This is a genomic window from Crossiella sp. S99.2 (genome assembly GCF_023094165.1).
Lineage (GTDB): Bacteria > Actinomycetota > Actinomycetes > Mycobacteriales > Pseudonocardiaceae > Crossiella.
The window spans coordinates 1-56767 of sequence record NZ_JALMDK010000009.1; the positions used below are offsets into that span (position 1 = coordinate 1).

General features: G+C 71.3%; 52 protein-coding genes (1 of these 52 cut by a window edge). 25 read left to right on the forward strand and 27 right to left on the reverse strand.

Annotation, left to right across the window (positions count from 1 at the left end; translation table 11 throughout):
• Positions 1-340 precede the first annotated feature (340 nt).
• Positions 341-922, forward strand: coding sequence for a transglutaminase family protein (locus MZC64_RS30625; protein ID WP_247760841.1), 582 nt, complete (start codon positions 341-343; stop codon positions 920-922).
• A gap of 378 nt (positions 923-1300) precedes the next feature.
• On the opposite strand, the gene glgB is transcribed toward MZC64_RS30625, so the two are convergent.
• The 4 genes from glgB to MZC64_RS30645 all read right to left on the reverse strand — a co-directional run bounded on the left by glgB (position 1301) and on the right by MZC64_RS30645 (position 8700).
• Positions 1301-3484 carry a 1,4-alpha-glucan branching protein GlgB gene (gene glgB / locus MZC64_RS30630; protein ID WP_247760840.1) on the reverse strand — a complete coding sequence of 728 codons (2184 nt, stop codon included), beginning with the start codon at positions 3482-3484 and terminating at the stop codon, positions 1301-1303.
• Entirely contained in the window at positions 3481-4857 is a 1377-nt protein-coding gene (locus MZC64_RS30635; protein WP_247760834.1) for an aminoglycoside phosphotransferase, read from the reverse strand. Before MZC64_RS30635 ends, glgB begins: the two co-directional genes overlap by 4 nt.
• A complete protein-coding gene (gene treS / locus MZC64_RS30640; protein ID WP_247760833.1) occupies positions 4854-6650 on the reverse strand; it encodes a maltose alpha-D-glucosyltransferase in 1797 nt (598 codons plus the stop codon). The genes MZC64_RS30635 and treS overlap by 4 nt, the downstream gene beginning before the upstream one ends.
• A gap of 79 nt (positions 6651-6729) precedes the next feature.
• Complete coding sequence (locus MZC64_RS30645; RefSeq protein ID WP_247760829.1) at positions 6730-8700, reverse strand: alpha-1,4-glucan--maltose-1-phosphate maltosyltransferase; 1971 nt, start codon at positions 8698-8700, stop codon at positions 6730-6732.
• A 307-nt stretch (positions 8701-9007) separates the two neighbouring features.
• On the opposite strand from MZC64_RS30645, the gene glgP reads away from it, so the two are divergent.
• The 4 genes from glgP to MZC64_RS30665 are packed head-to-tail and all read left to right on the forward strand — an operon-like array spanning position 9008 to position 13772.
• The gene (gene glgP / locus MZC64_RS30650; protein WP_247760827.1) at positions 9008-11593 is read left to right on the forward strand and encodes an alpha-glucan family phosphorylase; all 2586 of its coding nucleotides are present in this window, start codon (positions 9008-9010) and stop codon (positions 11591-11593) included.
• A 2-nt stretch (positions 11594-11595) separates the two neighbouring features.
• Positions 11596-12024: a hypothetical protein gene (locus tag MZC64_RS30655; RefSeq protein ID WP_247760821.1), complete on the forward strand. Its 429-nt coding sequence runs from the start codon at positions 11596-11598 to the stop codon at positions 12022-12024.
• A gap of 12 nt (positions 12025-12036) precedes the next feature.
• Complete coding sequence (locus tag MZC64_RS30660; RefSeq protein ID WP_247760820.1) at positions 12037-13146, forward strand: NUDIX domain-containing protein; 1110 nt, start codon at positions 12037-12039, stop codon at positions 13144-13146.
• A 17-nt stretch (positions 13147-13163) separates the two neighbouring features.
• On the forward strand, positions 13164-13772 hold the full coding sequence (locus MZC64_RS30665; protein ID WP_247760818.1) for a hypothetical protein: 609 nt from the start codon (positions 13164-13166) through the stop codon (positions 13770-13772).
• On the opposite strand, the gene MZC64_RS30670 is transcribed toward MZC64_RS30665, so the two are convergent.
• From MZC64_RS30670 to glgX, 6 genes are all read right to left on the reverse strand, one after another.
• Positions 13769-14272, reverse strand: coding sequence for a TspO/MBR family protein (locus MZC64_RS30670; RefSeq protein WP_247760814.1), 504 nt, complete (start codon positions 14270-14272; stop codon positions 13769-13771). The two genes, MZC64_RS30665 and MZC64_RS30670, sit on opposite strands and share 4 nt — an antisense overlap.
• Positions 14273-14314: 42 nt before the next feature.
• Positions 14315-15460: a hypothetical protein gene (locus MZC64_RS30675; protein ID WP_247760812.1), complete on the reverse strand. Its 1146-nt coding sequence runs from the start codon at positions 15458-15460 to the stop codon at positions 14315-14317.
• A 305-nt stretch (positions 15461-15765) separates the two neighbouring features.
• Positions 15766-17124, reverse strand: coding sequence for an alpha/beta hydrolase (locus MZC64_RS30680; protein ID WP_247760810.1), 1359 nt, complete (start codon positions 17122-17124; stop codon positions 15766-15768).
• A gap of 86 nt (positions 17125-17210) precedes the next feature.
• Positions 17211-17609, reverse strand: a complete 399-nt coding sequence (locus MZC64_RS30685) for a rhodanese-like domain-containing protein (RefSeq protein WP_247760809.1) — start codon at positions 17607-17609, stop codon at positions 17211-17213.
• The gene (locus MZC64_RS30690) at positions 17606-18148 is read right to left on the reverse strand and encodes a cysteine dioxygenase family protein (RefSeq protein WP_247760808.1); all 543 of its coding nucleotides are present in this window, start codon (positions 18146-18148) and stop codon (positions 17606-17608) included. The genes MZC64_RS30685 and MZC64_RS30690 overlap by 4 nt, the downstream gene beginning before the upstream one ends.
• Before the next feature lie 259 nt (positions 18149-18407).
• Positions 18408-20546, reverse strand: a complete 2139-nt coding sequence (gene glgX / locus MZC64_RS30695; protein ID WP_247797763.1) for a glycogen debranching protein GlgX — start codon at positions 20544-20546, stop codon at positions 18408-18410.
• Between the two features lie 172 nt (positions 20547-20718).
• Here glgX and MZC64_RS30700 point away from each other — a divergent pair, with 172 nt between their 5' ends.
• From MZC64_RS30700 to MZC64_RS30715, 4 genes are all read left to right on the forward strand, one after another.
• Positions 20719-21483, forward strand: a complete 765-nt coding sequence (locus tag MZC64_RS30700; RefSeq protein WP_247760923.1) for an ABC transporter ATP-binding protein — start codon at positions 20719-20721, stop codon at positions 21481-21483.
• A 266-nt stretch (positions 21484-21749) separates the two neighbouring features.
• The gene (locus MZC64_RS30705; RefSeq protein ID WP_247760805.1) at positions 21750-22529 is read left to right on the forward strand and encodes an enoyl-CoA hydratase/isomerase family protein; all 780 of its coding nucleotides are present in this window, start codon (positions 21750-21752) and stop codon (positions 22527-22529) included.
• Positions 22519-23472 (forward strand): class I SAM-dependent methyltransferase, encoded by a 954-nt coding sequence (locus MZC64_RS30710; protein ID WP_247760803.1) that lies wholly within the window; start codon positions 22519-22521, stop codon positions 23470-23472. Before MZC64_RS30705 ends, MZC64_RS30710 begins: the two co-directional genes overlap by 11 nt.
• A gap of 140 nt (positions 23473-23612) precedes the next feature.
• Positions 23613-23762, forward strand: a complete 150-nt coding sequence (locus MZC64_RS30715) for a hypothetical protein (protein WP_247760801.1) — start codon at positions 23613-23615, stop codon at positions 23760-23762.
• 89 nt (positions 23763-23851) lie between these two features.
• Here the strand turns inward: MZC64_RS30715 and MZC64_RS30720 are convergent, their stop codons facing one another.
• The 3 genes from MZC64_RS30720 to MZC64_RS30730 all read right to left on the reverse strand — a co-directional run bounded on the left by MZC64_RS30720 (position 23852) and on the right by MZC64_RS30730 (position 27338).
• Entirely contained in the window at positions 23852-25441 is a 1590-nt protein-coding gene (locus MZC64_RS30720; protein WP_247760800.1) for a ricin-type beta-trefoil lectin domain protein, read from the reverse strand.
• A gap of 107 nt (positions 25442-25548) precedes the next feature.
• The gene (locus tag MZC64_RS30725; RefSeq protein ID WP_247760799.1) at positions 25549-26502 is read right to left on the reverse strand and encodes a nucleoside hydrolase; all 954 of its coding nucleotides are present in this window, start codon (positions 26500-26502) and stop codon (positions 25549-25551) included.
• Positions 26499-27338, reverse strand: a complete 840-nt coding sequence (locus MZC64_RS30730; RefSeq protein WP_247760797.1) for a ribokinase — start codon at positions 27336-27338, stop codon at positions 26499-26501. Before MZC64_RS30730 ends, MZC64_RS30725 begins: the two co-directional genes overlap by 4 nt.
• A gap of 44 nt (positions 27339-27382) precedes the next feature.
• On the opposite strand from MZC64_RS30730, the gene MZC64_RS30735 reads away from it, so the two are divergent.
• On the forward strand, positions 27383-28135 hold the full coding sequence (locus MZC64_RS30735; RefSeq protein WP_247760795.1) for an acyltransferase: 753 nt from the start codon (positions 27383-27385) through the stop codon (positions 28133-28135).
• Between the two features lie 44 nt (positions 28136-28179).
• Here MZC64_RS30735 and MZC64_RS30740 read toward each other — a convergent pair whose 3' ends face one another.
• Genes MZC64_RS30740 through MZC64_RS30780 form a run of 9 tightly spaced genes read right to left on the reverse strand, consistent with a single transcriptional unit; the run spans position 28180 to position 37546 of the window.
• Positions 28180-28773 (reverse strand): AAA family ATPase, encoded by a 594-nt coding sequence (locus MZC64_RS30740; RefSeq protein WP_247760792.1) that lies wholly within the window; start codon positions 28771-28773, stop codon positions 28180-28182.
• A gap of 48 nt (positions 28774-28821) precedes the next feature.
• Positions 28822-30078: a glycosyltransferase family 4 protein gene (locus MZC64_RS30745; protein ID WP_247760791.1), complete on the reverse strand. Its 1257-nt coding sequence runs from the start codon at positions 30076-30078 to the stop codon at positions 28822-28824.
• A 33-nt stretch (positions 30079-30111) separates the two neighbouring features.
• A complete protein-coding gene (locus MZC64_RS30750) occupies positions 30112-31641 on the reverse strand; it encodes a glycoside hydrolase family 57 protein (protein ID WP_247760789.1) in 1530 nt (509 codons plus the stop codon).
• A complete protein-coding gene (locus MZC64_RS30755; protein ID WP_247760788.1) occupies positions 31638-32384 on the reverse strand; it encodes a class I SAM-dependent methyltransferase in 747 nt (248 codons plus the stop codon). Before MZC64_RS30755 ends, MZC64_RS30750 begins: the two co-directional genes overlap by 4 nt.
• A 39-nt stretch (positions 32385-32423) precedes the next feature.
• A complete protein-coding gene (locus tag MZC64_RS30760) occupies positions 32424-33419 on the reverse strand; it encodes a ParA family protein (protein WP_247760786.1) in 996 nt (331 codons plus the stop codon).
• Complete coding sequence (locus MZC64_RS30765) at positions 33416-34597, reverse strand: ATP-binding protein (RefSeq protein WP_247760784.1); 1182 nt, start codon at positions 34595-34597, stop codon at positions 33416-33418. Before MZC64_RS30765 ends, MZC64_RS30760 begins: the two co-directional genes overlap by 4 nt.
• Before the next feature lie 56 nt (positions 34598-34653).
• The gene (locus MZC64_RS30770; protein WP_247760779.1) at positions 34654-34962 is read right to left on the reverse strand and encodes a hypothetical protein; all 309 of its coding nucleotides are present in this window, start codon (positions 34960-34962) and stop codon (positions 34654-34656) included.
• A complete protein-coding gene (locus MZC64_RS30775; protein WP_247760777.1) occupies positions 34962-36644 on the reverse strand; it encodes an alpha/beta hydrolase in 1683 nt (560 codons plus the stop codon). Before MZC64_RS30775 ends, MZC64_RS30770 begins: the two co-directional genes overlap by 1 nt.
• 56 nt (positions 36645-36700) lie before the next feature.
• Complete coding sequence (locus MZC64_RS30780) at positions 36701-37546, reverse strand: DegV family protein (protein ID WP_247760776.1); 846 nt, start codon at positions 37544-37546, stop codon at positions 36701-36703.
• Between the two features lie 262 nt (positions 37547-37808).
• On the opposite strand from MZC64_RS30780, the gene MZC64_RS30785 reads away from it, so the two are divergent.
• The 7 genes from MZC64_RS30785 (at position 37809) to mnmA (ending at position 45392) form a co-directional block, all read left to right on the forward strand.
• The gene (locus MZC64_RS30785) at positions 37809-38591 is read left to right on the forward strand and encodes an electron transfer flavoprotein subunit beta/FixA family protein (protein WP_247760773.1); all 783 of its coding nucleotides are present in this window, start codon (positions 37809-37811) and stop codon (positions 38589-38591) included.
• Positions 38592-38612: 21 nt separating this feature from the next.
• Positions 38613-39569 carry an electron transfer flavoprotein subunit alpha/FixB family protein gene (locus tag MZC64_RS30790; protein ID WP_247760772.1) on the forward strand — a complete coding sequence of 319 codons (957 nt, stop codon included), beginning with the start codon at positions 38613-38615 and terminating at the stop codon, positions 39567-39569.
• A 219-nt stretch (positions 39570-39788) separates the two neighbouring features.
• The gene (locus tag MZC64_RS30795) at positions 39789-40670 is read left to right on the forward strand and encodes a GNAT family N-acetyltransferase (protein ID WP_247760771.1); all 882 of its coding nucleotides are present in this window, start codon (positions 39789-39791) and stop codon (positions 40668-40670) included.
• A 28-nt stretch (positions 40671-40698) separates the two neighbouring features.
• A complete protein-coding gene (locus MZC64_RS30800) occupies positions 40699-41604 on the forward strand; it encodes a 1-acyl-sn-glycerol-3-phosphate acyltransferase (RefSeq protein ID WP_247760770.1) in 906 nt (301 codons plus the stop codon).
• Positions 41605-41662: 58 nt separating this feature from the next.
• Positions 41663-43048: an MFS transporter gene (locus MZC64_RS30805; RefSeq protein ID WP_247760765.1), complete on the forward strand. Its 1386-nt coding sequence runs from the start codon at positions 41663-41665 to the stop codon at positions 43046-43048.
• 18 nt (positions 43049-43066) lie between these two features.
• Positions 43067-44293 (forward strand): cysteine desulfurase family protein, encoded by a 1227-nt coding sequence (locus MZC64_RS30810; RefSeq protein ID WP_247760763.1) that lies wholly within the window; start codon positions 43067-43069, stop codon positions 44291-44293.
• A gap of 7 nt (positions 44294-44300) precedes the next feature.
• Complete coding sequence (mnmA, locus tag MZC64_RS30815) at positions 44301-45392, forward strand: tRNA 2-thiouridine(34) synthase MnmA (RefSeq protein ID WP_247760921.1); 1092 nt, start codon at positions 44301-44303, stop codon at positions 45390-45392.
• On the opposite strand, the gene MZC64_RS30820 is transcribed toward mnmA, so the two are convergent.
• Positions 45376-45654: a SemiSWEET family sugar transporter gene (locus MZC64_RS30820; RefSeq protein ID WP_247760762.1), complete on the reverse strand. Its 279-nt coding sequence runs from the start codon at positions 45652-45654 to the stop codon at positions 45376-45378. The genes mnmA and MZC64_RS30820 overlap by 17 nt on opposite strands.
• A gap of 72 nt (positions 45655-45726) precedes the next feature.
• Here MZC64_RS30820 and MZC64_RS30825 point away from each other — a divergent pair, with 72 nt between their 5' ends.
• Complete coding sequence (locus tag MZC64_RS30825; RefSeq protein ID WP_247760760.1) at positions 45727-46899, forward strand: ROK family protein; 1173 nt, start codon at positions 45727-45729, stop codon at positions 46897-46899.
• 191 nt (positions 46900-47090) lie between these two features.
• Here the strand turns inward: MZC64_RS30825 and MZC64_RS30830 are convergent, their stop codons facing one another.
• A complete protein-coding gene (locus tag MZC64_RS30830; RefSeq protein WP_247760758.1) occupies positions 47091-47996 on the reverse strand; it encodes a pyridoxal-phosphate dependent enzyme in 906 nt (301 codons plus the stop codon).
• Between the two features lie 73 nt (positions 47997-48069).
• Between MZC64_RS30830 and MZC64_RS30835 the strand changes: the two genes are divergently transcribed.
• The 4 genes from MZC64_RS30835 (at position 48070) to MZC64_RS30850 (ending at position 50303) form a co-directional block, all read left to right on the forward strand.
• Positions 48070-49011, forward strand: coding sequence for a LysR family transcriptional regulator (locus tag MZC64_RS30835; RefSeq protein ID WP_247760757.1), 942 nt, complete (start codon positions 48070-48072; stop codon positions 49009-49011).
• Positions 48998-49483: a hypothetical protein gene (locus MZC64_RS30840; protein ID WP_247760751.1), complete on the forward strand. Its 486-nt coding sequence runs from the start codon at positions 48998-49000 to the stop codon at positions 49481-49483. Before MZC64_RS30835 ends, MZC64_RS30840 begins: the two co-directional genes overlap by 14 nt.
• 62 nt (positions 49484-49545) lie before the next feature.
• Positions 49546-49923: a VOC family protein gene (locus MZC64_RS30845; protein WP_247760749.1), complete on the forward strand. Its 378-nt coding sequence runs from the start codon at positions 49546-49548 to the stop codon at positions 49921-49923.
• 2 nt (positions 49924-49925) lie between these two features.
• On the forward strand, positions 49926-50303 hold the full coding sequence (locus tag MZC64_RS30850) for a VOC family protein (protein ID WP_247760747.1): 378 nt from the start codon (positions 49926-49928) through the stop codon (positions 50301-50303).
• Positions 50304-50352: 49 nt separating this feature from the next.
• Here the strand turns inward: MZC64_RS30850 and MZC64_RS30855 are convergent, their stop codons facing one another.
• The gene (locus tag MZC64_RS30855; protein WP_247760745.1) at positions 50353-51519 is read right to left on the reverse strand and encodes a Fic family protein; all 1167 of its coding nucleotides are present in this window, start codon (positions 51517-51519) and stop codon (positions 50353-50355) included.
• 156 nt (positions 51520-51675) lie between these two features.
• On the opposite strand from MZC64_RS30855, the gene MZC64_RS30860 reads away from it, so the two are divergent.
• Both MZC64_RS30860 and MZC64_RS30865 read left to right on the forward strand, forming a co-directional pair.
• Positions 51676-52092, forward strand: coding sequence for a nuclear transport factor 2 family protein (locus MZC64_RS30860; protein WP_247760743.1), 417 nt, complete (start codon positions 51676-51678; stop codon positions 52090-52092).
• A gap of 203 nt (positions 52093-52295) precedes the next feature.
• A complete protein-coding gene (locus MZC64_RS30865; protein WP_247760742.1) occupies positions 52296-53321 on the forward strand; it encodes a methionine synthase in 1026 nt (341 codons plus the stop codon).
• 1 nt (position 53322) lies between these two features.
• Here MZC64_RS30865 and MZC64_RS30870 read toward each other — a convergent pair whose 3' ends face one another.
• Positions 53323-54522: an alpha/beta hydrolase gene (locus tag MZC64_RS30870; protein WP_247760741.1), complete on the reverse strand. Its 1200-nt coding sequence runs from the start codon at positions 54520-54522 to the stop codon at positions 53323-53325.
• Positions 54523-54684: 162 nt separating this feature from the next.
• On the opposite strand from MZC64_RS30870, the gene MZC64_RS30875 reads away from it, so the two are divergent.
• The gene (locus MZC64_RS30875; protein ID WP_247760740.1) at positions 54685-56577 is read left to right on the forward strand and encodes a glycoside hydrolase family 9 protein; all 1893 of its coding nucleotides are present in this window, start codon (positions 54685-54687) and stop codon (positions 56575-56577) included.
• A 145-nt stretch (positions 56578-56722) separates the two neighbouring features.
• Here MZC64_RS30875 and MZC64_RS30880 read toward each other — a convergent pair whose 3' ends face one another.
• Positions 56723-56767, reverse strand: partial view of a YeiH family protein gene (locus MZC64_RS30880; RefSeq protein ID WP_247760920.1) — the final stretch only. Its footprint extends 891 nt past the window's final position; only the last 45 of its 936 coding nucleotides appear in the window; the start codon falls outside the window, past its right edge; the stop codon is at positions 56723-56725.

A 56767-nucleotide genomic window follows, 5' to 3' on the forward strand; every position in this document is an offset into this window, starting at 1 on the left:
TGCGGGCTGCGGGCTGCGGGCTGCGGGCTGCGGGCTGCGGGCTGCGGGCTGCGGGCTGCGGGCTGCGGGCTGCGGGCAGTGCGCGGCTTGGCGGGCCAGGCTGGGCTGGTCGAGCTGACTCGGGCCAGCGGGCCTCGGTGGGCTGGCGGCTGGGTAGTGGGCGCGGCTGGGGCACGGGCTTGGCCGGGCGCTCGGCGCTGAGTGGCGGGCGCCGGATGCTGGGCGCGGCGGTGTGGTGGGCGGTATTTCGCTGGCTGGCGACGGATTGCGGCTGGTGTGATGCGGCTTGCGGCTACCGAACGGGCCGCCGGGCGTGGGAGGGGTGGCGTTGACTGCTTTTGTGGCTGAGGCGGGGCTGGCGGACTACCTGGTTGACGATGAGGTGGTCGACTTTCGGAGTCCGGCGGTGGAGGCCGTGATGCAGGAGCTGTGGGCACTGCATGGCGAGGGGTATCCGCGGGCTGCGTTTGAGTGGGTTCGGGATGCGGTGACGCATTCGATGGATGCCGGGGATCGGCGGGTTACCTGGCGAGCCTCGGATGTGGTGTCGCAGGGGACTGGGCTTTGTTATGCCAAGTCGCATCTGTTGGTGGCCCTGTTGCGGGCCAAGGGGATTCCGGCCGGGTTGTGTTATCAGCGGCTGGCTGATGGGGCCGGTGGGTTTGTGCTGCACGGGCTGGTGGGGGTTTGGGCGGCGGAGGAGGGGCGTTGGGCTCGGGTTGATCCTCGGGGGGACAAGCCGGGGGTGTTGACCGAGTACTCGTTGGGGGAGGAGCGGATCGCCTTCGCCGTGGATGCCGGGGCGGGGGAGGTGGACTATCCGACGGTTTACGCGTCGGGGCATCCCGTGGTGGTGGATGTGTTGAAGAAGAGTTCGGACTGTGTGGTGCTGTGCGCGGGAGGGTTGCCCGGGGAACTGTGATGGTGGGCAAGGGGAGCCCGGGCTGAGGAGGAAGAGCGGGGAGGGCAAAGCAAGCGGGTGGGGCAAGTGGGTAGGGCCGGCGGAGTGGGGCTGTGCTGGGGGCATGCGGGGACGAGGCCAGACCAGAGGGCAGGAGCGGCCAGAGCGGGACAGGTCAGGTCATGCCAAGCCTGGCGAGGTGTTGCGGCCAGGCCAGGCCGGGCCAGGTGTCGGGGGCGGCCAGGCGAAGCGAGGCGACGTGCTGAGGTGAGGTGTTGGGGCCTGGCCAGGCCAGACCAGGCGATGCGAGGCACTGTGGCCAGGTGGGGCCAGGCCAGGTGCTGGGGCCAAGCCAGGTGTGGGGGTGAGGCTGGGCCGGCCCTGATGGGGGCTGGTTGGTCAGGGGCCTTCGTAGGCGAGCCAGACCACGCCGGTGGGGGGGAGTTGGAGTTGGGCGGAGGCTGGGCGGCCGTGGTGGGGGTGGGGAGTGGCTTGGATTCGGCCTAGGTTGCCTACGCCGGAGCCGCCGTAGGTTTCGGCGTCTGTGTTGAGGATTTCTCGCCAGTGGCCGGGGTGGGGGAGGCCGATTCGGTAGTCGTGGTGGGGCATGCCGGCGAAGTTGGCGATGCAGGCGACTGGGGTGGCGGTGTGGGTGTCGTAGCGGAGGAAGCTGAGGACGTTGCCCGCCGAATCATTCGCGTCGATCCAGGAGAAGCCTTCGGGGCTGGTGTCCTGGGTGTGCAGGGGTGGGTGGGCGCGGTAGGTGTGGTTCAGGTCCGCGACCAGTTTTTGGATGCCTGCGTGGTGGGGGTCTTCCAGGAGGTGCCAGTCCAGGGAGCGGGACTCGGACCATTCGGCGATCTGGCCGAATTCGCCGCCCATGAAGAGGAGCTGCTTCCCGGGGTGGGCCCACATGAAGGCGAGCAGGGCGCGTAGGCCGGCGGCCTTGTTCCAGTGGTCGCCGGGCATTCTGGTCCAGAGGGAGCCCTTGCCGTGCACGACCTCGTCGTGGGACAGGGGGAGGACGAAGTTCTCGCTCCAGGCGTAGACCAGGGAGAACGTGAGTTCGTTGTGGTGGTAGGACCTGTGCACCGGGTCGTGCTGGAGGTAGCGCAGGGTGTCGTGCATCCAGCCCATGTTCCACTTGAAGCCGAAGCCGAGGCCGCCCAAATGCGTGGGACGGGTGACGCCGGGCCAGGAAGTGGACTCCTCGGCGATCATCATGACGCCGGGGTGTCGCTTGTAGACAGTGGCGTTGAGTTCCTGGAGGAACTGGACCGCGTCCAGGTTTTCCCGGCCGCCGTGGGCGTTCGGCAGCCACTGGCCTTCTTCGCGGGAGTAGTCCAGGTAGAGCATCGAGGCGACCGCGTCCACGCGCAGGCCGTCGATGTGGAATTCGTCGATCCAGTACAGCGCGTTGGCGACCAGGAAGTTGCGGACCTCGGTGCGGCCGAAGTCGAAGACCAGAGTGCCCCAGTCGGGGTGTTCGCCGCGGCGGGGGTCGGCGTGTTCGTACAGCGGCTGGCCGTCGAACTGGGCCAGGGCCCAGGAATCCTTGGGGAAATGGGCCGGGACCCAGTCGACGATGACGCCGATGCCGCGCGAGTGCAGGTGGTCGACGAAGTAGCGGAAATCGTCGGGGCTGCCGAAGCGGGAGGTGGGGGCGTAATAACTGGTGACCTGGTAGCCCCAGGAACCGCCGAAGGGATGTTCGGCCACCGGCATCAGCTCGATGTGGGTGAAGCCGGTCTGCTCGAGGTAGTCGCCGAGTTCCTTGGCCAGTTCGCGGTAGTCCAGGCCCGGCTTCCAGGAACCCAGGTGCACCTCGTACACGCTGATCGGGCTGCGGCTCCAGTCGGTGGCCTCGCGGGTGACCAGCCACTCCGCGTCCACCCACTCGTGCCGGTCCACCGTCACGATCGAGGCGGTGGCCGGCGGCACCTCGGCGGAGAAGGCCAGTGGGTCCGCCTTCTCGTACCAGGAGTTGTCCTGGCCGAGCAGCTTGAACTTGTACTTGGTGCCGGGCTGCACGCCGGGCACGAAGACCTCCCACACGCCGCTGGAACCCAGCGAGCGCATCGGGTTGGCCAGACCGCTCCAGCCGTCGAAGTCTCCGCACACCCGCACGCCGCGCGCGTTCGGCGCCCACACCGCGAACGAGGTGCCGGTGACCAGGCCGTTCGGTGTCTCATAGCTGCGGTAGTGCGCGCCGAGCGCGTCCCACAGGCGTTCGTGCCTGCCCTCGCCGATGAGGTGCAGGTCCAGCTCGCCCAGGGTGGGCAGCCAGCGGTACGGGTCGTCCACCGTCTCGGTGTGGTCGCCGTAGACCACCTCCAGCCGGTAGTCGCCGGGCTGGTGCGGGACCGGGCCGGAGAACAGGCCGATGTCGCCGACCGGGATCAGCGGGTACCGGCCCCCGTCCTGCAGCACGGTCACCGCGCTGGCGTGCGGTTTGAGCGCGCGCACCACCGTGCCGTCGGCGTGCGGGTGCGCGCCCAGCACCGAGTGCGGGTCGTGGTGCGAGCCGGTCAGCAGCCGCCGCACCTCGTCCGGGTGCGGGGCGCAGGCGTCCAGGCTGGTCACGACGGTTCCTCTCCGGAGGTGATCCTGGCGATGGAGGACAGCGGGATGGGCAGCCACTCCGGCCGGTTCGCGTGCTCGTAGGCCACCTCGTAGACGGCCTTGTCCAACTCCAGCGCGCGCAACAGCTCGGCGTGCTCCCGCGGATCGCCCGCCACCTCGGCGTAGCCCGCGCAGAACGCGGTCCGGTTGCGCTGCGCCCATTCCAGCGCGCGCACGGTCAGCTGATGGTCGTCGGTGTGCCCGACCAGGCGCTGGTGCGCGGCGTAGTCGAAGGAGCGCAGCATGCCCGCGACATCGCGCAGCGGCGAGCGCAGCCGGGCGCGCTCGGCCGCGGGCGCGGCGGGCTCGCCCTCGAAGTCGATCAGCACCCAGCCGGTGGCCGTGCGCAGGCACTGGCCCAGGTGCAGGTCCGCGTGCACGTGCTGCACCTCGACCGGCTCACCGTCGGCCACCGCCGCGTCGAAGGCCTTGCGCAACGCCTCGGCGTGCTCGGCCAGCTCCGGCACCGACTCCAGCATGCCGTCCAGTCTGCGGTGCATGGCCGCGACCAGCGCGGTGAGTTCCCCCGGGGTGGCCAGCCGGGTCTCGGCCGCCCGCCGCAGGTCCGCGTGCACCTCGGCCACCGCGTGGCCCAGCCGCCGCGCCTCGCCGGCGAAGTCGCCGCCGACCTCGTCGGCGTGTAAATCCGCCTCGGCCATCAGGTCCCGCACGCTCGCGGTGGCCATCGCCCAGCCGTCCGCCGCACCCTCCACAAAGGACTGCACCATGCCGAGCGTGCCCTCCGGCGCGCTGATCGAGCCCAGCGGCGGCGCGATGTGCTCGCACCCGGCAGCGGCCAGTACCCGGTGCAGCGTCAGGTCCCGGTTCTCCCCTGGCACCAGCTTGCGGAACAGCTTGAGGATGTACTGACTGCCGTAGACCAGCGAGGTGTTGCTCTGCTCCACCCCCACCGGCCGTCCGCGCAGCCCGGTGGTCAGCTCCACTCCGGGCTCCGGCGTGAACCGCAGGTCCTCGATCTCCCGGCCGGCCGCGATCAGCTCGATCAGCTCGCCCGCCAGCTCCGGATCGTGCGCCGCGTCGTAGCAGCCCCAGCCGTCCCAGTCGCAGATCCGGTGTGTCTGCAACCAGTCCGGCAGCACCGGGCGGGCGCCCAGCAGCAGCTGGTACCGCTCCGGCTCGCCGCCCTGGTCCACCTCGACCACGGCCAGCACCAGCGCGGGATCCTGCTCCCGCAACACGGTCAGCCGCCGGGTGCGCACGCCGAGCACCGGCCGGTCCTTGCCGGCGAACCACCGCTGCCCCGGTAGCCAGTCGGGCAGCGCGCCGGTCAGGGCTTCCGGGAGCACGGTGAGGTCGAGCCGGGCTGAGGTCAACGGGCGTCACCACTTTCTGCCGTGGCGGCGATCTGGAACCAGTAGAAACCGTGCCCCGGCAAGGTGAGCAGGTACGGCAGCTCACCGATCGCCGGGAAGTGCACACCGCCGGTCAACTCGATCGGGGTGTACCCCGCGAACGCGGACAGGTCCAGCTCCACCGGCTGCGGGAACCGGGAGAGGTTGTTCACGCAGAAGACCACGTCCTCCGGTTCACCATCCTCCTCCGGTGTCCAGCGCCGCAGGTAGGCCAGCACACTCGGATTGGAGGAGCCCAGTTCGGTGAAGGTGCCCAGCCCGAAGGCCGGGTGCTCCTTGCGGACCTCGATCATCCGCCGGGTCCAGTGCAGCAGCGAGGAGGTGTTGTTCAGCTGCGCCTCGACGTTGACCGCCTGGTAGCCGTACACCGGGTCGTTGATCACCGGCAGGTTGACCCGGTTCGGGTCGCATTTGGAGAACCCGGCGTTGCGGTCCGGCGTCCACTGCATCGGCGTGCGCACGCCGTCGCGGTCGCCGAGCCAGATGTTGTCGCCCATGCCGATCTCGTCGCCGTAGTAGAGCACCGGCGAACCAGGCAGCGACAGCAGCAACGCGGTGAAGAGTTCCTGCTGGTTGCGGTCGTTCTCCAGCAGCGGGGCCAGGCGCCTGCGGATGCCGATGTTGGCCTTCATCCGCGGATCCTTGGCGTACTCCGCGTACATGTAGTCGCGTTCCTCGTCGGTGACCATTTCCAGGGTCAGCTCGTCGTGGTTGCGCAGGAAGATGCCCCACTGGCAGCCCGAGGGGATGGCCGGGGTCTGGGCGAGGATCTCCGAGATCGGGAAACGGCTTTCCCGGCGCACCGCCATGAAGATCCGCGGCATCAGCGGGAAGTGGAAGGCCATGTGGCATTCGTCGCCGCCCAGCTCGGTGGCGCCGAAATAGGGGACCACGTCAGCCGGCCACTGGTTGGCCTCGGCCAGCAGCACCCGGCCCGGGTACTCGTCGTCGACGACCTTGCGGCAACGCTGCAGGAAGGCGTGCGTCTTGGGCAGGTTCTCGCAGTTGGTGCCCTCCTCCTCGAACAGGTAGGGCACCGCGTCCAGCCGGAAACCGTCGATGCCCAGGTCCAGCCAGAACCGCAGCACGTCCAGCATGGCCTCCTGCACCGCGGGGTTCTCGTAGTTGAGATCCGGCTGGTGGGAGAAGAACCGGTGCCAGTAGAACTGCCCGCGCACCGGGTCGTAGGTCCAGTTGGAGCTTTCGGTGTCGACGAAGATGATCCGCGCGTCGGCGTAGCGCGAGTCGTCGTCGCTCCACACGTAGAAGTCGCCGTAGGGCCCCTCGGGATCGCTGCGGGACTGCTGGAACCAGGAGTGCGCGTCCGAGGTGTGGTTGAGCACCAGGTCGGTGATCACCCGGATGCCGCGCCGGTGCGCCTCGTCGAGCAGGTAGACGAAGTCGTCGACGTTGCCGAACTCCGGCAGCACCGAGCGGAAATCGCTGATGTCGTAACCGCCGTCGCGCAGTGGCGAGGCGTAGAACGGCGGCAGCCACAGGCAGTCCACCCCGAGCCAGCGCAGGTAGTCCAGCCGTCCGGCCAGGCCCCGCAGGTCGCCGGAGCCGTCCCCGTTGGAGTCGGAGAAGGCCCGGACCAGCGCCTCGTAGAACACCGCGCGCTGGAACCAGCCGGGCTCACGCGGGGCCAGCCGGGCATGCCGGAAGTCCTCCGCCTTGGGCTCGACCAGATGGCCGTCCGCGGTCAGCGCCTCGCCGGTGTGCTGCACACCCGCTTGGCCGGGCACAACAGTCATGGACGCCTCCACACGGGACTCTCGGGGCTTGGGCAATGACGACCAGCCTTCGTCAGCTTCGTGATCAACAGGTTTCGGTTCAGTAGCGTTGGATCGTCACGACGTGGGCGACCGAGTGATGCGGTTCCAGCCGGACGAAGTTGCCCTGACCCCAGTCCCAGATGTCTCCGGTGACCTCGTCGCGGGCAACGAAACGCTCTCCCCAGTCCATACCCAGTGCGGGCAGGTCCAACCACAACGTGCCCTGCTGGCCGTTGTTCGGGTCCAGGTTGACCACCACCACGACGGTGTCCCCGGTGGCCGGATCCTGTTTGGAGTAGGCGATCAGCGCGTCGTTGTCCACGTGGTGGAAGTGCAGCGTGCGCAGCTGGTGCAGGGCCGGATGCGCCCGCCGGATCCCGTTCAGCCTGCGCAGCCACGGCTCCAGCGACCGGCCCTCGGCCAGCGCCGCGGCGAAGTCCCGCGGCCGCAGCTCGTACTTCTCCGAGTCCAGGTACTCCTCGCTGCCCGGCCGCACCGCGGTGCCCTCGTACAGCTCGTACCCCGAGTACACGCCCCAGCTCGGCGAGAGCGTGGCGGCCAGCGCGGCCCGGATGGCGAACATCGCCGGACCGCCGTGCTGCAACGACTCGTGCAGGATGTCCGGGGTGTTGACGAACAGGTTGGGCGTGCCGTCCAGGCAGTGCTCGACCAGGCTCACGCCGAAGTCGATCAGCTCCTGCTTGGCGGTGCGCCAGGTGAAGTAGGTGTAGTACTGGGTGAAGCCGCGCCGGGCCAGCCCGTACATCCGGGCCGGGCGGGTGAACGCCTCGGATAGGAACAGCACATCCGGATGGGTCTGCTTGACCTGCCAGATCAGCCAGTGCCAGAAGTCCGGCGGCTTGGTGTGCGGGTTGTCCACCCGGAAGATCCGCACCCCGTGCTCGGCCCAGTGCAGCACCACCCGGAGCACCTCGGCGTAGATGCCCTGCGGGTCGTTGTCGAAGTTGACCGGGTAGATGTCCTGGTACTTCTTCGGCGGGTTCTCCGCGTAGGCGATCGTGCCGTCCGGCCGCACGGTGAACCACTCCGGGTGCTCGGCGGCCCAGGGGTGGTCCGGCGCGCACTGCAGGGCCAGGTCCAGGGCAATCTCCATGCCCAGCTCGCCTGCCCGGTGCACGAAGCCCTTGAACTCCTCCAGCGTGCCCAGGTCGGGGTGGATCGCGTCGTGCCCGCCCTCCTCGGCGCCGATCGCCCACGGCGAACCAGGGTCCTCCGGCACCGAGACCAGGCTGTTGTTCGGGCCCTTCCGGTTGATCCGTCCGATCGGGTGAATTGGCGGCAGGTAGACCACGTCGAAGCCCATGCCCGCGATCCGGTCCAGCGCCGCGGTGGCCGTGCTGAACGTGCCGTGCACCGGCTTGCCCGAGGAGTCCCAGCCGCCGGTGGAGCGCGGGAACAGCTCGTACCAGGAGCTGTACCGGGCGCGCTGGCGGTCCGCCCACAGCTGCTGCCACTTGCCCTTGGTCAGCAGCTCGCGCACCGGGTGGTCGTGCATGATCCGTTGCACCGGCTCGGACAGCGCCAGTGCGATCCGCTCCGGCAGTCCCCTGGCGGCATCGCGCAGGCCGAGCGCGGCCGCCATCAGCTGTGCCCGCTCGTTGCGCCGATCGGGTCGGCGGGCCACCCGTTCGAGCAGCCGGGCGCCGATCTCCAGGTCGTTGTCCAGTTCGGCCGCGCCCTGACCGGCGCCGACCTTGACCTCCACCGCGTGCCGCCAGGTGGCCCACGGGTCACTCCAGGCGTCGATCCGGAAGGTCCACAGGCCCTCCCGATCGGGGGTGATCACCGCCGTCCAGCGGTCCAGGCCGACGCCCTCCGGGACCATCCGGGTCTGCCGGGACACCCGGTCGCCGGGGCCTTTCCAGGTCACGGTGGCCGCGATCGCGTCGTGGCCCTCCCGCCAGACCGTGGCAAACACCGGAACATGTTCGCCGGCAACGGTTTTGGCGGGGAAACGTCCGCAGTCGATGAGGGGGGAGACCTCGTCGATACCGAGCCGACCAGTCACCGGCGCCGCCCTTCGTCACGCTCAGGATTCGGGTAGTTGCAAGCATGCCTGACTCGATCCAGCCAGCCCTCACCGGCCTAGGCGGCTGCATCACACGAATTGACGATGTCCCGTCGCTTCGCTCGCCCTTGTTGGGGTAGCCCGCTGTGCGCTGGCGCACACTCATCATGGGCGGGTTCCCCCGAGCGGTCCAGTCCCGACCAGGGGGCCTTGTGGACAGATTCCGGCCTGTGGATCGTGCAATTGTTTGCAGGCTGCGCTGGGAATGTTGCCACCGGTGCGGGGGCGCGGGATATGGTCCGCGTCCGTGAGAGCTTTGCGTCGCTTCACCGTCCGCGCCAGCCTGCCCGAGCCGATCGCCGCGCTGGGGCGACTGGCGACCAACCTCCGCTGGGCCTGGCATCCGCCCACCCAGGACCTGTTCGCCACGGTCGATGAGACCATCTGGCAGGACACCGGCGGCGACCCGATCCGGCTGCTCGCCCAGGTCCCGGTGGAACGGCTGCAGAAGCTGGCCACCGACGAGAGCTTCCTCACCCGGACCAGGGCCATCGACGACGACCTGCAGCGCTACCTCGGCCAGCCGCGCTGGTACCAGCGGCGGCAGGAGGAGATCGAGGGTGCCCAGGGCGTCGGCGAGCAGACCCTGCCCGCCTCCATCGCCTACTTCTCGATGGAGTTCGGCGTCACCGAAGCGCTGCCGAACTACTCCGGCGGCCTCGGCGTGCTGGCGGGCGATCACCTCAAGGCAGCCTCCGACCTGGGCGTGCCGCTGATCGGCGTCGGCCTGCTCTACCGCTCCGGCTACTTCCGGCAGTCGCTGTCCCTGGACGGCTGGCAGGTCGAGCACTACCCGGTGCTGGACCCGCGCGGCCTGCCCCTGGAGCCGCTGACCGAGCCCTCCGGCGCGCCGATCCTGGTGCACGTGGCCATGCCGGCCGGCCGGGTGCTGCGCGCGCGGATCTGGAAGGCCCAGGTCGGCCGGGTGCCGCTGCTGCTGCTCGACTCCGACGTCGAGGACAACGACGACGACCTGCGCGGGGTCACCGACCGGCTCTACGGCGGCGACCAGAACCACCGCATCCGGCAGGAGATCCTGGCAGGCATCGGCGGCGTGCGCGCGGTCCGGGTGTACTGCGAGCTGACCGGGCACCCGCAGCCCGCGGTCTTCCACACCAACGAGGGCCACGCCGGTTTCCTCGGCCTGGAACGCATCCGCGAGCTGGTCACCACCGAGAACCTGGACTTCGACCAGGCGCTGTCCACCGTGCGCGCGGGCACCGTGTTCACCACGCACACCCCGGTCCCGGCGGGCATCGACCGCTTCCCGGTCGACCTGGTGCAGCACTACTTCGGCGCGCCCGGCAACGAGTCCGGCGGCCTGCTGCCCGGCATCCCCTCCGAGCGGGTGCTCGCCCTGGGCGCCGAGCAGAACCCCGGCATGTTCAACATGGCGCACATGGGCCTGCGCCTTGGCCAGCGCGCCAACGGCGTGTCCCAGCTGCACGGCAAGGTCAGCCGGGAGATGTTCTCCGGGCTGTGGCCGGGCTTCGACGTCAGCGAGGTCCCGATCGGCTCGGTGACCAACGGCGTGCACGGCCCGACCTGGGCCGCCACCGAGATCAGCAAGCTGCTCGGTGAGTCCGAAGTGGACAGTGGGGTCGGCCTGCGCGGGTTCGAGCCGGTCACCGACGCGCGGCTGTGGGAACTGCGCAGCACGCTGCGCTCCCGGCTGGTCGAGGAGATCCGCCGCCGGGTCAAGGTGTCCTGGCTGCAGCGTGGCGCCTCCGCGCTGGAACTGGGCTGGACCAGCTCGGTCTTCGACCCCGAGGTGCTCACCGTCGGCTTCGCCCGCCGGGTGCCCACCTACAAGCGGCTCACCCTGATGCTGCGCGACGCCGACCGGCTGCGCGAACTGCTGCTGCACCCCGAACGCCCGGTGCAGCTGGTGGTCGCCGGCAAATCGCACCCGGCCGACGACGGCGGCAAGGCGCTGATCCAGCAGATCGTGCGCTTCGCCGACGACGCCGGCGTGCGCCACCGGATCGTGTTCCTGCCCGACTACGACATGTCCATGGCCCGGTACCTGTACTGGGGCTGCGACGTGTGGCTGAACAACCCGCTGCGCCCGCTGGAAGCCTGCGGCACCTCGGGCATGAAGTCCGCGCTCAACGGCGGCCTCAACCTGTCCATCCGGGACGGCTGGTGGGACGAGTTCCACGACGGCAGCAACGGCTGGGCCATCCCCACCGCCGACGGCGTCAGCGACCCCAACCGCCGCGACGACCTGGAGGCCACCGCGCTCTACGAGCTGCTCGGCAACCAGGTCGCCCCGCTGTTCTACGACCGCGGCCCGGACGGCGTGCCCGCCCAGTGGATGGCCATGGTCCGGCACACCCTGGCCTCCCTCGGCCCGAACGTGCAGGCCTCCCGCATGGTCAAGGAGTACGTGGAGACCTACTACGCGCCGGCCGGCCGCTCCGCGCACGCGGTGCGGGACAACGGTTTCGCCGGGGCCAAGGAGCTGACCGGCTACCGGCACCGGATGCAGGCCGCGTGGAGCCGGGTCAAGGTGCTCGACACCGAGTTCGCCACCAACGGCAGCTCCGCCACCCCGGTGCTCGGCGCCACCGTGCCGGTCACCGCCCGGGTCGAACTGGCCGGCCTGGAACCGGCCGAGGTCGAGGTGCAGGCCGTGGTCGGCCGGGTGGACGACGCGGACGAGCTGCGCGACGTGGTCACCGTGCCGATGCGCTACGAGGGCGACGGGCGCTACTTCGCCGAGATCGAGCTGCCGTACGCGGGATCGGCGGGGTACACCGTGCGGGTGCTGCCGCGGCACCCGCTGCTGGCCTCGGCGGCCGAACTGGGTCGCGTGGTGCTGGCGGGCTGAGCGTGCCCGAGGACGACCTCATCGCGGAGGTGGCGCTCCTGCTGGCCGAACGGGCCGAGCCGGGGCGCCACCACATCGCGGCCGGACTGAAGCTGGACGGCGGTGCGGTGGTGACCGCGCTGAACCTGGCCTCGCGGTTCGGCGCCGGTTCGGTATGCGCGGAGCAACTCGCCTTCGGCATCTGGGCCCGGTTCCACCGCGAGCCGGTGCGGACCGTCGTCGCGCTGCGGGCCACCTTCGCCGCGGAGAGCGCCTACGAGATCGTCGCGCCCTGCGGCCGGTGCCGGGAGATCACGCTGGAATACGCGCCACGGGCCCAGGTTCTGCTGCCCGACCCGGGAGCGGCCACCGGCATTCGTGCCACGCCGGTGACCGCGCTCTTACCTGATCCATTTGTGCGACGGATCACGGTGGAGCCGGATCGGAACTGAAAGCGTGGACGCATGCGGTCTGTGCAGGCGCGGAAATCGGTGCTGCGATTCTTCCGCAGGGAGGACCTGGAGCCCTACCCGCGCAGCACGATGAGCCGGGAACCCAGCCCGCTGCTCACCGCGGGGGAGCTGGCCCAGATCGAGGACTTCGCCCGCCGGTTCACCGCCTCCGGACAGTGCGAGTTCAGCCGCGACCTGAGCGGGGTGCCCGCGCACGTCCGGATGTTCCTGGCCGGACTCGCCTCGCTGGGCGCGGTGCGGGTGGAGGTCAGGGAGCGCACGGTCCAGGTCTGGGAATCCGGCCGGATGGCCAGGCACGTCCCGCTCATGCTCAGCCTGTACCACCGCAACGGCTACACACTGGTCGAGGACTGGAACCGGTCGGGTGTGCTGCTGGAGGACTGCCTCAGCGGGGTCGAGTTCGCGCACCGGATCGAACTGCGCCGGATCGAGCAGGACCGCCGCTCCGGCGCCTTCCCCGAGCCGTTGGCCGAACGCCCGGTCGCCTTCGGGATCTTCCACGCCCGCAATGCACGCGGCGAGAGCTGCTACCTGTTCGAGCTGAACAAGGACTGGGCCCGGCTCAACCTCATCGGCGGTAAGCAGGAGCCCGAGGACGGCGGCGACTTCAGCGTCACGCTGCATCGGGAGATCTCCGAGGAACTGGGCATCGCCCCGGCCAGGGTGACCCTGAACCAGCTCAACCCCGAACCCATCGTCGGGTACGGCCTCAGCGGCAACGCGGGCAGTCTCGCCAGGTACCCCTGCGTGCTGTTCGGGGTCCGGGTGCGCGGCGGGTTCGGCATCCGGCCGAAGGACCAGTGGGTCACCGAGGCGGATATCCGCGCCGCCATGGCCGCCGAGGACTGCCCGATCATGGTGAACCCGGAGTACCTGGCCTTTCTGCTGGAAGGCAGTCCCAGCAGGCTCGCCCGGTGCCCGCTCAGCACGGACGAGGTGGTGCGCACCGAGCCCGCCGCGGCCGTCGAGTTCCGCGGCCGGCCCACGCCCACGGCCGTGGCGGCCTACGCGTCGCGACCGGCCTTCGCGCGCCGGGACGTGCTGCTGGTGTTCCTGACCGTGCTGGCCGGGCTGCTGCTGGCGCTCTACCTCGCGCGCTGAGCCGGGGCCGGTGCCCCTTGGAAGCCGTGCAGGTGCTGGCCAAGCTGCTGCTCGACGACCTCGGGCTGCCCGCCGACACCCGGATCGAGCTGATCAAGCACCGGAACCGGCGGAACTGGCGGGAGCACCACCCCGGTCCGCGGGCCAAGATCCGGCACCTCGGCGCGGGGCTGGCGCACGAGGGGCCCTTCGCCGGGCGGCTGGTCGCGCTGAGCGGGCTTGAGCCGGAGCTGCGGCTGATGGCGGCCGGGCTGGATCCGCTCGACGTGGTCTCGGTGACCTCACGGCTGTTCGACCCGGCAGGCGCCTTCCTCGGCCACCTGGCGATCATGAACCTGCACCCCGAGGGCTTCGACGATCTGGACACCCTGCTGGGCGCCATCGCCGAGGTGACCAGCGGCATCCCCGGCTACCTGGTGGCCAGCGGCCGGTACTACCACTTCTACGGACGCGTGGTCCTGGCCGATCCGGACTGGCTCGACTTCCTGGTCGGGTTCCTGATGCCGTGCGTGCTGGTGAGCCCGCGCTACATCGGGCACAGCCTGTTCCGCCGGTTCTGCACGGTGCGGCTCACCGCGGCCAGGCCGTACAAACCGACCGTGCCCACCCTGCTGGCCACCTGCTAGTTCAGCAGCGCCACACCCAGGTTCAGCGCGGTCGCGTACAGCAGCCAGCCGAAATACGGGACCAGCAACCAGGTGGCCGCCTTGCTCACCTTCGCCGCGCTGCACAGGGTCACCCACACCATCACGTCCAGCACCACGATCAGGATCAGGGCGGGCCAGAGCCACTTGATCGCGAAGAAGATCGGGGTCCAGGCCAGGTTGAACATCAGCTGGGTCCACCACTGCCACAGGCCGCGGCTGACCTCCAGCGGGTGGGTGTCGCGGTGCAGCCACAGTTGCCAGGCGGCCAGCGCGATCAGGCCGTACATGACGGTCCAGATCGGCGGGAACATCCAGTTGGGCGGGGTGAAGAAGGGTTTGGGCGCGGTGTTGTACCAGGCCGCGACGCCCGCTCTGGCCGAGATGCCTGCCACCGCCGCGACCAGGTAGCTGGCCAGCAGGAAACCGACCAGGACGACGACGCTGCGCGGTCCGGAGGTCCAGGAGGCGCGTGGCGGCATGTCTGACAGCAGATCGCATCCGCCAGGTGGCGGCAAGCCGGGTCAGGTGACGCTGAGCCGGGCCCGGGTGCCCGCGACCCTGGGCCACCACGGGGCCAGCGTCTCCGCCTCGTCCAAGGCCAGCCGGGCGGCCCGGTTGTCACCGGTGGCCATCAGGGCCCTGGCCAGGGTGGCCAGGTCGTCGGCGCGGCTGAGGGTGGCGCCGCTGTGCCGGGCGCCGGAGCGGGCCAGCATGGCGGCCCGGTCGGCGTTGCCCGCGAGCAGTTCCAGCAGGGCCTTGGTGCCGGTGAGCTTGAAACCCGGGTAGCCGAGCTGTTCGGCGTCGTCGACCGCCTGCCGCGCGGTGGGCAGGCCGGTGGCCGCGTCCAGCTGGCCGACCTCCACCGCGTTCGCGGTCAGCGCGGCCAGCGAGGCCAGTGCGAAGGCCAGGTCCCGGGGTTCCTGGGTGGGGTCGGAGACCAGGCCGATGGTCAGCGCCAGCGCTTCGGCGTAGCGGCCGCGGGCCTCCAGTAGCGCGATCCGGGTGGCGGTGGTGGTGCGCCTGCCCGGGTGTTCCCTGGAGAGTTCGGCGGTCAGCGCCTCGGCGGTCTCCAGGTCGCCGCCGTTGACCGCGTCGATGGCCTCGTTCACCAGCGGCGCGGACTGCCATTCGGCGACCCGGTGCTTGGGCAACCTGGGCAACTGGAACAGCAGCCACCCGGTGGAGGTGGTGCCCGCGTCCCGGCGCGGCAGCAGGCAGTACACGCCCGAGGCCAGCGCGCCGACGGCCAGACCGCGGCCGAACGGGGCGTCCACGACGGTGAAGGTGGCCGCCGCGGCTCCGGCGCCACAGACCGCCGACACCGCGCCGGCCAGCCACATCCGGGACTGCGCGGGCGCGGCCCCCGGTCCGACCGACACACCGAGCAGGATCGGCAGCAGGCGCAGCGACACCGTCCGGCGCGGCGTCCGCAGTTCGTAGACCCGGGCGCCCAGGCCCAGCACCACGTCGTGCACCCGCACCCGCAGTGCCAGCGCGCCGACGAGCAGGCCGAGCTGCAACGCCATGAGTTCGGCCAGCATGCCGATCACCGCGCCGAGCAGGCCGACCACCGCCGGATCGAGGGCACGTTCCAGGGCCACCACGGCGATGGCCGCGGAGGCGATGAACATCCGTCCGGGTCGGATCGGGCGAGTCAGGGAGCCCATGCTTTCGAGACGGTACGCGGTACTCGCCGGTTCCGTCGGGCGTCCGGACGTATGCGAGGGTGGCAAGGTGTGCCCGATGGGGCAGCGGCGGTCCACGCTGGTGAGCGTGGGCGTGCTAGGGAGCTGCTGGGCTCACCTGCCCTTTCCGGCGACCGGACGGACGGTGGAACGGGCCAGGGCGATGGTTGCGGCCGGACCGGAACTGGTCAGGGCCGACGGCGGCCTGCCCCGGCCCCGCGGCGCAACCGAATTGTCGCCCGATGGGGCGGAATCGCGGTGTACGCGGGGAAAAGGGCTGGACAACGTCACGGGCAGCGGAACTCCGGCGGCGGCAGCGTGCCATCGAGCAGGTAGGCGTGCACCCGGTCCCGCACACAGCGTTCGCCGCTGAGGTAGAGGCCGTGTTTGCGCCCGGCCACGGTGATCAGCGAGCTGCCCGGCAGCATCCGGTGCACCCGCTGCGCGCCGTCGTGCGGCGTGGCCGGGTCCTCGGTCGCGCTGGCCAGCAGCACCGGCGGCAGTCCGGCGGGCTGGAAGCGGTGTGGCGGGTTGCTCGCCGGGACCGGCCACCCGGCGCACTGCCGGGCCTGGAACCAGACGAAGGCGGCGGAGAGCCGGGGTTCGATCCGCTCGGCCCGGCGCACCAGTTCGGCCAGGCCGGTGAAGTCGGCGGGCTCGGCCGGCAGGTCCAGGCAGAGCTGCGCGCGGCCGGGCTGGAGGTGGCCGGGGCGCAGCACATCCGGGCGCAGGAAGCCGGAGCCGTCACCGCGCAGGGCTTCGGCGAGCAGGTCGAAGCGCTCGCCGAAGAGGTAGAGCATGCTCGCGATCCGGATGTCCGCCGGCGTGGCCGGTCCGGAGCCGGTGCGGACCAGCCGGTCCCACAGCCGCAGCGGATCGCCCGGCACGCAGCGCTGCTCCCGGCACCAGTCCCGGAAGCGGTCCAGCCGCCCGGCCATCCGCCGCGCCCCGCTGAGCATGGACTCGGCGAAGGGCTCGGTGTGGTCGAGCACGCTGTCCAGCGCCATCGCCTGCACCCGCTGCGGGAACAGTTCGGCGTAGGCCTGGCCGACCAGGGTGCCGTAGGAGTTGCCGAAGTAGCGGATCCGCTGCTCGCCGAGGGCTGCCCGGATCGCGTCCACGTCCCGGGCCACGTCGGTGGCGGCCAGGTGCGGCAGCAGGGCGTCGTTGCCGCAGGTCTTGGCGAAGCCGCGCAGCCGGGCCTGGTGCGCGGTGTGCTCGAACTGGCTCGCGGTGATGCCGAGATCGTCGGTGGCGGTGGCCGGATCGCAGCGCAGCGGGGCGCTGGCGCCCAGGCCGCGGAGGTCGAAGACGACCACGTCGAAGAACTCGGTCAGCTCGGCCAGCCGGGCGCGGCGGGCCGGGTCGGTGGCCCAGGGCAGGCCGGGGGCGGGGCCACCGAGCTGGGCCAGCACGGTGCCGCGGCGGGTGGCCGGGTCGCGGGCCGGGATGCGGGCCAGGGCGAGGTCGACCTTGTCGGCCTGGGGCGCGGACCAGTCGCGGGGGACCGGCAGGGTGGCGCACTGGACCTGCTGGTCACCACAGGGGGACCAGGACAGCGCGGGCGTGCTGCTCGCCGCGGCGGGTAGCACCGCGGCGAGCAGCAGGCCGACGAGGGACAGGGCGAGCACGGGCAGGCGGCGCATGCGACCGAGCCTGGCGGTCGCCGCCGCGCACCGGCTCAGGGACGTCCCGGAGCCGATCCCCGAGCCGGACCCCGGGGTGGCGCTGGTCAGGGCACCGCCGGCGTGCCCCCTGGCACCACCGGGAGCCCGGCCGCCTTCCACGCCCGGAACCCGCCGACCAGGTCGGTGGCCCGGTGCAGGCCCAGCCGTTGCACGTCCCTGGCGGCCAGGCTGGAGGAATAGCCCTCGTTGCAGACGATGATCACCTGTCGGTCGGCGTGCAGGCCCGGCAGGCGCCACTCGCCGCGCGGATCCAGCCGCCACTCCAGCACGATCCGCTCCACCGGCACCGCGTCCGGGATCTCGCCCTCGGCGGCCCGGTTGGCCAGCGGCCGGATGTCCACCACCAGCGCGCCTGCCTGGCGCAACTCCTCGGCGGCGGCCGGTTCCACCCGGTCCAGCACGGCCCTGGCCTGCGCCAGCAACTCCTCGACGGTCTGGGTCATCGGCTCTCCTCCGACGGCGTGCGCGGTCCGGGCACCGCGACGTACTCGGCCAGCGTGGCGTACTCGGTGGTCGGCAGCAGCGGCGGCGAGTAGGCGTGCACGCTGGCCGCGCCGGGCACGCCCAGGTTGCGCACCTGGTGCGCCCGGCCGCGGCCGAAGGCGACGGTGGCGCCGGTGGCCCGGTCGGCCGAGCGGATCGGGCCGCCCGGGTAGCGGTAGTCCTCGCGCAACTCGCCCTGCAGCACGGTGAACGAGCCGGACGCGCCGCCGTGGTCGTGCGGCAGGGTGCCCTGGCCCTGGGACCAGGACAGCAGCCACAGCTCCACGCCCTCGGTCAGCGCCAGCCGCGCCCACCAGCGTTCCTCAGTGCCGAATTCCAGGATGGACAGCAGCGGCGTGGTCAGCTCGGTGGTCACCGTGGTGGTCAGGCCGCGCAGTTCCTGCGGGGTCCACAGCGGACGGCGCGGATGCAGCAGATCGTGCAGGTAGGGCAGGTCCAGGGCCGGGTGGATCTCCGGACGGGACAGGGAAGTCGTCACGTGCTCGCTCCAGGTCGCGGGTGGCTTCGATGGGTGCGGAGCCAGACGCGGCGCGGCGCCGGTCCAGAACGCGCGTGGGCGTGCGGACCAGCGAAGAAGGGGAGAGACGCTGAGCGGAGAGAGGGCTCAGCGGCCGCGCCGCGTCAGCGGACACGCGCAACTGACGACCCGGAGCAGGTCGATAGTGCGGTCACGCCATAGCGGCGGGCAGATCATGAGCCGATCGTGCCAGAAACCTGACCCTCCTGTCAGTGCCATCTCATCTAGTGGCCCGCAACAACATCAATGTGCGGCCCGGCACCGGCAGTGGTGTGCCCGGCGCGAGTGGGCCGGGCAGGGTGGGCGCCCCGTCCGGCGACCCGGTGTCCAGGACCTGCTCGAAGCAGCGCGCGTACTCCGGGCCGGGCAGCACGAACTCCACTGGCGCCGGATCGGCGTGCAGCACCAGCAGCCAGGAGTGGTCCTCCACCTGCTCGCCGGAGCGGGTGTGGCTGCGGCAGTCCGCGCCGTCGATCCACATGCCCAGGGAGTGCCGGGAGCCGTCGAACCAGTCCGTCTCGGCCATCTCCTGGCCGTCCGGGCGCAGCCACACCAGGTCCGGCTCGTCCTCCGGGGTGGCCCTGCCCTCGAAGAACTCGGTCTGGCGCAGGGCAGGGCACTGCCGGCGCAACTCGATCACCCGGCGGGTGAAGGAGAGCATCGCGAAGGCGGGCGAGCCCGGCACGGTCGGCCCGGTCCAGTCCAGCCAGGAGATCTGGTTGTCCTGGCAGTAGGCGTTGTTGTTGCCGCCCTGGGTGCGCCACAGCTCATCGCCGGCGGTCAGCATCGGCACGCCGGTGGCCAGCAGCAGCGAGGACATCAGGTTGCGGGCCTGCCGGGCCCGCAGGGCCAGCACCGCGCCGTCGGCGGTCTCGCCCTCCACACCGTGGTTCCAGGACCGGTTGTCGTTGGCCCCGTCCCGGTTGTCCTCGCCGTTGTCCTCGTTGTGCTTGTCGTTGTAGGAGACCAGGTCGCGCAAGGTGAAACCGTCGTGCGCGGTCACGAAGTTCACCGACTGCCAGGGCCGTCTGCCATCGTCTGCGTACAGGTCGGAGGACCCGGTGAGCCGGTAGGCCAGGTCGCGGACATCGGTGCTGGTGCGCCAGAAATCCCGCACGGTGTCCCGGAACCGGCCGTTCCACTCCGCCCACTGCACGCCGAAATCGCCGACCTTGTAGCCCTCGCCGGTGGCGTCCCAGGGCTCGGCGATCAGCTTGCGCTGGCACAGCAGCGGGTCGGTGGCGATCGCGGTGAGCAGTCCGGCGTGCTGGTCGAAACCGCCGCCGCCCGGCCTGCCCAGCACGCTGGCCAGGTCAAACCGGAACCCGTCCACGCCGAGTTCGCCCGCCCAGTACCGCAGCGAGTCGGTGACCAGCCGGACCACCGTGGGCGAGCCCGCGTCCAGGGTGTTGCCGCAGCCGGTCAGGTCGAAGCCGCCGCCGCCCGGCCCGTGCAGGTAGTAGGCGGGCGCGTCCAGGCCGCGGAAGCTCAGCGTGGGGCCGTCCAGGCCGCCCTCGCAGGTGTGGTTGAACACCACGTCCAGCAGCACCTCGATGCCGGCGGCGTGCAGGGCGGCGACCATTTCCCGGAACTCCTCGACCTCCCGGCCGGGTTCGCTGGCGTAGGCCGCGTGCGGGGCCAGGAAGCCCAGGGTGGAGTAGCCCCAGTAGTTGTGCCGCCCGGCCCTGGCCAGCGCGGGCTCGTCGGCGAAAGAGTGCACCGGCAGCAGTTCCACCGCGGTCACCCCGAGCCGGACCAGGTGCTCGATGACCACCGGGTGCGCCACGCCCAGGTAGGTGCCGCGCAGGTGTGGCGGCACGGCCGGGTGCCGCTGGGTGAAACCGCGCACGTGCAGCTCGTAGACGACCGTCTCCTCCCACGGCACCTCCGGCCGCGGCCCGGTGTCCGGCCCGCCGGGCGCGGTGACCACCGACAGCGGCACGCTGCCCAGCGAGTCCACCGCGGACTGGATGCCGCTCATCGGATCCTCGCCCAGATGGCCCAGCGTTGCGTCCAGATCGGTGACAGTGCCGCTGATCCGCCTGGCGTAGGGGTCGAGCAGGATTTTCGCCGGGTTGCAGCGCACCCCGCGGTAGGGCTCGTACGGGCCGTGCACCCGGTAGCCGTAGCGCTGCCCAGGGGTCACGCCGGGGATCAGGCCGTGCCAGACGCCGAAGGTGCGCTCGGTCAGCTCGTACCGGCGTTCCACCAGGCCAGTCGGCCCGTCCTCGACCAGGCACACCTCGACTGCCTCGGCGGATGCCGAAGCCACCGCGAACCGGACGCCGCCGGGTTCGGGATGCGCCCCGAGCGGGAACGGCCTTCCGGCGAGCACCTGGGTGTCGACCTCGGCAGTCATGCCCTTGATCTTGCCTCCTCCGGGGCCGGTTGCGGGAGCGCCGAGCGGTCGGCGTGCCTCCCCGGTGGACGGGCCCGGGAGCGGGATGACAAGAATGGGGTCCGTGACCGAGCACGGCGGGCTGCCGGCCAGCGGGGCCAACGGTGTCGATGTAACCGATCTGGTGGTGCGCATGGACACCGTGGGTGTCCGAAGAGGGCGCACCACGCTGGTCCGTGGAATTGACTGGCGGGTGGAGCTGGACGAGCGCTGGGTGGTGCTGGGCCCGAACGGGGCTGGCAAGACCACCCTGCTGCGGCTGGCCGGCGCCGAGATGCATCCGACCTACGGGACGGTGCACATCCTCGGCGAGAAGATCGGCCGCACCGACGTCTTCGAGCTGCGCCCGCGGATCGGCTTCTGCTCGGCCGCCCTGGCCGCCAGGGTGCCGGGCGAGGAACTGGTGCGCGACCTGGTGGTCAGCGCCGGGTACGCGGTGCTGGGCCGCTGGCGGGAGGACTACGACCAGCAGGACACCCGCCGCGCCGACGAGCTGCTCAAGGCGATGGGCATCGCGCAGCTGGGTGACCGGACCTTCGGCACGCTGAGCGAGGGCGAGCGCAAGCGCACGCTGATCGCCCGCGCGTTGATGACCGACCCGGAGATGCTGCTGCTGGACGAGCCCGCGGCCGGCCTGGACCTGGGTGGCCGGGAGGACCTGGTGGCCCGGCTCTCCGAGCTGGCCATGGACCCGGACGCGCCCGCCATGGTGCTGGTGACCCACCACGTGGAGGAGATCCCGCCCGGCTTCACCCACGCGCTGCTGCTGCGCGAGGGCGGCGTGGTGGCCCAGGGCCTGCTGGACGATGTGCTGACCGAGCAGAACCTCTCCGCCGCCTTCGCCCAGAACCTGACCCTGCAACGCAACGGCAACCGCTTCTTCGCCTGGCGGAAGTAGCGGCGAAGCCCAGTTGGTTACTGCGCGGTAGCCTTCCGAGGGTATGCACACGGTCGGCGCGCGGAAGACCTCCGAGATGCCCGGCGTGGCGCGCCAGCGACACGCCAGGCGCCTTTCGCCAGCAGTGCGGTCGCGTTTTCGCGTTGCCTTGTCGTGTGCCCGACGCATCCGAAGCTTGCTTCGCGTGCGGCGGGTACACGACGAGGCGACTAAGAGCGAAAACGCCCGCGCGCGGAGCGCGCCAATTCAACACTGGAGGCACCAGCGTGGGTGAGTTCGTCAGGCTCGAAGTCGACGGTGGGGTAGGCACCATCCGGTTGGACCGGCCGCCGATGAACGCGCTGAACAAGCAGGTCCAGGAGGAGATCCGAGCCGCCGCGGTCGAGGCCTCCACCAGGGCCGACGTGCGCGCGGTGATCGTCTACGGCGGCGCGAAGGTCTTCGCAGCCGGGGCGGACATCAAGGAAATGGTGAACATGTCCTACGCGGACATGGCCGCCCGCGCCGGGGCGCTGTCCTCGGCGCTGTCCTCGGTGGCGGAGATCCCCAAGCCGACCGTGGCCGCGATCACCGGCTACGCCCTGGGCGGCGGGTTCGAGCTGGCGCTGTGCTGTGACCGGAGGATCGCCGGGGACAACGCCAAGGTGGGGCAGCCGGAGATCCTGCTCGGCATCATCCCTGGCGCCGGTGGCACTCAGCGGCTGGCGCGGCTGGTCGGGCCGAGCAAGGCCAAGGACATCGTCTACACCGGCCGGTTCGTCGGCGCCGAGGAGGCGCTGCGGATCGGCATGGTGGACGAGGTGGTCGGGCCGGATGACGTCTACGCCGCCGCACTGCGCTACGTCCAGCCGTTCCTGACCGGTCCGGCCGCCGCGCTGGCCGCGGCCAAGGCCGCCATCGACGGCGGGCTGGACAACGACCTCAACAGCGGAATGAAGCTGGAGAGCCACCTGTTCTCCGCGTTGTTCGCCACCGAGGACCAGAAGATCGGCATGACCTCGTTCGTGGAGAACGGTCCCGGAAAGGCGAAGTTCGTTGGCCGCTGACCCCACCCCCAATCCGCACGCCACGGCCGAGCAGGTCGAGGCCGCCTGGCAGGACCCCAAGCTCGCCAACGTGCTCTACCACGACTGGGAGGCGGGCACCTACGACGAGAAGTGGTCCATCTCCTACGACGAGCGCTGCATCGACTACGCGGTCGGCCGGTTCAAGGCCGCCGCTGGTGACGCCGGCCCTTACAAGCACGCCATGGAGCTGGGCTCGGGCACCGGGTTCTTCCTGCTCAACCTGATGCAGGGCGGGGTGGCCGACAAGGGCTCGGTCACCGACCTCTCGCCCGGCATGGTCGAGGTCGCGCTGCGCAACGCGAAGAACCTGGACCTGGACGTGGACGGCCGGGTGGCCGACGCCGAACGCATCCCGTACGAGGACGAGAGCTTCGACCTGGTGGTCGGACACGCGGTGCTGCACCACATCCCGGACGTGCAGGCGGCCTTCGCCGAGGTGTTACGGGTGCTCAAGCCCGGCGGCCGGTTCGTCTTCGCCGGCGAGCCCACCAAGGTCGGCGACTTCTACGCCCGCCGCCTGGGCCGCCTGACCTGGTGGCTGACCACCAACCTGACCAAGCTCCCGGTCCTGGACGCCTGGCGCCGCCCCCAGGAGGAGCTGGACGAGTCCTCCCGCGCGGCGGCCCTGGAGTCCGTGGTCGACCTGCACACCTTCGACCCGACCGAACTGGAGCGGATGGCCCGCGCGGCCGGCGCGACTGGCGTCCGGGCCAGCACGGAGGAGCTGACCGCGGCCCTGTTCGGCTGGCCGGTCCGCACCTTCGAGGCCGCGGTGCCGAGGGAGAAACTCGGCTTCGGCTGGGCGATGTTCGCCTACCGCACCTGGCAGCGACTGTCCTGGGTGGACGAGAAACTCCTCACCGGCCTCATCCCCCGGGAAGCCTTCTACAACGTCCTGATCACCGGCACCAAGCCCGAATAGCCCCACCCTCGCCTCGCGACGGCGGCCAGCGTGCCGCTCGTCGCGGGGCGGCGGCCGCCGCCCGATGCGCACCCTCCGCTCGGCGCATCAGCGTGCTGATCGACACATAATCCGATGGTCAACTGGGGCACCCTGGCGGCATGACGCTGGTGGGGGCCGTGGCGGCCGAGCAGGAGTTGGCGCGCGGTGCGGTGGCGGCCCGCCCGGAGTGCCCGGTCAGCCCCGACGGCAGACACTGCCAATCCGCCACCGGCGCCCCCTACTGCCAATTCTGCGGCGCCCCGATGTAACCCCGCTCCGGAACGAGTTGGCCCAACTCGTACGCCCGGTTTGCCCAACCGGACGTACCGCTTGGGCCAACTCGGCGGGCGGGGACGGGTTAGTAGGCGCTGGTGGGGATCCAGTCGGAGTGGCCGAAGCCGACGCCGCCGGTCTGCGGCTCGTAGCTCCAGCTCTGCGCCGGATCGGCCGGGTTGCACGCCGTCAGCTGCACCGCAGCCCCGGGCGTCTCCGCCGCCGGCACTAGGCAGACCGCCGGGTTGGCCGTCGAGCGCAGCAGCCCCTCCACTACCGCCCAGCGCTGATTCGCCGCCCCGGTGCACTCCTGCAACTGCGCCGCCGCCCCCGGCGCCACCGCCGGACCGGCCGGGCCCACGCAGCGGTCGTGGTTCAGCTCGATGTGCAACGACGCGGTGGCGGGGTCTCGCCAGAAGCCCTGGTTGCCGCCGCCGGTGCAGTTCCAGGTCAGCAGCCGGTAGCCGACCCGGGTCGAGTAGCCCTCGGAGTCCACGCACAGACTGGTCTTGGTGTTGCGGAGCTGGCGGAAGTCCAGCAGGCCGCGGTACAGCGTGGCCGTGCCGGTGCTCGCGGGGTCGACGCAGGTGGCCTCGGCCCAGCCGGGGTTGGCGTAGAAGGCCGTCACGCAGTCGCCGTAGGCGGTGTGGCCCGCTTCGTTGGGGTGGAAGGACTGCTGGCTGCCCAGGAAGGTCAGGCCGCGCGCCCAGGGGTTGTCCGTGCAGACCTCGTGGCCGTGCAGCAGGCGGCTGGTGTCCAGGTAGCGCGCGCCGGTGTTCTTCGCGGCCTGGCGGACCGCGCGCTCGAACAGCGGCACCACCTTGTTCCGGCCGAAGGCCTGGTCCTTGAGGTAGATCAGGCAGCCGCCCTGGTCCCAGCCGGGGAACTTCGGGTTGTCCTCGACGTCGGGGCTGAACGGGCTCGGGTAGCTGCCGAGCACGAACTGGTAGTCCCCGTCGCCGTAACCCGCGTCCCGCATGGTCTGCCGGAGGCTGGCGATGCCCTTCTCCAGCGACGCCTGGCTGCTGTTGACCCGCTGCTGCATGACGTCGGTGTAGGCCGGCCAGCAGTTGCCTGCCAGCAGCAGTCTGCGGCCGGCGCAGTCCTTGGCCAGCGGCCCGAATTCCAGGCCGCCGTGGTCGTTGGCCCCCGACATCAGCCAGATCAGCCGGATCCGGGTGTTGCGGGCCTTGATCGCCAGGCTGTCGCCCTGGTTCAGCTCGTCGAACTGCTTCGAGCCGCTGCGGTACACCAGGTGCGTGCTCTCCGCGCCGGAGCACGCGAGATTGAACCTCAGTTCGGTGTCGAACCGAGCCTGGTGCACCGCGGCGTCCACCGACCGGTGACAGAAGTTCACCGGGCCGTCCGTGCCGGGTTCGTAGTTGCCCACGCCCTCACCCGAGACCTGGCTGTCGCCCAGGCTGACCACCGCGGATTTGCGCTGTTCCAGCGCCCGCGGCTCGGGGCTGCCGTACAGCGCGGTCGACTCACCCGCCCTGATCTTCTCCAGGTCCGTTGGCAGCTCGGCCACCGCGCGCACCCGGGCCGAGGCGGCCGGGGCCTGGACGGCGAGCAACCCGGCCAGACAGCTCAGCAGCAGGGCCAGACAGCTCAGCCGGAACGACGGGACGACGGCGGCACGGACGCGGGCGGTGGAGCGGGCGGTCGTGAACACCCCACCCTTGTCGCACGTCCGGCACAGCGGTGGAACCCTCGGGGACGCCGGGTCACCCGAGGGATCCACGCATGTACCCGGCAGGTTGACCCTTGCCGGTGCAAGTGTCAGCGCGTAGCCGCTATACCGGCGGTCAGCCGGTCCAGCACAAATCGGCTGACCTCGGCCACGTCGGCGTCCAGCAGCACGTCGATCCGGCGGCCGGTGGCATCGGGCATCCGGTTGCCGAAGGTCGCGCCGCGGCCGGGTCCGGTGCCGCAGTCCACCTCCACCGGCAGCGCGGTCCGCCGCAGCATCCCGGGCCGGGCCGCCTCCAGCACGGCGAGCACGTCGTGCAGCGCCACCTCGTCCACCCCGTAGAAGGCCAGGTACTGCCGCCGGTAGTGGTCGACCACCTTGGCCAGCGTCTCGGCCGGACCGCCCGCGGCGGCCAGTTCGGCCAGCCAGGCGCCGTCCACCGCGCAGCGCAGGGACAGGTCCAGCGGGACCAGGCTGGTCGGCACGTCCTCCTCGACCAGCACCCGGCGGGCCGCCTCCGGGTCGCTCCAGATGTTGAACTCGGCGGCGGGCGTGGTGTTCCCGGCGGCCAGCCCACCACCCATGATCGAGAGCCGGCCGATCCTCGGCTTCAGCTCGGGGTGGCTGGCCAGCAGCAACGCCACGTTGGTCAGCGGGCCGATGGCCACGATGGTCACCGGCGACTCGGCCGCGCGCAGGGTGTCGGCCATCAGCTGGACCGCGCCCCGCGGGTCCGGCGCGGCGGTGGGCTCGGGCAGCAGCGCGGACTGGCCGCCGAGGCCGTCCGTGCCGTGCCAGCCCTCCGCGCGGAAGGCCGCCGGGTAGACCAGCGGACGATCAGCGCCGATGCCGACCGGGATATCAGCCCGGCCCAGCATGGTGAGCAGCCGGAGGGCGTTCGCGCTGGTCAGCTCGGGTCCGACATTGCCGAACACGGTGGTCACCGCACGCAGGTCCAGCTCGGGGCTGTTCACCGCGAACAGGAACGCGACCGCGTCGTCGATCCCCGGGTCGGTGTCCAGGATCAGGGGCGTGGGGCTCATGCGAGTACCTCCTCTACCTCGGCGCGGGTGGGCAGTGCGGGCTGGGCGCCGTGCCGGGTGGCGGTGAGCGCGCCGACCGCGCAGGCCCGGCGCAGCGCCTCGGTGTCGGAGCGGCCTTCGAGCAGGCCGATCATCAGCGCGGCGGTGAAGGCGTCCCCGGCCGCGGTGCCGTCCACCGCGGTCACCCGTGGCGGCGCGGCCTCGGCCACGGTCTGCCCGTCCCGGCGCAGCTCCGCGCCCTTGGCGCCGTGCGTGATGGCCACCGTGCGGGCCAGCCCGATGTTGTCGATCTGCTCGAACTCGCTCTGGTTGACCACGACCAGGTCGGCCCGGCGCAGCACCGCGTCCGGCACTGGGCGGGCCGGGGCGGCGTTGAGCGCGAAGAAGCCGGTGGCGTGCTCGGCCGCGGCGACCACGGCCGCCTCCGGCACCTCCAGCACGGTCAGCACCCCGTCTGCGCCGGTGAGCTGCGCCGGCCGCACGGCCAGCTGCGCGTTGGCGCCGGGCACCACCACGATGGTGGTCTCGGCGGACTCGTCGACCTGGATCAGCGCCAGCCCGGTCGGTCCCGGCACCACGGCCAGCTCGGACAGGTCGACCCCGGCCGCCCGCAGCAGGGCCAGCGCGTCCTCGGCCAGCGCGTCGTCGCCGACCGCGGCCACCAGGCGCACGTCCGCGCCCAGCCTGCGCGCGGCCAGGGCCTGGTTGGCCCCCTTGCCACCGGGGGCCTGGTCGTAATGGGTGGCGGTCAGCGTCTCGCCAGGACGGGGCAGGACGGGCAACCGGGCGATGAGATCGAGGTTGACGCTGCCGACAACGGTGATGGATACAGGCACGGCCCCTATCCTGCCTATTACTGGCCCGTTAGGGTCTCGATTTCATGACGAGCATGTGGGGCGCGCCGCTCGCGTCGCGTCTGGGTTCGTGGCGGAAGTCACGGCGGGATCCGCGGCAGGCCAAGTTCCTGACCGTGGCCTCCCTGCGCTGGGTGATCAAGCACCGCGCCTGGACGCCCTGGTACCTGGTCCGCTACTGGCGGCTGTTGAAGTTCCGGCTGCTGAACCCGCACGTGATCCTGCGCGGCATGGTCTTCCTCGGCCGCAAGGTCGACCTGCACTGCCGGCCGGGCTACGGGCGGCTGGAGATCGGCCGCTGGGTGCACATCGGCGACGGCAACGCGATCCGTTGCCACGAGGGTTCGCTGCGCATCGGCGACAAGGCGGTCTTCGGCAAGGACAACGTGGTCAACTGCTATCTCGACATCGAGATCGGCGCCTCCACCCTGGTCGCGGACTGGGTCTACATCTGCGATTTCGACCACGTCACCGCGGACATCCACCAGCCGATCAAGGACCAGGGCATCGTGAAGACCCCGGTCCGGCTGGGCCCGGACTGCTGGCTGGCCACCAAGGTCACCGTCTTACGCGGGACCAGGATCGGCCGCGGTTCGGTGCTGGGCGCGCACGCGGTGGTCAAGGGAGATATTCCGGAGTACTCGATCGCGGTCGGCGCACCGGCCAGGGTGGTCCGGGACCGGCGCGCGGACTACGAGGCGGACGCCGCCCGGCGGGCCGCGGTGGCCGACATGGCCCGCAAGGCCAAGGAAGCCATGCGGCAAACCCAGGCTGACTAACCCCAGCCCGGCGGCGCGGTCACCGGCCGCGCCGCCCGGCTGCCTCAGCCGACCCGGATGTGCCGGAGCTGGACCTGCCAGCGCCGCAGCTGGGCGGTCAGCGCGTTGTCCCGGTTGGGCAGCAACCGCAGTCCGGCCCCAGCGGCCACCAGCTCGGCGACCTCGGCGACGGTGCGGTCCACGGTAGGCACGTGCGTGGCGAAGAGCGGATCGGCCAGCGCGGGGGCACAGCGGTCGTACTGCAGCGCGGCCCAGCCGTTACGGGTCTCACCCCGGCTGCGCAACCGCCGCAGCAACAACTCCCGGTCCGGCACCACCAGCGTGTGATGGCTGACCTCGTGCCCGCGCTCGCGCAGCCAGCCGATGATCTCCTCGTAGTAGGCGGGATTCACCAGCGTCATCGGCACGATCACCACCCCGGCCGCGGCCGGGGCGATCTGGTCCAGCATCTCCCTGGTGCCGGTGCGCCACAGCGGGATGTCCTGGAAGTCACCGCGGCTGTCCCTGGGCATCATCCGGTGCATCCCGGCGCCGAAGTGCTCGGGATCGGCGATGTGACTACCGGGCAACCGACGCTGGATCTCGTGCGCGACCTGGGTCTTTCCGGCTCCGAAGGTTCCGTTGATCCACAACAGCATGGCCTCGAAGCTACCCGAATCGGGGGCCCGAGGTCGGGGAGCGAGCGGCTACTCTCGGCCGAAGACGTTGCCGGAGGGGATCTTCGGCCGCCCCAGCACCGGGTGCGGACGGCGGCTGGTCGCCGCGTACACCGCCGCCGTGTCCGCCGCGATCAGGTCCCAGTTGAAGTCGGTGGACAGCCGCGCCTTGGCCGCCTTGGCCCGGCGCTTGGCCGCGGCCGGATCGTCCAGCACCGCGCGCACCGCGCTGGTCAGCCCGTCCAGATCCCCCGGCGTGAACGACAACCCGGTGCGCCCGTCGCGCACCACCTCGCCCAGGCCGCCCGCGGTGGAGGCGACCAGGGGCGCGCCCGCCGCGGCGGCTTCCAGGGCGACGATGCCGAAGGGTTCGTAGCGACTGGGCAGGATGACGGTGTCGGCGGCGGGCAGCAGGGCGGAGAGGGCCTGGTCGGAGAGGTGGCCGACGAAGTCGACGGCGCGCCGGACGCGGAGTTTGCGGGCCGCGGCGACCAGGTGCGGTTCGTGGATTCCCTTGCCGGCCACCACGAGCCGGGCGCCGGGGTGGGAGCGGCGGATCCGGGGCAGGGCGGCGAGCAGGTCCTGGACGCCCTTCTCCCATTCCAGCCTGCCGAAGAAGAGCAGCAGCGGCGCGCCGTCGGGGGCGTGCGTGGCGCGGGCGCGGGCCACCTCGGCCTGGTCGACGCGCCAGCGGCGGGGCTCGATCCCGTTGTGCAGCACGGTGATCAGCTCCGGCTCGACCTCGAACAGGTGCAGTGCCTCATCGCGCATGGCGGCCGAGCAGGTGATCATGCCGTCGGAGCGGTTGGCCAGCCACCATTCCACCGAGTGGATCTGCTGGTTCAGCGTGTGGGACAGCCAGCCGCTGTGCCTGCCCGCCTCGGTGGCGTGGATGGTGGAGACCAGTGGCGCGTCCGCGGCCTCGGCCAGGGTGATCGCGGCGTGCGCGACCAGCCAGTCGTGCGCGTGCACCACCTGCGGCCGCCACTCCCGCAGCAGCGCCAGGCCGGTGCGGGTCATCGCGTGCCCCATGGCCAGCGTCCAGGCGACCAGATCGTCCTCGAAGGTCAGGTGCGCCGGGTCCTCGGCCACCCGGACCACCCGCACGCCCTCGCCCACGACGTCCTCGCCGGGGTGGGTCACCGCGTCCGTGCCCGCGGGCTGACGGCACAGCACCACCACGTCATGCCCTTGGGCGGCAAGGCTTTTCGCCAGTGCGTGCACATGACGGCCCAGGCCGCCGACCACGACCGGCGGGTACTCCCAGGACAACATCAGCACGCGCATGCGGACCCGTTCCTCCCCGTTGCTGCCGACAACCTACCCACCGGACCCGGCCCGCAGCCCACGCGCGTCGAGCTGACCGAACAATCCGTCCGGCGCGCGCAGTTCGGCGGCCAGTCGCAGTGCCCGCTTCCGGTCGCCCTCGGAGAGCAGCCGGGCCAGCTCGTGCGCGTGCCCGCCGTGGATCTTCGCCCGCCGCCGCGCGTAGTCGGCCGCGGAGTCCTTGGTGACCATGAACGCCCAGTCACTGGACAGGCTCAGCAACGTCTCCCGCACCAGCTGGTCGAAGGCGAGGTCGCGGGTCGTGCCGGCCAATGATGAGTCCACTGTGGACAGTACCCGGCGTTGCAGGTCCGCGCCGTCGGTGACCAGATCGGCCACCTGCTCGCCGTCCCAGACCCGCCAGTCCTTGCCCGAACCCCAGGAGGAGGCCGGCAGGTCCACCGGCGCGCCGAGGTGACCCGCGTCCAGCGCGCCGCGCAGCGTGGTCACCCGCACCCCGGCCGCCGGCAGCGCGCGCAGCACCGCCTCCAGCCAGGCCGGGCCCTCATGCCACCAGTGCCCGAACAACTCGGTGTCGTAGGCGGCCACCACCAGACCCGGGTTCCCGTCCCGCGCGGCCAGTTCGGTCAGCCTGCGCACCACGGTGTGCACGAAGTCCGCGGCGTGCCGGGCCACCGCGACCGCGGCCAGTTCCGGGTCGTAGGGCCGTTTCTGCTCCGGCGGCACGTGTTTCCCGGTGACCCGGGAGGGTTTCAGCCCGGACGGATGGTCGTAGGTGTGGAAGTCCCGGTAGGCCGGATCGCCGGGATACCCGGCCTTGGGCGACCAGACCCGGTAGGTGACCTCAAGGTCCCGCCCGAAGCAGATCACGTCCGAGGAGCCGACCGGCCGGGCCGCCGCGGTGTCGCCGTGCAGGGCCGGACCGTCCACCAGGAACCGCCGCACCCCGGCCGCCGCGTACCCGGTCTCCATGCCCGGCGCGTACCCGCACTCCGGCGCCCAGATCCCTTCCGGCGCCCGGCCCACCCGGGACGCGGTGTCGGCCAATCCCAGCCGCAACGCGAATTCGCGCAACCGGGGATCCAGCAGCGGCTGGAACGGATGGGTGGCCGGACCACCCAGCAACTCGATGATCCCGTTGTCCGCCAACGGTCGCAGCACCGGGGAGAACCCGTGCCGCCACCGCGACTCGAACTCGGCCAGCGTCGCCGCGGCCTGCCGGTGCTCGGCCGCGGCCAGCTCGCGCAGCAGCGGATCACCGTGCCGCCACTGGGCGCCGGCGAAGTGCGCGCGAGTGAGCCAGGAGCCCAGCCAGTGGTGGTAGGCGCGTAAGGAATAGGGATCGTCGAGCTGCGCGGCCAGCACCGGCGTCACGCCCAGGGTCAGCACGTCCCGGCGGCCCTCGGCGGCGAAGCGGTCCAGCATGCGCAGCAACGGCTGGTAGGAGTGCGCCCACGCCTGGTACAGCCATTCCTCGCCGACCGGCCACACCCCGTGGTGGCTCAGCCAGGGCAGGTGGCTGTGCAGCACCAGGCTGAAACTGCCGATCGGCTCCGCGCTCACGGCCGCACCGCCACGGCCACCAGGTCCAGGCTGGCGTCGATGTCCTCGGTGTGGATGGCGAAGTCCGCGACCCCGACCCCGGCCACATCGCTCAGCAACGGCTCCGGCCACGGCCCGTCCCCGAGCACCACCGCCACCTGCGCCTCGATGATCGACCCGCCGTGCGCGGCGTCCAGCGCGCGCAGCCGCGGCCCGTGGTGCAACCCGGCCAGCAGCTCCACCCGGAAACCCGCCGCGCGCACCAGTTCGTCCAGCTCGGCCGCGGCCAGTTCCCGGGTGTGGAAGGGGTTCAACGGGGTGTCCCGCCCCGGCGAGAAGGTGATCCGGTTCGGCGTGGTCAGCAGCAACCGCCCACCCGGCCGCAGCACCCGCAGGCACTCGGCCAGGAACCCCGGCTGATCCCACAGGTGCTCGATCACCTGCAGGTTGGCCACCACGTCGACCGCGCCGTCGGCGAAGGGCAGCGCGACCAGGTTCCCGCGCAGCACCGACACCCGCGGATAGCACTTGGCCACGTGTGCCACGGTCAGCTCGTCGTAGTCCAGCCCGACCACCCGCGCGGCCACCGAGGCGATCAGATCCGCCCCGTAGCCCTCCCCGCAACCGGCCTCCAGCACGGTCGCGCCCGCGCAGTGCGGCAACAGCGCCGCGTACGCCGCCTCGTGCCGACGGAACCAGTAATTTTCCTCGGCGATGCCCGGGACAGTGCGCTCACCGGTGAGCGGCAGCGATTCGGCGGTCACCCGTCGTACCCTACCGGTCAGTAACTCCAGGTACGAGGGTCAGCCCGGCTTCTGCTCGGCGGTACGGCTGGCAAGCCGGTGGAGTAGCTCTGCCGCCAGCTGGTGAAACTCCTGGTAACACTTCCGGACAAGTACCCCTGTGCTGCCCAATGCGCCGTCCGCGGGGAGCAGGGCGAACATTGGCTTCCGGTGTTCCTGGGAGAGCAGCGAAAGGGTCCGATAGTTCCTGATCGTGGCCAGCTCGTGTGGTGTGCTCGGTTCGCTCGTCGGTTCGTCCAGCAGGGCCTCGGCGAAAATCCGCGGAAGTGCCTCCACTCGTTGCTGGTAGGTCAGTGATGGGCGGTCGATGCGCGTGATCGCAGACCGCACCAGCACATAACCGAGCGGGTGCATGCGTCCAACCGGAGCCGCGATGTCGCCGGGAACCTTCGGCAGCAGATCCTGTTGCCAGGTGGCTCGCCAGTTTCGCAGGCTTGCTCCGAGCGAACGCAATCCCCGGGCCGAGTACCTGTCCGTGGTCACCGGGACCACCACGGTGTCGGCGGACAACAGGGCCACCCGATTGACAGCTCCCAGGTTGGGGCCGAGGTCAATCAGCACGAAGTCCGCGTCCACCAGTTTTTCGGCGGCCGCGATGACCTGGTGGATCGCGGTCACCTTCCGGACTGAGCCGAGATCGTCGTCGTGGACGGTTCGCGACCAGGCATCGTGCAGCCCGTCTTCGAAGTCTCCGATGCCGATGTCGCCTGCCAGCAGCCAGAGTCCATCGGTCGCTTCCAGGAGTTCGGGCTCGGCTATGTCGCCGCGACCGCGCATGAGCGGATCCAGCGCGTCCGTGATGGTGGAGATCGTCGGCTGGGCTGCCACCAGTGACAGGTCCTCGTCCTGGAGAAACAGCGACGTCAGATCGGCTTGCGGGTCAAGATCCACTGCGAGTACACGATGTCCGAGTCGTTGCAACATGTGTGCCAGGTGGTAGGTCAACGTCGTCTTGCCCACCCCGCCCTGGTTGTTGAACAACGCGATGGACGTCATGTCGCTCTCCTGAGTACGACGGTCCACGACGAATCGTCCACCGTGAACTCGGGTGGTGGATTGCCGTTGCGATCCAGGGCGGCCCGGATCCGGCCGATTCCCCGGCCGAATCGGTTGACATAACCGAGCGACTTCATCGCCGCTGCCAGCGAAGGGTTGCGATAGTCGTTGACCCGATCGAAGTTGTCCTCGCGTACCTGTCCGTACGGGCCACCCGGGTTTGTCACCTCGATCCGATCGTCGAACCACACGATACGCACCGGCGCGTAGGAGGATTCGTAGTTCCGGTGCATGACCGCGTTCATGCAGACCTCGCGCAACGCCTCGAACGGGTAGTCGGGTCGCTGCTCTTCGCGAAAGCCGTCGTGGTCGGTCAGCCGGGTGTGCAGGTGCCCACGCAGCACGGCGGCGAGTCTGGTCGCGCTACCCACGATGTTGGACCGGAGTTCCTGCTCGTCGGACACTGCCGCGTCCAGATCAACGCCCTGGTAGCGGACGAACTGGACGTAGGCACCCGGAATGTGGGCACTCGGATCGATGCCGAGCACGAGCACGCCAACCACCGTGGGCACGTCGTCGGAGGTGGCCATGCGCAAGGACGCGAGCTGAAGTTCGAGCGGGCGGTGATTCTCTTCGATGATCTCGGGCGCGACCACAGCGGGCAGGTAGTCCGAGCGGAACAGCGACAGGTCCAGATCATCGAGACCGGCGCTGTGGATCGGCCGCGTGTCATACGGGCCGTCCAGGGCTCGCCGCCGTTCGCTGAGCACCCGTTCGTCATCCCGGGTCGCTTCCCGTGTGGTGGGACCCGGACGAACCCAGGCAATGCCTTTGAACCGCACTGGTGGCGTGGACGACGCCTCGACATGCACGCGGATGACCGGGCTGCCCCGAAAACTCGCCACCTCCACGGTGAGGCAGGGGCGGTCCAGAATTCGGCCGCTGTCGCGCAGGAAGTCCGTGAGAGTCAGCAGTTCGTTGTCACTGATGTCGACTCCGGGCACCGGAGTGCCATTGTCCGCGACACCAACCAGGAGGTCTCCGCCGCCAGTCTTGGCCAGGTCGTTGGCCAAGGCGCACACGACCTGGCCTAGGCCATCCCTGTTCTTGCTTGACTGTTTGAACTCCAGGCTGACGGTCTCCTGGGTGCCCAGCAGCTCAGCAAGATCCTTGCTCATACGGCCATAGTGGCACGCCCCGTGCGACCGTCATCAGGGACGCGCCTTGACGAGGGTCAGCCTCCGGGGAACATGCGCGCACTGCGCAGATCGGCCTCGCGGTACTGGATCACCGAGTCCGCCCCGGCCTGGGCGAACCGCCGGTACCGCCGGGGCACCACCTCCGCCGCCTCCCGGATCGAGGTGTCCACCTCCCGGTACTTCGGCGTGAACGCCTGGCCCAGCACCCCGGCGCCGAGGGCGGGCAGGAAGCCGTCCAGCTTGGCCCGCGCGCGCTCCCAGGCCAGCAGGTACTGATCCGCGTTGTCCCGCAGTGACCGCATCGAGCTGTCCACCGCGGTCAGGTCCATGTCCGCCGAACTCATCAGTTGCCTCCCAGTCCGCGGCCGGTGGTCAGGTTCTCCCAGGGGTTGATCGGCGGGCGCCGGGCGATGTCGTCCTGCTCGCCCGCGATCAGCGCGGCGATGTTGTGCACGCTGGTGCTGCCCCTGGCGGAGTACCCGGAATGGCCGGAACCGGCGGTCAGCGGCCCGGCGTCATCGCGGTAGCGCGGGGGCGTGGCGCCGGTGTCGCCGCTGATGGAGGGCAGGCCGGTGCCGGGGTCGCCGCCGAAGACGCCGGGGTAGGTGACCGGGTCGTCCGGGTTCTCCTGCACCAGGATCCGCTCCGGGGACAGGCCCAGCTCGGCCGGATTCGTGGTGCCGACGCCGGGGGAGCCCCAGAACGCGGCCCGGTCCACGCCGGTGCCCTGCAACAGGGCCAGACCGGTGGTGGTCGAGCCGTAGGAGTGGCCGAGCGCGGTGAGCTGCGGGTCCACCGCGCGGGCCCCGTCGATGCCGCGCAGGAACCCGGCGAGGTTGTCCGCGCCCGCCCGCGCGGCCTTGTCCAGGGCCACCGTCTGCGCCGGGTCGGTGAGGCTGTCCAGGGTGATCTGCGGCGCCTGATAGCCCAGGTAGGCCACCGTGGCCACCGTTTCGCCCTCCCGGTTGTTGTTCTTCAGCACCGTCTCGGTGCGCTCCTTGAGCACGGCCAGGTCGTTGTCGTAGCTGTCCAGCGCGCCGTCCACGGTGGTGGTCAGGCCGGGGGTGAACACCGCGACCTGGTTGGCGTTGTCCACATCGCCGTTGCCGATGGCCGCCTCGACCCGCTCCTTGTCGGTGGTGAGCAGCAGCAGGCTGCGGCCGTCCTTGTTCGCCACCTGCTCCACCACATTCAGCGAGGCGAGCTTGGCGTCCAGGATGGCCAGCTGCTTGCGGTGGTCCTCGGCCTCGGCCTGCCGATCCCAATGCAGGAACGGCTTGTCCGGGTCGTTCTCGTATCGCCGCACCAGCTCGTCCCGTTCGGCCTGCAACCGGGCCCGTTCCTCGGGCAGCCGGTTCATGTTGGCCTTGTCCCGGTCGGCGAACGGGATGCCGTCCCGGTTGCCGATCAACTCCGGGTGCTCGGCGATGATCGTGTCCCGCTGGTCGTCGGTCAGGTTCTTCCACCAGTCCGCGGTGGCCTCCGGATCGTTGCCTGGCGGCGGTGGCGGGAACTTGCCGGCGGCCGGATCGGGCAGCACGGTCGCGCTCTGCCCGCCGCGGATCCGGTCGGCGGCGGCGTCGAGGAGCTGAGTCAGGTTCTCGGCGACCGCGGCGGCGTAGATCCCGGGCGCCGCGGCGCCCGCGGGGGTGGCGGCCAGCAGCAGGGTCTTGAGGAAGTTCGGCGTGCTCTCCTCGATGTACTGGGCGATCGCCTGCTTGGCGCCGCGCACCTCGGCGGCGAAGCGGCCCGCGTCCTCGCCCACCCGGCGCATCTCGTCCTGGACCCGGCGGAACTCGGCGGAATCACGCAGCCTGCCGGACAGCGCCTGCCCGGCCGGGTCCGCCCAGCTGCCGGGCAGCTGGGCGCCGGTGTGCTCGGCCCGGTCGATGGTCTCGCTGAGCCGGACCGAGTTGTCCGTCCACTGTCGGGACAGTTCCTCGGCCTGGTCCTCATCGGTGTCCGGCCACGGCACCTGTAGTCGGACCAGCCACCACAGCGGGTTGGACGGCTCGGCGATCGGCATGCCGGAAGTGTGTGATCGCCCGGCGGCCTGGCGAACGGGCTGGCAGCAAGCTGCCGTCAGCGCAGCGGGGAGATCGTCACGCCCAGGGCCCCTGGCCCCACGTGTGCTCCTATTATCGAGCTGACCTGCGTCAACAGGAACTCGCGGCCGTAGCTGACCCGGGCCTGGAGCTGTTCCAGCAGCTTGCGCGCCCGATCCGGCGAGCCGAAGTGCTCCACCGCGACGTCCACCGGCCGGTCGCCTGCCCGCTCCACCGCGGCCTCCACCAGCTTCTCCAGCGCCCGGTCGGCGCCGCGGACCTTGCTGAACGGCACGATCTCGCCGCGCTGCAGGGTCAGCACCGGTTTGATGCCCAGCGCGGTGCCGATCAGGGCCGAGGCGGCGCCGATCCGGCCGCCCTTGCGCAGCCAGTCCAGGGTGTCGACGTAGATGAACTCGCTGGCGTGGTGGCAGCGGAACTGGGCGATGCCCTGGACCTGGGCCACGTTCGCGCCCGCGCCCGCCGCCTCGGCCGCGGCCAGCGCGCCGTAGCCCAGGCTCATTCCGCAGGACTGCGAGTCGATGATGTGCACCGGGATCCGGGACTGCGCGGCGGCCTCCTTGGCGGCTTCCAGGGTCTGCGACAGCTCGCCGGAGAGATGTACGGACACCACGGCCTGCGCGCCCCGGGCGGCGGCCTCTTGATAGGTCCAGAAGAAGGCGGCCGAGGGCGGCGGCGAGGTGCGCACCGGGATCTGGTTGCGCATGGCCTCGGCCACCTCGTCCGGCGGCAGGTACGCCTCGTCGCTGGCCTTCTCGCCCACCTGCAACTGCAACTGGACCACGGAGATGCCCATCCGCTCGGCCAGCCCGGTCGGCAGGCAGGCCGTCGAGTCAGTGACCACTGCTACTCGCCGGTACATGGCAGGCCACGCTAGACGCCGTATTAAAGGTTTGCATCCAGGGAAGCGGTTTCAGTGCGGTAACTCGCCCCAGTGGGCACCCGGATGGTGAGCACTGTCACGAATCGGGCCTGCTGAGGCCGCCTTGCAGGCAGATTACTCGCGGGTAACATGCAGGTGGTCGAGGCCACCGTGCATTGGGGGCTTTCGACGTGGGAAGGTTCGCGAAGATCCTCCCGCACAGGTGGATGCCGTCCTTGGTCTCGGAGGTCGAAGAGGACCCATGAACATCGTCGTCCTGGTCAAGCAGGTGCCTGACACCTATTCCGAGCGCAAGCTCACCGAAGCCGACCACACGTTGGACCGTGACTCGGCCGACGCCGTGCTCGACGAGATCAACGAGCGCGCGGTCGAAGAAGCCCTCCGCATCCAGGAGGCACACGGCGGCGAGGTGACCGTGGTCGCCATGGGCCCCGAGCGCACCACCGAGGCCATCCGCAAAGCCCTGTCCATGGGCGCGGACAAGGCCATCCACCTCACCGACCCGGCGCTGCACGGCTCCTGCCAGGTGACCACCGCCAAGGCGCTGGCCAAGCTGGTCAGCAGCATTGACGGCGTGGACCTGGTGATCGCTGGCAACGAGTCCAGCGACGGCCGCGGCGGCGCCGTGCCGGCCATGGTCGCCGAGGTGCTCGGCCTGCCGGTGATCACCCAGGCCAGCAAGGTCGAGCTGGATGACACCACGGTCAAGGTGCAGCGGGTCACCGACGAGGGCCTGACCTTCGTCGAGGCCACCCTGCCCGCCGTGGTCAGCGTGACCGAGAAGATCAACGAGCCGCGGTACCCGTCCTTCAAGGGCATCATGGCCGCCAAGAAGAAGCCGGTCAGCTCGCTGAGCCTGGCTGACGCCGGGATCGACGCAGGCGAGGTCGGCCTGGCCGCCGCCAGCACCAAGGTCGTCGAGGCCGCGCCGAAGCCCCCGCGCTCCGGTGGCCAGAAGATCGAGGACGACGGCACCGGCGGCACCAAGATCGTCGAGTACCTGTCCGCGCAGAAGCTCGTCTGAGCAGCAGAGGGAGGAAGACCCATGTCCGAGGTACTGGTCCTCGTCGACCACGTGGACGGCGAGATCAAGAAGTCGACCTTCGAGCTGCTGACGGCCGCGCGCTCACTCGGTGAGCCCAGCGCAGTCGTGGTCGGTTCGCCCGGCACCGCCGCCAAGCTGAAGGAGTCCCTCGCGGGCCACGGCGCGGCCAAGGTGTACGTGGCCGAGTCCGAGGAGGCGGCCAGCGTGCTGCTCTCCCCGAAGGTCGCGGTGCTCGCCGAGCTGGCCGGCCGGGTCAGCCCGGCCGCGGTGCTGGTCTCGGCCACCATCGACGGCAAGGAGATCGCCGGCCGGCTGGCCATCCGGATCGGTTCGGGTGTGCTCACCGACGCGGTCGACGTGGCCGCCGACGGCACCGCCACCCAGTCCGTCTTCGGTGGCGCCTACACGGTGAAGTCCCAGGTCACCTCGGGGGTGCCGATCATCTCGGTGCGTCCGGGCGCGATCGAGGCCAGCCCGGCCGACGGCGCCGCCGCGGAGGAGGCCGTCACGGTCCCCGCCGCCGGTGACCGGGTCGCCCGCGTCACCGGCTCGGAGCCGGTGGTCGGCGGTGACCGCCCCGAGCTGTCCGAGGCATCCGTGGTCGTCTCCGGCGGCCGTGGCGTGGGCAGCGCGGAGAGCTTCGCCGTGGTCGAGCAGCTCGCGGACAGCCTGGGCGCCGCGGTCGGCGCTTCCCGGGCCGCCGTGGACTCCGGCTACTACCCGCACCAGTTCCAGGTCGGCCAGACCGGCAAGACGGTCGCCCCGCAGCTCTACATCGCGCTGGGCATCTCCGGCGCGATCCAGCACCGCGCGGGCATGCAGACCTCGAAGACGATCGTCGCGGTCAACAAGGACACCGAGGCGCCCATCTTCGAGATCGCCGACTTCGGCATCGTCGGGGACCTGTTCAAGGTCGCCCCGCAGCTCACCGAGGAGATCGGCAAGCGCAAGGGCTGAGCACCTGTCGGGCACTTAGCCCGACCGGATGAAGTTGACCTCCGAGGGGGTTCCGGAGCCGGAAACGGCGTCCGGAACCCCCTCGGTCGCGTCTCGCCAGCTCACGCGGGTTTAACACTCAGGGTCTCCCCGGAGGCGGCACAGGGTCTTCACCGATTTTCCACCGACGCGTCATCGAATGGACTTTCCTCGGGCCGAATGGGCGGGTACACCGAGTGCATGACGCAGTCCAGACTGCTGGTCAGCACCGCCGCCAAGGGCGCGGACCTGTCCGATGACGCTCCGCGCTACTCCCTACTGGTGGCCAGGGACAGCGAGGAGGTGCGCGCCGCACAGCGGTTGCGCTACCGGGTTTTCGCCGAGGAGATGGGCGCCAACATCTCCTGTCGCACCGCCGGCGTCGACGAGGACTACTTCGACGAGTTCTGCGACCACCTGGTGGTCCGGGACGACCGGAGCCAGGAGATCGTCGGCACCTACCGGATGCTGCCGCCGGAGCGGGCCGCCGCGGCCGGGCGCCTCTACTCCGACACCGAGTTCGAGCTGAGCGCGCTCAACCCGCTGCGGGACAGCCTGGTGGAGGCGGGACGCTCCTGCGTGCACCCGGACCACCGCACCGGGTCCGTGGTCGGGCTGGTGTGGGCGGGCATCGCCCGGTACATGCTGCTGTCCGGGCACTCCTGGCTGGCCGGCTGCGCCTCGGTGCCGCTGACCGACGGCGGGTCCTACGCGGCCAGCGTCTGGGACATCGTGCGCACCCGGCACTACGCGCCGGAGGAGTACCGGGTCACCCCGCGCAACCCGTGGGACCCCGACGGGGTGGAGCGCATCCCGCAGGCCACCCTGCCCGCGTTGCTCAAGGGCTACCTGCGGATCGGCGCCTGGGTGTGCGGACGACCGGCGCACGACCCGGAGTTCGGTGTCGCGGACATGTACGTGCTGCTGTCCATGCAGCGGGTCGATCCGCGCTACCTGAACTTCCTGCTGGGCCCGGAATTCGCCCAGCTGCGCAACGGCCAGGGCGCGCTGCCGCCGGAACCGCGGACCGGGGCCACGCCTTCGGGTAGTGCTCAGCCGCCGGTCAGGCGCGGTTCCCCCTAGGTTCAGCCGGACTGGTCACAGTGAAGCCATGACCGCTGGTCCCGTAGAGGCAATGCACTCCTGGATGCCGCACTCGCCGTGCGGGGCCTGGTGCCTGCCGGCCGCGGACACCCTGCCGACGGTGTCCCCGGCCCGGCGCGCGCTGCGCCTGGTGACCCTGGCCGCGGTGGTCCTGACCGGACCGCTGTGCGCCCTGACCCTGTCCGTGCTCGGCCCCCGCGGCCGGGCGACGGTGATCCGTGGCTGGTTCCGGATGGTGCTGGGCGCGCTCGGCGTGCGGCTGCGGGTGTACCGGCCGGGCGCGCTGAGCGTGGCCGAGGAACGGCGGCGGCCGCGGGACCGCGGCGTGCTGGTGGTGGGCAACCACAGCTCCTGGCTGGACATCGTGGCGCTCAACGCGTTGCAGCCGGTGCGCATGCTGGCCAAGGCCCAGGTCAGGGACTGGCCGCTGATCGGCGCGCTGGCCGCCCGCGCGGGCACCTTCTTCGTGGACCGGCCCAAGCTCTCCACGTTGCCGCGGACCGTGGCCGAGGTGGCGCAGGCGTTGCGCACCGGGTCGGCGATCGGCGTCTTCCCCGAGGGCACCACCTGGTGCGGGCAGGCCACCGGGCGCTGGCGGCACGCGGCGTTCCAGGCCGCGATCGACGCGGGCATGCCGGCCCGGCCGGTCGCGCTGCGCTTCGTCGTCGGCGACCGGATGACCACCGCCTCCGGCTTCCTCGGCGAGGAGACCCTGCTGACCGCGCTGCTGCGCACGGCGGCCCTGCGCGGCCTGGTCGTGGAGGCTTCCGTGCTGCCGCTGATCACGCCGGAGGGCCACGACCGGCGCTCCATGGCGGACCTGGCCGAGGCCGCGGTGACCGGCGCGCTGGGACAGGCTCCGGCCCGGCGGCAGGTCGAGCACGGCAGGCCCGAGGTGCCCGTGGCGGCGTGACCTGCACCTTGAGAAAAGGGCTGGACCTCCACCGCACTGGAGCATGCAGAGTGCTTGCGTGACCTCGACGACGAGTACCCGGCCCCCGTCCGCACTCTGGGCTCCCGACCGCCGGGCCACCACCACCGGCCTGCTGCTGCTGATCACCCTGGCCGCCTTCGAGGCGATGGGCCTGGGCACCGCGCTGCCCACGATCATCAAAGACCTGGACGGCGCCTCGCTGTACTCCTGGCCGTTCACCGCGTTCCTGGCCGCCAGCGTCATCGGCAACGTCTTCGCCGGCCGGGTGTCCGACCGGGTCGGGCCGGTGCCGGGGATCGTCGCCGGGCCCGCCCTGTTCTTCATCGGACTCGTGGTCGCGGGCACCGCGGACACGATGACCCAGCTGCTCATCGGCCGGGCCTTCCAGGGCCTGGGCGCGGGCTCGCAGATCGTCGCGCTCTACGTCATGGTCGCCATCGTCTACCCGGAGCGGGACCGGCCCGCGGTCTTCGGCGCGCTGTCCGCGGCCTGGGTGGTGCCCGCGCTGGTCGGCCCGACCATCGCCGGGGTGCTGGTGCAGTACCTGCACTGGCGCTGGGTCTTCCTCGGCCTGGCCCCGTTCGTGCTGATCGGCGCGCTGCTGCTGGGCCCGACCCTGCGCGCGCTGCGGGCCAGGGAACGCGCCGACATCCCGGCCACGCCGCGCAAGTGGCTGCCGCTGGCCGCCTTCGCCGCCGGGGTCGGCCTGCCCGCGCTGACCTGGGCCAGCCAGCACCCGGAGTGGTCCTCGCTGCTCATCGCCGCGATCGGGCTGGCGCTGCTGGCGCCCGCACTGCGCCAGCTGCTGCCCAAGGGCACCCTGCTGGCCCGGCGCGGCCTGCCGGTGACCGTGCTGCTGCGCGGCATGCTCTCCGGCTCCTTCTTCGCCGTGGAGTCCTACCTGCCGCTGACCCTGACCTCGGTGCACCACTACTCGCCCGCCACCGCCGGCATCCCGCTCACCGTGGGCGCGCTGGGCTGGTCCGCGGCCTCGATGTGGCAGGGTCGCTACCCCGACATGCCCCGGCACCTGCTCATCCAGCGCGGATTCATCCTGATCGCGATCAGCCTGGCCGCCATGGTCTTCGTGGCGCCTGCCTGGGGACCGTCCTGGCTGGCCATCCCGCTGTGGCTGCTCGCGGGCTCCGGCATGGGCCTGGCCATGGCCAGCACCTCGGTCAAGGTGCTCGGCATGTCCGAACCCGGCGACCGCGGCTTCAACTCCGGCGCGTTGCAGATCTCCGACCTGCTGCTCCAGGCCACCTGCGTGGGCATCGGCGGCGTCCTGCTCAACCTGCTCGGCTCCACCGCCGACCCGACCACCGCTGTGATCGTGCTCAACCTCCTGATGGCCGGGGTCGCCGCAATGGGGGCTTTCCTGTCAACCCGGTCTACCCTTGACGGTGGCAATGCTCGACCCTGACAAGCAGGTCTTCGGCAGATGAGCACATATCTCGACCACGCGGCGACCACCCCGATGTTCCCGGGAGCGGTCGCCGCGATGAGTGAGGCGTTGTCCGGACTGGGCAACGCCTCCTCGCTGCACTCCGCCGGCCGTCGCGCGCGCAGGCTCCTGGAGGAGGCGCGCGAGGACATCGCCGCCGCCTTCGGCGCCCGGCCGTCCGAACTGCTGTTCACCGGCGGCGGCACCGAGAGCGACAACCTGGCGGTCAAGGGCATCTACTGGGCCCGCCGCCAGGCCGATCCGCGCCGCCGCCGGGTGCTCGTCTCCGCGGTCGAACACCACGCCGTACTGGATGCCGCCGAGTGGCTGGCCACGCACGAGGGCGCCGAGATCACCTGGCTGGAGGCCGACCGCACCGGCCGGATCCGGCAGGAGACCCTCGAAGCCGCGATCGGGACCGATCCGGACAGCGTGGCGCTGGTCAGCGTGATGCTGGCCAACAACGAGGTCGGCACGGTCAACCCGATCCGCACCCTGGCCGGGATCGCGCACCGGCACGGCATCCCGCTGCACAGCGACGCGGTGCAGGCCGCCGGGGTGCTGCCGGTGGACTTCGCCGCGCTCGGCGCGGACGCGCTCACCCTCACCGGGCACAAGTTCGGCGGCCCCTACGGCATCGGCCTGCTGCTGCTGAGCCGGGACACCGCCTGCACCCCGCTGCTGCACGGCGGCGGCCAGGAGCGCGAGGTCCGCTCCGGCACCCTGGACGTGCCAGCCGTGCTCGGCCTGGCCGCCGCGGCCCGGCAGGTCGCCGCCGAACGCGAACAGCGCGCCGCCGAACTCCTCGGACTGCGCGCCGAACTGGCCGCCGCGGTGCTGGCCGCGGTGCCCGACGCGGTGCTCAACGGGGACAGCTTCGAGTCCACTGTGGACGGTATGCCGGGTCGGCTGCCCGGCAACGCGCACTTCACCTTCCCCGGCTGCGAGGGCGACAGCCTGCTGATGCTGCTGGACGCCAAGGGCATCGAATGCTCCACCGGCTCTGCCTGCACCGCGGGCGTTGCCCAGCCCAGTCACGTGCTGCTGGCCATGGGCGCGGATCCGGCCGGGGCCCGCGGCTCGCTGCGGTTCTCCCTCGGCCACACCTCGACCGCCGCCGACATCGCCGCGCTGGGCGCCGCGATCGGACCGGCGGTGGCGCGGGCCCGCAGCGCCGGACTGGCGGGCCTGCGGCGTTCGGTCCGACCCCCGGCAGGAGTCTGAGATGACGATGCGAGTGCTGGCCGCGATGAGCGGCGGGGTCGACTCGGCGGTGGCCGCCGCGCGCGCGGTCGAGGCCGGTCACGAGGTGACCGGCGTGCACCTGGCGCTGTCGGCCAAGCCCGGCACGCTGCGCACCGGCTCCCGCGGCTGCTGCACCATCGAGGACTCCCACGACGCCCGCCGCGCCGCGGACGTGCTCGGCATCCCGTTCTACATCTGGGACTTCGCCGAACGCTTCACCGAGGACGTGATCGAGGACTTCGTCGCCGAGTACGCGGCGGGCCGCACGCCCAACCCCTGCCTGCGCTGCAACGAGAAGATCAAGTTCGCCGCGTTGCTGGACAAGGCGATCGCGCTCGGTTTCGACGCGGTGGCCACCGGCCACTACGCCCGGCTGGCCCAGCTCGACGGCTGCCCCGAACTGCGCCGCAGCGCCGATGTGGACAAGGACCAGTCCTACGTGCTGGCCTCGCTCACCCCCGAGCAGCTCAGCCACGCCATGTTCCCGCTCGGCGGCTCCACCAAGACCGCGGTGCGCGCCGAGGCCGAGGAGCGTGGCCTGTCCGTGGCCAACAAGCCGGACAGCCACGACATCTGCTTCATCCCCGACGGCGACACCCGCAAGTTCCTGCGCAACAAGCTCGGCGCCCAGCCGGGCGAGCTGGTCGACGACGAGACCGGCGAGGTGCTCGGCGGGCACGAGGGCGTGCACGGCTTCACCATCGGCCAGCGGCACGGGCTCGGCCTGGACCGGCCCGCGCCGGACGGCCGCCCGCGCTACGTGCTGTCCCTGGAACCGGTCTCCGGCACCGTCCGGGTCGGCAGCCGGGAACGCCTCCAGGTCACCGAACTCGTCGGCGACCGGATGATCTGGCCCTCCGGCGTGCCCCTGGACGGTCCGGTGGAGTGCGTGGTGCAGGTGCGCGCGCACGGCGGCATCGCGGGCGCGGTGGCCCAGCTGCGCGGCGACCAGCTCGTGGTCAGCCTGCGCGAGCCGCTCGGCGGCGTCGCCCCCGGCCAGGGCCTGGTGCTCTACCGCCAAGACGCGGCCGCCGGTGACCTGGTGCTGGGCGCGGCCACCATCACTCGGACGCGCTGACCAGTGTTTTCCCCAGTTCGGTGCGCAGCTTGACCGCGACCAGCACCGAGATCAGCACCAGCGTGGTGGCGTTGGTCGTGATGATCACCGGGTCGGTCCTGGCGATGCCGTAGAGCACCCAGGCGAGCACGCCGAGGCCGAGCGCGACCAGGTACACCCAGGAGAAATCGCGCGCGCTCCGGCGCCGCAGGCAGCGCAGCACCTGCGGCAGCCAGCAGGCCGTGGTCAGCAGACCCGCTAACGAACCAATCACTGTGATCACCTAGATACCCCCTGTCACCAGTGCGGATTTTATTCTCAAGCAGAACAAAGTGAGCGTGGCAGGCTTAGGGGTGTGAGCACAACCCCGTTCACCGAGCCCGCGCCGCAGCGGCTGCTGTCGCTGGTGCACCGGCACGGCCCGCTGACCAGAGCGGAGATCGGCCGCCGGCTGGATCTGGCGCGCAGCGCGACCGGGGTGGCGATCACCGGGTTGGAGCAGCTCGGCCTGATCCAGTGCGGCCCGCCGGCGGAGTCACCGCGCCGCCTGGGCCGTCCCTCGCCGCAGGTGTCGGTCCAGCCGCGACCGCGAGTGCTGGCCGCCCAGGTCCGCCCGCGTTCGCTCACCATCGCCGCGGTCGGCCTCGGCCGTGCCATCACCGACCGGACCGAGATCGCCCTGCCGCCGCGGGCCCGCACCCCCGAGGCGGTGGCCGACCGGATCGCCGAGCTGGCCGCCCCGCTGCTGCGCCGCCACCCCGGCCTGACCGGCCTGGGGATCGCGGTGCCCGCGGTCCTGGACGCTCAGCGCGGCCAGATCCACACCGCCTTCCACCTGGGCTGGCGGGACGTCCCGTTCTCCCCGCTGCTCGCCGAGCGCCTGCCCGGCCTGGCGTTGTTCCCGTGCAACGACGGCCACCTGGCCGCCCTCGCGGAAAGCAGGCACGGCGCGGCCCAGGAGGCCAGGGTGGCCGTGGTGCTGTGCGGGGAGGAGATCGGCATCGGCGGCGGCCTCATCCAGCACGGCGTCCCGTTCAGCGGCAGCGCGGGGCACGCCCTGGCCGCCGGTCACCTCCAGCTGGGCTCGGCCACCCCGGCCGACTGCCCCTGCGGCGCGACCGCCTGCTTCGAGACCCAGGCCGACGCCCGCGCCCTGCTGGACCGGGCCGGGATCCCCTTCGCCACCGCCGCCGACCCGCGGGCGGCACTGGCCGCGGTGCTGGCCGATCCCGGCGCGGCCGCGGCCGTGCACACCACCGCGGCCCGGCTGGGCGAGGGCCTGGCCGTGCTGGTGACCCTGCTGAACCCGGACCTGGTGGTGCTGACCGGCCAGCTCGCCGCGATCCACGCCGCCCCCGGCGCGCACCAGCAGGTCCGCACCGCGATGGAAACCAGCCACGTGGCCCGGCTCAACCCGGTCCAGTTGATCAACGGCGCGCTGCCCGACCCGATCCTGCTCGGCGCGGCCGAACTCGCCCTCGCCCCCCTCCTGTCCGCCCCCAGAACCGCCACAACCGCAACCGGCTAACCCCCACCCCGTGTTGGCCGTTGTCGCACGCCAAGTTGGCCAAACTCGTACGCCGAGTTGGCCCAGCTGGTACGCCGAGTTGGCCCAACTCGCCGCCCGCGCCCACTTGGGCAAACCGGGCGTACGAGTTTGGCCAAGCAGGCGTACCAGTTGGCCCAACTCGGTGTACGACAACGGCCAACACGCCGGCGTCAGGACTCCGGGGTCCAGTCGGTGTTGGCGCCGCACAGGACCACGCACGGGTGCTCGGCGGCGACCTCGTCCTTGAGCCACAGCGCGAACGGGACCGCGGCCGCGGGCTCCACGGCGAGCCGGAACTCGTCCCAGAGCCGGTCCCGCGCGGCCAGCAGCTCCGCGTCGGACACCAGGTGCGATTCCACCCCGGACGCGCGCAGGATCGCGTAGGTCAGGTCGCCGGCCTGGGCCGCGCCCAGCGCGGACATCGCCACCGAGTCCACCTCGGTGTGCACCGGCTGCCCGGCCGCCAGGGCCGCGTGCAGGCAGTGGCAGCCCTCGGGCTCCACCGCGATGATCCGCCGCCCGGCACCCAGCGCGAGTCCCGCGGCCAGCCCGCCGCCGCCGCCGACCGCGACGAAGAGCGCGTCCACCTCGGGCGCGTCCGCGACGATCTCCAGCCCGACCGTGCCCTGCCCGGCGATCACCGCCGGATCGTCGTAGGCCGAGACGTACAGGCCGCCCGGCTCGCCGCCCTCCAACCGGGCCGCGCGGTTGGCCTCCGGATAGGTCTCGTGCCGGACCACCTCGGCCCCGGTCTCCTTGATCCGCCGGACTTTGCTCTCCGCGGCGAACACCGGCACGTGCACCCGGGTCGGCAGGTCCAGCAGCCGGGCCGCGGTGCCCACCGCGTACCCGTGGTTGCCGCCGCTGACCGTGGCCACCCGCTCCGGTCGCGGACCGCTGAGCAGCGCGTTCGTCGCGCCACGCAGTTTGAACGAGCCGGTGAGCTGGAGCTGCTCCAGCTTGAGCCACAGCGGCCTGCCGTCCACCGTCACGCGCAGCATCGGCGTGCGCCGGACGTACGGGGCGATCCGCTCGGCCGCGCTGGCCACGTCCGCCGGGGTCGGGAGTCGAGTCATGGCCTCAGCCTGCCCCCGCCCGGACTTCAGCAAAAGCGATGTCTGCTCGGGGGTTTGTAGCGATACTTAAGGCATGGACGCCGATCGGTTGCGGGTGCTGGTCGAGGTGGCGCACGCCGGTTCGATCAGCGCGGCCGCGCTCCGACTGTCCGTGACGCCCTCCGCGCTGTCCCAGCAACTGTCCAAACTGGAGCGTGCGGTCGGCGTCCGGCTGCTGGACCGCGGACCCGGCGGCGTGCGGCCGACCGCGGCGGGGGAAGTGCTGGTGCGGCACGGCGAACGCGTGCTGGGCGAGCTGCGCGACGCCGAGGACGCGGTGCGCGAACTGCTCGGCAACACCCCGGAACGCATCGCGCTGGGCACCTTCGCCACCGCGGGCGCGCTGCTGGTGCCCGCGGTGCTGGCCGAGTTCCGGCAACGCCACCCCACGGTCCGGCTGGCCCTGCTCGACATCGAACCGCCCGAGGGCTACGGCCTGGTCGCCTCCCGCGAACTGGACCTGCTGATCACCCACCGGTACACCGGTGTCACCCTGCCCCCGCTGGGCGGCACCCGGCGGCACCGCCTGCTCACCGACCCGCTGCGCCTGGTCCTGCCCGCCGGCCACCGCCTGGCCGGGTCCGAGCGCATCACCCTGGCCGACCTTGCGGACGAGGAGTGGATCAGCGGCAGCCCCGGCGTGCCCAACCGCGTCTGTCTGCAGGCGCTGGCCGCGCGGACCCGGCTGGAGCTGCACGTGGCCTTCGAGACCCGCGACTACGGGGTGACCCTCGGGTTGCTCGGCGCGGGCGTCGGTGTCTCACTGGTCCCGGCCAGCGTGCTCGGCGCGGTGGCGGACCGGCGAGTGGTGGTGCGATCACTGAGCGGGCTCGCGCCGGTGCGGGAGGTCTACGTGGTGCACCGGCACCGCCCGCTGCCGCTGACCGCGGAGGTGGTGCGACTGCTCACCGCGGCGGGCGCGAAGATGTCCCGGCAGGCGCATGGCGAGGAGGACGGAACCCGTGACCAACCGTGAGGAGCGCTCCTACCGGCGCGCCCAGCTGCTCGACGACCCCAGGTTCGAACGCTTCCGCACCCTGACGGCCCGCCGCCGCCTGGTCGGCGCGCTGATCGCGCTGCTCCTCGCCGAGGCCGCCCTGTTCACCCTGGTGCCTGCCGGCCCGGTGCTGCTGCTCATCGCCGCCGCGCTGGTGACCGTGGCCTGCGTGCTGTGCATCGGCCTGCTCAAGGCATCCACCAGGGGCGTGGAGGAGCTGCCGGAACGCAATCTGGACGAGTACCAGCTCGCGTTGCGCGGCGAGGTCTACGCCCGCGCCTACCGGATCGGCCAGGCCCTGCTGTGCACCGAGCTGGTGGTGGTCGGCGTCTGGCTCGGCTTCGCCCTGCCCAGCCCCGGCAAGGGCGTGGTGATCGTGGCCCTGCTGATCCCGTTCCAGCTCGCCGTCGTGCTGCCCACCATGGTCGCCGCCTGGCACCGCAAGGTGTAGCTGTCGATTTGCCCGGCCCCCGTTCGTCGGTGTCCCACAGGACCCGAAAACCGGAGGCAACCATGAGTGTCACCCTGGGCAGCATCCTGCTCGCCAGCACCAACCCCGACCGCCTGAGCAGCTGGTACCAGAAGGCTTTCGGCGTGGCGCCCAGCCAGGACGGCTTCCTGGTCTTCGGCGAGGTCGCCGTGCTCATCGACCAGCGAGACGACATCGCCGCCACCCCCGCCGAACCCGGCCGCGTCATCCTCAACTTCACCGTCGAGAACGCCCGCGACACCGCCGCCCACCTGGACTCCCTTGGCGTCACCTGGCTCGTCGAGCTGGAGGAGCGCAGCGAGGGCATGCTGTTCGCGACCCTGCTCGACCCCGACGGCAACTACATCCAGATCATCCAGCTCAGCGCCGCCTACCTGGCCCGCATCGGCGAGGGGAACTGACCATGCTCGGCAACGCCAAGGCTTTCACCGGCTTCTCCGTCAACGACATCCCCGCCGCCCGCACCTTCTACGAACAGACCCTGGGCCTCAAGGTCTCGGAGTTCAACGGCATGCTGACCCTGCACCTGGGGACGGGGGCGGAGGTGCTGGTCTATCCCAAGCCGAATCACGTGCCCGCCGAGTACACGGTGCTGAACTTCCCGGTGGATGACATCGCGGAGGTGGTGGCTGCTCTGACCGCACTGGGGGTGCGGTTCGAGCAGTACTCGGGGATGACCGATGAGCGGGGGATCGCCTGGGGGTCGAAGGACGGGCGGGGGCCGGATATCGCCTGGTTCACCGATCCGGCGGGGAACATCCTGTCGGTGTTGCACCTCTGACGGGCTGCCGGATGCGCCCCGCCCCGGCGGGCGCATCCGGCCCTCCCGGTCAGCGTGTGCGCAGCTTCTTCCTGGGTGCAGCCCTGGTTTTGCCGGTGTCATAAGGGTTGCGCAGCTGAACCTTCGAGGTGACCACCTGGCTCCGGATCGAGCGCAGTTCCTCGCTGGCCACGTAGATCCGGGACTTGGTTTCCCCATGCGGCACCAGCAGTCCGCCCGCGACCAGCAGCCGGAGATCGCGCGCGGCCGTGCCCGGCTCCAGCTCCGCGTCCCGGCCATAGGCCGAGCGGCGGACGGTGAGCCCGACCGAGGCGTCGAACAGCGCCAGCGCGGTCCGCTCGGGCAGTTTCCGCTGGGCCAGCACGGTTTCCAGCTCGCGCCACACCCTGGCCGCGTCGTCCACCCGGCGCAGCACGGTCTGGGCCTGCATGTGGTGCGCGGTCAGGTTGAACCGGATCCAGGCGCCCGTGCCGCGGTCCGGCCGCCAGGAGCCGCCGCCGACCTCGGCGAGCGCCTCGTAGTAGGCGGCGGTGTTGCGCCCCAGCCACTCCTCGATGCTGCTGAACTCGGGGGTGAGGATCTTCTCCCTGGCCAGGATCAGGGTTTGCAGCGCGCGGGCCATCCGTCCGTTCCCGTCCCGGAACGGATGGATCATGACCAGGTTCAGGTGACCCAGCGCGGCCCGGACGAACACCGGGCACTTGCTGTTCCCGGCCAGGGATTCGGTCAGCGCCCGCATGAGTTCGGGGACCAGTTCCGGCTCTGGGCCTTCGTAGACGACCTCGTCGTGCTCCTCGTCGTGCACGAAGATCGAACTCTGCCGGTACCGGCCAGGGCTCTTGGACAGGTCGTGGCCGAGCATCATGAAGTGCAGGCTGCGCAACAACGACTGGTCCAGGCTGAACTCGGTGTCCTCGGCCAGTTGCTGGACGTAGGTGAGCGCGTTGCGGTAGCCGACGATCTCCAGCGAGGTGAGCCGGTCGGCGTCGAGCGGTTCCTCGTCCTCGATCAGGGCCACCGCGTCGTCGAGGGAGACCTCATAGCCCTCGATGCTGTTGGAACCGCGGATGGCCCGCGCCTTCAGATTGCGCCGGAGCTGCCCCTTCCAGCGGCGCGGTTCGCGCAGGAAGTGCCGGAGGCGCCGCCGGAAGTCCTCGATCTCGTCGATGACCCGGAAGTCCTCTGGTTCCAGCTCGGGCGCGCGGAACAGCAGCATGAAGCAATCGTTCAGGTTGACGATTCATTCGTCAAGTTGAACGGATGAACAGTCAATCTCGTCATCCGGTCGAGTGGCCCTGGCGGCGAAACCCTGACGCTCCGTGTCAGTGGATCGGGTTAGGGTCCGGGTGAAGATCCACCCGAGAGGATGCTCGTGCCCACCGAAACCCGTGCTGTCATTGAGGAATTCCTGACCCGAGTCGTCGCAGGCGACCCGGATCGCATCGCCGAGTTGTTCGCCGACGAGGTCGACTGGCAGCTCAACTGGCCGGCCGACGGCCACCCCGCCGTGCCCTGGATCCGCCCGCGCCGCACCAGATCCGACGTCGCGGACCACTTCCGCGAGATCGCCGAGGCGCACACTCCCGGCATCCCGCCGAGCCGGGCGCCGGAGATCCTGGTCGACGGTGCGGACGCGGTGCTGTTCGCCGAGATCTCGCAGATCGCCAAGGCGACCGGACGGGCCTACACCGCGTTGTGCGCCTTGCGATTCACCGTGCGGGACGGGGTGATCACGCGCTACCACGTCTACGAGGACAGCCTGTCCGTCGCGGTGGCGCTGGGCGACTGAGGGCCGACCGGCCCCGTGGGAAGGCTCGGGGCCGGTCGGCGTTCTTCCCCGGTCAGTCAGCACAGGCGGTTCGCGGTGTTCAGGGTTGTGAACCGCGCTGGTCCGAACGTAAGTGGCCTGGACCACTGCGTCAATAGGTCTAGACCATATGCGTGGACGGGGTGTGCGCGGCGGGGCTTGCGCGTGGGTGGCAGGCTTGGGCTGTGAAGGTGAACCCCGGCACGGCCACCGGTATTGGCTCGCTCCCCGGAACCGACCCACTGGAGGCGGCGCGGATCGTGCTCGGGGAACTGCCCGAGCTGACCCACCTGCCCGAGCTGCCGGCCCGCGGGGTCGGCGCGGACATCATCGGCCGCACCGCCGGACTGCTGGTCGACCTGGCGGTGGAGCTGGTGCCCTCGGCCTACCGGGTCACCGCCCGCCCCGGCCGCGATCACCGCCGCGCCGTCGATCTGCTGCGCACCGACCTGGACGCCTTCGACGAGGCGTGGGAGGGCGTGTCGCCGCGGTCCGCGGTCAAGGTGCAGGCCGCCGGGCCGTGGACGCTGACCTCGCAGGTCGAGCTGGTTCGTGGGCACCGGGTGCTCACCGACCGCGGTGCGCTGCGCGAGTTCGCCGCCTCCCTGGCCGAGGGCCTGACCAGGCACATCACCGAGGTCGGCGCGCGCACCGGCGCGGACATCGTGCTCCAGCTCGACGAGCCCGGCCTGCCCGCGGTGCTGGACGGCAGGCTGCCCACCGCTTCCGGCTACGGCAACGTCGCCGCGGTGCCCGCCCCGGACGCGCAGGCGTTGCTGGCCGAGGTCATCGAGCAGGTCAAGGGCGCCACCGGCTGCTCGGTGGTGGTGCACTGCTGCGCGCCGCGCCCGCCGGTCACCCTCTTCCGGATGGCCGGCGCGGACGCGATCGCGCTGGACGCCACCCTGATCGGCAAGGCCCCCACCGCGCTCTGGGACGAACTCGGCGAGACCTGGGACGCGGGCACCACGCTGTTCCTCGGACTGGTGCCCTCCCTGGAACCGGCCACCCCGCCGACCCTGCGCGCACTGGCCGAACCGGCCCTGCGCCTGGTCGACCGGCTCGGCTTCAGCCGCGACCTGCTCGCCGAGCGCGCCGTGGCCACCCCGTGCTGCGGGATGGCGGGCGCCTCGCTGAGCTGGGTGCGCCGCGCGTTGTCGCTGACCAGGGATATGGGCAAGGCGTTCACCGAGCCCCCGCAGGGCTGGTGAGCTAGCCGCGCTCGGCCAGGAAAGTGGTCACGGCCGAGCGGGCGAGCTGGGTCTGGTACGAGCCCCAGCTCACGTCGAAGGCGTGGTCGGTGTAGGGCAGGAAATGCGCCCGGTGCGGCACACCCGCCTTGCCCAGCGCCTCCTGCAACAGCCGGGACTGCGACTGCGGCACCAGGAAGTCCCGCTCGCCCTGCAGGGTCAGCGTGGGCGGCAGGCCGGCCCGCACGTAGCTGCTCGGCGAGAAGGTCCGGTAGCGCTCGGTCTGCTCGGCCGCGGACCCGCCCAGCACCGTGTTCAGGATCGAGCGCCCGGCGTCGGTGCCGTCCGGGCCGGTGGCGAAGGCGATCAGGTCGTAGGGACCGTAGAAGTCCACCGCGGACCGGATTTTGCCCTCCGGCAGGTCGCAGCTGGGTTTGAAGGCGTCGGTGCCGCTGGTGTACGCGGTCATCAGCGCCAGGTGGCCGCCGGCGGACTGGCCGAAGACCGAGATCCGGTCCGGGTCGATCCGGTACTTCGCCGCGTTCGCGGTGATCCAGGCCAGCGCGCACTTGCTGTCCGACACCGTTGCCTGCCAAGCGGTTCCCGGCGGCACGTCACCGGCCATCCGGTACTCGATGTCGAAGACGGTGAAGCCCTGCCGGGTCAACAGCCGGTTCCACTCCGGGGTCATGCCCCGGTTGCCGCTGGACCAGCCGCCGCCGTGGATCAGCAGCACCGCCTTGCGTGAGTTGGCGTCCTCGCTCGGCCAGACGTCCAGGTCCAGCCCGTGACCGCCGGGCGTGGCGTAACGCACCGTGCGCGCGGTGTCCGGCTTGCCGAAGTTCGCCGAGGCCGCGTTGGCCAGGTACTCGCCCAGGCTGACCTGCGCGCCGGCCTGGCTCGCGGCGTCCCCGGCGGCGGTCATCGGCACCAGGCCGGTGGCCGCGGACAGCGCCACGGCCAGCCCGGCCGCGGTGGCGGCCAGCCAGCGCTGGCGGCGCAGCGCGAAGCCGAGCACGACCAGGGCCAGCAGGCTGAGCAGCAGCACGTGCAGCGGGTAGGCGCGCAGCAGCGTGGCAGGCAGGAACATCGGCTGGCGGTCGAAGAACATCAGCCAGCCCGCCGCAAGTGCGAGCAGCAGGAACAGGATCGCCACCGTGGGCAGGAACCAGCCGCGCCGTCGCGGGCTGGCCTGGGCGGGCTGGGGGTTCTCATCCGGCATCTTTCCCTTCTAGCACGGGGCCGGGTGGCCGTGCCGACTGAGCCGCTGGATGCCTAGTACAGCTACGCATTGACCTTGGGCGATATGTCCGGGAATACTTTCCGGCCAAATAGAGAACTTTATTAACTATTTGGGCCGCCGGCCCAGGAATGCCGAGGGTTCATGCGTGTTCCCCGCCCTGCCCTGCTCCGAACCGTGGCGGTCACCACCGCGGTGGCCCTCGGTGCGGTGATGGTGAGCGCGGCGTCCGCCAACGCGGCCGCCAGTGGCCAGATCCGGCTCGACGGCGTGGGTTACGCCCACGACGAGACCAAGATCGGTTACCTGATGGCCCCCGCGAGCAGCGAGGGCGCCCGGTTCACGGTGGTCGACACCGCGGGCCGCACCGTGCTCGCGGGCAAGGCCGGGGCCAGCCTCGGCAGCTGGAACGCCGGCTACGCCGCGGTGCACCCGCTGGACTTCTCCGCGCTCAAGCGGCCCGGCAGCTACCGGGTCACCGTCTCCGGCTCGGTGCAGGCCAGCTCGGCCACCTTCAAGATCGGCACCGCCCGGGAGCTGTTCGGCCCGGTCGCGGACAAGACCTTCGACTTCTACGCCGCCCAGCGCGACGGCGGCGATGTGGTGCCCGGCAAGCTGAATCGCCAGCCCGCGCACCTCAGCGACGCCAAGGCCACCGTCTACGACACCCCGAAGTTCCGGCCGGACGACCAGCTGGCCGAGCCGCTCAAGCCGACCGGGCAGACCGTCGACCTCGAAGGCGGGTGGGTGGACGCCGGCGACTTCGTCAAGTTCACCTCCAACACCGCCTACACCATCGGCGAACTGCTGCTGGTGCAGCGCGCGGGCAACCGCGACCGCACCCTGGCCAGCGAGATCGACTTCGGGCTCAAGTGGCTGGACAAGGCCTGGGACGAGAAGTCCAAGACCTTCTACGTGCAGGTCGGCATCGGCGTGGGCAGCCCGGACCTGGGCATCCTCGGCGACCACGACGTCTGGCGGCTGCCGGAGACCGACGACAAGCTCCAGGTGAAGCCCGGCGACGAGAAGTACTTCATCAAGCACCGCCCGGTGTTCCGGGCCGCCGCGCCGGGCGAGAAGATCAGCCCCAACCTGGCCGGTCGCGCCGCGGCCGCCTTCGCGCTGGCCGCCCAGGTGGAGGCCCGCCGCGACTGGCGCAAGGCCAAGTACTACCTGGAGCAGGCCGCCTCGGTCTTCGCCCAGGCCAAGACCACCGACGTCGGCCAGCTCACCACCGCGTTCCCGCACTCCTACTACCCGGAGAACTCCTGGACCGACGACCTGGAGTACGGGGCCACCCAGCTCGCGCTGGCCGGGTACGCCCTCGGCGACCGCCGGGCCGACGGCTGGGCCACCGCGGCGACCGAATGGGCCAAGGCGTACCTGGCTTCCGGTGACCAGGACACGCTGAACCTGTACAACACCAGCGCACTCGGCCACACCGACCTGGTGAAGGTGTTGCGCACCAAGTGGGTCCGCAACGCGCAGGTGACCGAGGCGCAGCTGATCGGCGACCTCAGGCGGCAGCTGGACAAGGGTGTGACCCGCGCGGCGACCAGCCCGTTCCGCACCGCGGTGGACATCACCGCCTTCGACGTGGCCACCCGCAGCTTCGGCTACGCGGCCACCGTCGAGCTGTACCGCTCGGTGACCAGGGACCGCGGCTACGACGCCTTCGGCTCCCAGCAGCGCAACTTCGCCCTGGGCGCCAACTCCTGGGGCCTGTCCCTGGTGATCGGCGTCGGCCCCCGGTTCCCGTACTGCCCGCACCACCAGGCGGCCAACCTCTCCGGCAGCACCACCGGCGGGGAGAAGATCCTGGTCGGCGGCGTGGTCAACGGGCCGAACGCGGAGGGGAAGTTCGCCAGCCTCGGCGACCTGCCGGGCGGCGGCGTGGAGTGCACGCACCCGATGGCGGCCTTCGACGGGCAGGGCTCCCGGTTCGTCGACGACGTCCGGGCCTGGCCGAGCAGCGAGCCCGCGATCGACTACACCGCAACCGGAACACTGGCGCTGGGCCTGACCGCCCTGCGCTGAGCACACGCACAACTTGGGCCAACTGGTACGCCCGCTTGGGCAAAACCGGCGTACCAGTTGGCCCAACTCGCCGGAAGATCGGCACGCCAGGCGAAGTCGCCGACAGACGTGCTGGTGGCGGCCTCCTGACCCCGACCGGGGGCCGTCACCAGCCCACCAAAGCCAAGCCCGCCAACGAGATCCCGGCCAC

Bases quoted from the DNA above. Each gene is read 5' to 3' on its own strand.
- treS (WP_247760833.1), bottom strand. From the start codon at position 6,650: ATGACTGTTGTGCCCGGCCAAGCGGGTGTGCAGCACACCGGCGAGGCG.
- MZC64_RS30660 (WP_247760820.1), top strand. From the start codon at position 12,037: ATGCGGTCTGTGCAGGCGCGGAAATCGGTGCTGCGATTCTTCCGCAGG.
- MZC64_RS30670 (WP_247760814.1), bottom strand. From the start codon at position 14,272: ATGCCGCCACGCGCCTCCTGGACCTCCGGACCGCGCAGCGTCGTCGTC.
- MZC64_RS30675 (WP_247760812.1), bottom strand. From the start codon at position 15,460: ATGGGCTCCCTGACTCGCCCGATCCGACCCGGACGGATGTTCATCGCC.
- MZC64_RS30680 (WP_247760810.1), bottom strand. From the start codon at position 17,124: ATGCGCCGCCTGCCCGTGCTCGCCCTGTCCCTCGTCGGCCTGCTGCTC.
- MZC64_RS30685 (WP_247760809.1), bottom strand. From the start codon at position 17,609: ATGACCCAGACCGTCGAGGAGTTGCTGGCGCAGGCCAGGGCCGTGCTG.
- glgX (WP_247797763.1), bottom strand. From the start codon at position 20,546: ATGACTGCCGAGGTCGACACCCAGGTGCTCGCCGGAAGGCCGTTCCCG.
- MZC64_RS30700 (WP_247760923.1), top strand. From the start codon at position 20,719: ATGGACACCGTGGGTGTCCGAAGAGGGCGCACCACGCTGGTCCGTGGA.
- MZC64_RS30715 (WP_247760801.1), top strand. From the start codon at position 23,613: ATGACGCTGGTGGGGGCCGTGGCGGCCGAGCAGGAGTTGGCGCGCGGT.
- MZC64_RS30725 (WP_247760799.1), bottom strand. From the start codon at position 26,502: ATGAGCCCCACGCCCCTGATCCTGGACACCGACCCGGGGATCGACGAC.
- MZC64_RS30735 (WP_247760795.1), top strand. From the start codon at position 27,383: ATGACGAGCATGTGGGGCGCGCCGCTCGCGTCGCGTCTGGGTTCGTGG.
- MZC64_RS30740 (WP_247760792.1), bottom strand. From the start codon at position 28,773: ATGCTGTTGTGGATCAACGGAACCTTCGGAGCCGGAAAGACCCAGGTC.
- MZC64_RS30745 (WP_247760791.1), bottom strand. From the start codon at position 30,078: ATGCGCGTGCTGATGTTGTCCTGGGAGTACCCGCCGGTCGTGGTCGGC.
- MZC64_RS30760 (WP_247760786.1), bottom strand. From the start codon at position 33,419: ATGACGTCCATCGCGTTGTTCAACAACCAGGGCGGGGTGGGCAAGACG.
- MZC64_RS30765 (WP_247760784.1), bottom strand. From the start codon at position 34,597: ATGAGCAAGGATCTTGCTGAGCTGCTGGGCACCCAGGAGACCGTCAGC.
- MZC64_RS30770 (WP_247760779.1), bottom strand. From the start codon at position 34,962: ATGAGTTCGGCGGACATGGACCTGACCGCGGTGGACAGCTCGATGCGG.
- MZC64_RS30775 (WP_247760777.1), bottom strand. From the start codon at position 36,644: ATGCCGATCGCCGAGCCGTCCAACCCGCTGTGGTGGCTGGTCCGACTA.
- MZC64_RS30780 (WP_247760776.1), bottom strand. From the start codon at position 37,546: ATGTACCGGCGAGTAGCAGTGGTCACTGACTCGACGGCCTGCCTGCCG.
- MZC64_RS30785 (WP_247760773.1), top strand. From the start codon at position 37,809: ATGAACATCGTCGTCCTGGTCAAGCAGGTGCCTGACACCTATTCCGAG.
- MZC64_RS30790 (WP_247760772.1), top strand. From the start codon at position 38,613: ATGTCCGAGGTACTGGTCCTCGTCGACCACGTGGACGGCGAGATCAAG.
- MZC64_RS30795 (WP_247760771.1), top strand. From the start codon at position 39,789: ATGACGCAGTCCAGACTGCTGGTCAGCACCGCCGCCAAGGGCGCGGAC.
- MZC64_RS30800 (WP_247760770.1), top strand. From the start codon at position 40,699: ATGACCGCTGGTCCCGTAGAGGCAATGCACTCCTGGATGCCGCACTCG.
- MZC64_RS30810 (WP_247760763.1), top strand. From the start codon at position 43,067: ATGAGCACATATCTCGACCACGCGGCGACCACCCCGATGTTCCCGGGA.
- mnmA (WP_247760921.1), top strand. From the start codon at position 44,301: ATGCGAGTGCTGGCCGCGATGAGCGGCGGGGTCGACTCGGCGGTGGCC.
- MZC64_RS30830 (WP_247760758.1), bottom strand. From the start codon at position 47,996: ATGACTCGACTCCCGACCCCGGCGGACGTGGCCAGCGCGGCCGAGCGG.
- MZC64_RS30835 (WP_247760757.1), top strand. From the start codon at position 48,070: ATGGACGCCGATCGGTTGCGGGTGCTGGTCGAGGTGGCGCACGCCGGT.
- MZC64_RS30845 (WP_247760749.1), top strand. From the start codon at position 49,546: ATGAGTGTCACCCTGGGCAGCATCCTGCTCGCCAGCACCAACCCCGAC.
- MZC64_RS30850 (WP_247760747.1), top strand. From the start codon at position 49,926: ATGCTCGGCAACGCCAAGGCTTTCACCGGCTTCTCCGTCAACGACATC.
- MZC64_RS30855 (WP_247760745.1), bottom strand. From the start codon at position 51,519: ATGCTGCTGTTCCGCGCGCCCGAGCTGGAACCAGAGGACTTCCGGGTC.
- MZC64_RS30870 (WP_247760741.1), bottom strand. From the start codon at position 54,522: ATGCCGGATGAGAACCCCCAGCCCGCCCAGGCCAGCCCGCGACGGCGC.
- MZC64_RS30875 (WP_247760740.1), top strand. From the start codon at position 54,685: ATGCGTGTTCCCCGCCCTGCCCTGCTCCGAACCGTGGCGGTCACCACC.